At 40.3% G+C, this 57,671-nt stretch carries 55 protein-coding genes (2 of these 55 only partly in view); 22 read left to right on the top strand and 33 right to left on the bottom strand.

Annotated elements, in window-relative coordinates:
- The 7 genes from ACMUMK_RS01315 to ACMUMK_RS01285 form a co-directional block, all read right to left on the bottom strand.
- Positions 1–326: the beginning of a Na(+)-translocating NADH-quinone reductase subunit A gene (locus tag ACMUMK_RS01315; protein ID WP_414699324.1), read on the bottom strand. The gene continues 1,015 nt to the left of window position 1, outside the view; 326 of the gene's 1,341 nt are visible here — the first part of the coding sequence; the start codon lies at positions 324–326; its stop codon lies beyond the left edge, outside the window.
- A gap of 389 nt (positions 327–715) precedes the next feature.
- The gene (gene fabV / locus ACMUMK_RS01310) at positions 716–1,894 is read right to left on the bottom strand and encodes an enoyl-ACP reductase FabV (protein ID WP_414699323.1); all 1,179 of its coding nucleotides are present in this window, start codon (positions 1,892–1,894) and stop codon (positions 716–718) included.
- A gap of 95 nt (positions 1,895–1,989) precedes the next feature.
- The gene (locus ACMUMK_RS01305) at positions 1,990–2,166 is read right to left on the bottom strand and encodes a YqaE/Pmp3 family membrane protein (RefSeq protein ID WP_133467944.1); all 177 of its coding nucleotides are present in this window, start codon (positions 2,164–2,166) and stop codon (positions 1,990–1,992) included.
- A gap of 12 nt (positions 2,167–2,178) precedes the next feature.
- Positions 2,179–3,300, bottom strand: coding sequence for a TRAP transporter substrate-binding protein (locus tag ACMUMK_RS01300; RefSeq protein ID WP_414699322.1), 1,122 nt, complete (start codon positions 3,298–3,300; stop codon positions 2,179–2,181).
- 7 nt (positions 3,301–3,307) lie between these two features.
- Positions 3,308–4,675 (bottom strand): TRAP transporter large permease, encoded by a 1,368-nt coding sequence (locus tag ACMUMK_RS01295; RefSeq protein WP_414699321.1) that lies wholly within the window; start codon positions 4,673–4,675, stop codon positions 3,308–3,310.
- Positions 4,675–5,214: a TRAP transporter small permease subunit gene (locus tag ACMUMK_RS01290; RefSeq protein ID WP_414699320.1), complete on the bottom strand. Its 540-nt coding sequence runs from the start codon at positions 5,212–5,214 to the stop codon at positions 4,675–4,677. Before ACMUMK_RS01290 ends, ACMUMK_RS01295 begins: the two co-directional genes overlap by 1 nt.
- Before the next feature lie 9 nt (positions 5,215–5,223).
- The gene (locus tag ACMUMK_RS01285; RefSeq protein ID WP_414699319.1) at positions 5,224–5,547 is read right to left on the bottom strand and encodes a BolA family protein; all 324 of its coding nucleotides are present in this window, start codon (positions 5,545–5,547) and stop codon (positions 5,224–5,226) included.
- Between the two features lie 250 nt (positions 5,548–5,797).
- Between ACMUMK_RS01285 and ACMUMK_RS01280 the strand changes: the two genes are divergently transcribed.
- The 3 genes from ACMUMK_RS01280 to ACMUMK_RS01270 all read left to right on the top strand — a co-directional run bounded on the left by ACMUMK_RS01280 (position 5,798) and on the right by ACMUMK_RS01270 (position 10,098).
- On the top strand, positions 5,798–6,952 hold the full coding sequence (locus tag ACMUMK_RS01280) for a methyltransferase (protein WP_414699318.1): 1,155 nt from the start codon (positions 5,798–5,800) through the stop codon (positions 6,950–6,952).
- 26 nt (positions 6,953–6,978) lie between these two features.
- On the top strand, positions 6,979–7,578 hold the full coding sequence (locus ACMUMK_RS01275; RefSeq protein ID WP_414700307.1) for a peptidylprolyl isomerase: 600 nt from the start codon (positions 6,979–6,981) through the stop codon (positions 7,576–7,578).
- Positions 7,579–7,905: 327 nt separating this feature from the next.
- Positions 7,906–10,098 (top strand): TonB-dependent receptor, encoded by a 2,193-nt coding sequence (locus tag ACMUMK_RS01270; RefSeq protein WP_414699317.1) that lies wholly within the window; start codon positions 7,906–7,908, stop codon positions 10,096–10,098.
- A 65-nt stretch (positions 10,099–10,163) separates the two neighbouring features.
- Here the strand turns inward: ACMUMK_RS01270 and ACMUMK_RS01265 are convergent, their stop codons facing one another.
- On the bottom strand, positions 10,164–10,613 hold the full coding sequence (locus ACMUMK_RS01265; protein WP_133467960.1) for a ferritin-like domain-containing protein: 450 nt from the start codon (positions 10,611–10,613) through the stop codon (positions 10,164–10,166).
- A gap of 433 nt (positions 10,614–11,046) precedes the next feature.
- Here ACMUMK_RS01265 and ACMUMK_RS01260 point away from each other — a divergent pair, with 433 nt between their 5' ends.
- Positions 11,047–11,583 carry a DsrE family protein gene (locus ACMUMK_RS01260; protein WP_414699316.1) on the top strand — a complete coding sequence of 179 codons (537 nt, stop codon included), beginning with the start codon at positions 11,047–11,049 and terminating at the stop codon, positions 11,581–11,583.
- A 123-nt stretch (positions 11,584–11,706) separates the two neighbouring features.
- On the opposite strand, the gene ACMUMK_RS01255 is transcribed toward ACMUMK_RS01260, so the two are convergent.
- Genes ACMUMK_RS01255 through efp form a run of 3 tightly spaced genes read right to left on the bottom strand, consistent with a single transcriptional unit; the run spans position 11,707 to position 13,841 of the window.
- Positions 11,707–12,165 (bottom strand): hypothetical protein, encoded by a 459-nt coding sequence (locus ACMUMK_RS01255; RefSeq protein WP_414699315.1) that lies wholly within the window; start codon positions 12,163–12,165, stop codon positions 11,707–11,709.
- A gap of 50 nt (positions 12,166–12,215) precedes the next feature.
- Positions 12,216–13,226, bottom strand: coding sequence for an elongation factor P--(R)-beta-lysine ligase (gene epmA, locus ACMUMK_RS01250; protein ID WP_414699314.1), 1,011 nt, complete (start codon positions 13,224–13,226; stop codon positions 12,216–12,218).
- 45 nt (positions 13,227–13,271) lie between these two features.
- On the bottom strand, positions 13,272–13,841 hold the full coding sequence (gene efp, locus ACMUMK_RS01245) for an elongation factor P (protein ID WP_133467970.1): 570 nt from the start codon (positions 13,839–13,841) through the stop codon (positions 13,272–13,274).
- Between the two features lie 35 nt (positions 13,842–13,876).
- Between efp and epmB the strand changes: the two genes are divergently transcribed.
- On the top strand, positions 13,877–14,902 hold the full coding sequence (epmB, locus tag ACMUMK_RS01240; protein WP_414699313.1) for an EF-P beta-lysylation protein EpmB: 1,026 nt from the start codon (positions 13,877–13,879) through the stop codon (positions 14,900–14,902).
- An 8-nt stretch (positions 14,903–14,910) separates the two neighbouring features.
- Here the strand turns inward: epmB and ACMUMK_RS01235 are convergent, their stop codons facing one another.
- Positions 14,911–15,093: a hypothetical protein gene (locus ACMUMK_RS01235; protein WP_414699312.1), complete on the bottom strand. Its 183-nt coding sequence runs from the start codon at positions 15,091–15,093 to the stop codon at positions 14,911–14,913.
- Between the two features lie 95 nt (positions 15,094–15,188).
- Here ACMUMK_RS01235 and ACMUMK_RS01230 point away from each other — a divergent pair, with 95 nt between their 5' ends.
- Positions 15,189–15,497 carry a hypothetical protein gene (locus ACMUMK_RS01230; RefSeq protein WP_414699311.1) on the top strand — a complete coding sequence of 103 codons (309 nt, stop codon included), beginning with the start codon at positions 15,189–15,191 and terminating at the stop codon, positions 15,495–15,497.
- A gap of 2 nt (positions 15,498–15,499) precedes the next feature.
- On the opposite strand, the gene ACMUMK_RS01225 is transcribed toward ACMUMK_RS01230, so the two are convergent.
- The 6 genes from ACMUMK_RS01225 to nudF form a co-directional block, all read right to left on the bottom strand.
- Entirely contained in the window at positions 15,500–16,810 is a 1,311-nt protein-coding gene (locus tag ACMUMK_RS01225) for a hypothetical protein (RefSeq protein WP_414699310.1), read from the bottom strand.
- 55 nt (positions 16,811–16,865) lie between these two features.
- Positions 16,866–18,755, bottom strand: coding sequence for a DNA topoisomerase IV subunit B (gene parE, locus ACMUMK_RS01220; RefSeq protein WP_414699309.1), 1,890 nt, complete (start codon positions 18,753–18,755; stop codon positions 16,866–16,868).
- Between the two features lie 101 nt (positions 18,756–18,856).
- On the bottom strand, positions 18,857–19,435 hold the full coding sequence (locus ACMUMK_RS01215) for a YqiA/YcfP family alpha/beta fold hydrolase (RefSeq protein ID WP_414699308.1): 579 nt from the start codon (positions 19,433–19,435) through the stop codon (positions 18,857–18,859).
- Between the two features lie 9 nt (positions 19,436–19,444).
- The gene (locus tag ACMUMK_RS01210; RefSeq protein WP_414699307.1) at positions 19,445–20,188 is read right to left on the bottom strand and encodes a metallophosphoesterase; all 744 of its coding nucleotides are present in this window, start codon (positions 20,186–20,188) and stop codon (positions 19,445–19,447) included.
- A gap of 10 nt (positions 20,189–20,198) precedes the next feature.
- Positions 20,199–20,642 carry a DUF1249 domain-containing protein gene (locus ACMUMK_RS01205; protein WP_414699306.1) on the bottom strand — a complete coding sequence of 148 codons (444 nt, stop codon included), beginning with the start codon at positions 20,640–20,642 and terminating at the stop codon, positions 20,199–20,201.
- The gene (gene nudF / locus ACMUMK_RS01200; protein ID WP_414699305.1) at positions 20,635–21,282 is read right to left on the bottom strand and encodes an ADP-ribose diphosphatase; all 648 of its coding nucleotides are present in this window, start codon (positions 21,280–21,282) and stop codon (positions 20,635–20,637) included. Before nudF ends, ACMUMK_RS01205 begins: the two co-directional genes overlap by 8 nt.
- Before the next feature lie 227 nt (positions 21,283–21,509).
- Between nudF and tolC the strand changes: the two genes are divergently transcribed.
- Both tolC and ACMUMK_RS01190 read left to right on the top strand, forming a co-directional pair.
- A complete protein-coding gene (gene tolC, locus ACMUMK_RS01195) occupies positions 21,510–22,859 on the top strand; it encodes an outer membrane channel protein TolC (protein ID WP_414699304.1) in 1,350 nt (449 codons plus the stop codon).
- Between the two features lie 175 nt (positions 22,860–23,034).
- Positions 23,035–23,850, top strand: coding sequence for an ion transporter (locus ACMUMK_RS01190; protein WP_414699303.1), 816 nt, complete (start codon positions 23,035–23,037; stop codon positions 23,848–23,850).
- A gap of 51 nt (positions 23,851–23,901) precedes the next feature.
- Here the strand turns inward: ACMUMK_RS01190 and prsT are convergent, their stop codons facing one another.
- On the bottom strand, positions 23,902–26,670 hold the full coding sequence (prsT, locus tag ACMUMK_RS01185; RefSeq protein ID WP_414699302.1) for an XrtA/PEP-CTERM system TPR-repeat protein PrsT: 2,769 nt from the start codon (positions 26,668–26,670) through the stop codon (positions 23,902–23,904).
- A gap of 33 nt (positions 26,671–26,703) precedes the next feature.
- A complete protein-coding gene (locus tag ACMUMK_RS01180; protein ID WP_414699301.1) occupies positions 26,704–27,957 on the bottom strand; it encodes a TMEM143 family protein in 1,254 nt (417 codons plus the stop codon).
- Positions 27,958–28,269: 312 nt separating this feature from the next.
- On the opposite strand from ACMUMK_RS01180, the gene ACMUMK_RS01175 reads away from it, so the two are divergent.
- From ACMUMK_RS01175 to ACMUMK_RS01155, 5 genes are all read left to right on the top strand, one after another.
- A complete protein-coding gene (locus ACMUMK_RS01175) occupies positions 28,270–30,003 on the top strand; it encodes a DEAD/DEAH box helicase (protein ID WP_414699300.1) in 1,734 nt (577 codons plus the stop codon).
- Between the two features lie 187 nt (positions 30,004–30,190).
- The gene (gene cysG, locus ACMUMK_RS01170; RefSeq protein ID WP_414699299.1) at positions 30,191–31,573 is read left to right on the top strand and encodes a siroheme synthase CysG; all 1,383 of its coding nucleotides are present in this window, start codon (positions 30,191–30,193) and stop codon (positions 31,571–31,573) included.
- Between the two features lie 337 nt (positions 31,574–31,910).
- Positions 31,911–33,074, top strand: a complete 1,164-nt coding sequence (locus ACMUMK_RS01165; protein ID WP_414699298.1) for a diguanylate cyclase — start codon at positions 31,911–31,913, stop codon at positions 33,072–33,074.
- Between the two features lie 308 nt (positions 33,075–33,382).
- On the top strand, positions 33,383–34,531 hold the full coding sequence (locus tag ACMUMK_RS01160; RefSeq protein WP_414699297.1) for an efflux RND transporter periplasmic adaptor subunit: 1,149 nt from the start codon (positions 33,383–33,385) through the stop codon (positions 34,529–34,531).
- Between the two features lie 10 nt (positions 34,532–34,541).
- Positions 34,542–37,733, top strand: coding sequence for an efflux RND transporter permease subunit (locus ACMUMK_RS01155; RefSeq protein WP_414699296.1), 3,192 nt, complete (start codon positions 34,542–34,544; stop codon positions 37,731–37,733).
- Positions 37,734–37,793: 60 nt separating this feature from the next.
- Here the strand turns inward: ACMUMK_RS01155 and ACMUMK_RS01150 are convergent, their stop codons facing one another.
- Both ACMUMK_RS01150 and ACMUMK_RS01145 read right to left on the bottom strand, forming a co-directional pair.
- The gene (locus ACMUMK_RS01150) at positions 37,794–38,408 is read right to left on the bottom strand and encodes a YigZ family protein (protein WP_414699295.1); all 615 of its coding nucleotides are present in this window, start codon (positions 38,406–38,408) and stop codon (positions 37,794–37,796) included.
- Positions 38,409–38,411: 3 nt separating this feature from the next.
- Positions 38,412–39,284, bottom strand: a complete 873-nt coding sequence (locus ACMUMK_RS01145; protein WP_414699294.1) for a DMT family transporter — start codon at positions 39,282–39,284, stop codon at positions 38,412–38,414.
- A 112-nt stretch (positions 39,285–39,396) separates the two neighbouring features.
- On the opposite strand from ACMUMK_RS01145, the gene ACMUMK_RS01140 reads away from it, so the two are divergent.
- Positions 39,397–39,543, top strand: coding sequence for a hypothetical protein (locus tag ACMUMK_RS01140; protein ID WP_414699293.1), 147 nt, complete (start codon positions 39,397–39,399; stop codon positions 39,541–39,543).
- A gap of 122 nt (positions 39,544–39,665) precedes the next feature.
- Here ACMUMK_RS01140 and ACMUMK_RS01135 read toward each other — a convergent pair whose 3' ends face one another.
- On the bottom strand, positions 39,666–40,079 hold the full coding sequence (locus ACMUMK_RS01135; protein ID WP_414699292.1) for an MAPEG family protein: 414 nt from the start codon (positions 40,077–40,079) through the stop codon (positions 39,666–39,668).
- An 86-nt stretch (positions 40,080–40,165) separates the two neighbouring features.
- On the opposite strand from ACMUMK_RS01135, the gene ACMUMK_RS01130 reads away from it, so the two are divergent.
- Complete coding sequence (locus tag ACMUMK_RS01130; RefSeq protein ID WP_414699291.1) at positions 40,166–40,591, top strand: MarR family winged helix-turn-helix transcriptional regulator; 426 nt, start codon at positions 40,166–40,168, stop codon at positions 40,589–40,591.
- Between the two features lie 7 nt (positions 40,592–40,598).
- On the opposite strand, the gene ACMUMK_RS01125 is transcribed toward ACMUMK_RS01130, so the two are convergent.
- Positions 40,599–41,252, bottom strand: a complete 654-nt coding sequence (locus ACMUMK_RS01125; RefSeq protein WP_414699290.1) for an HAD family hydrolase — start codon at positions 41,250–41,252, stop codon at positions 40,599–40,601.
- Positions 41,253–41,349: 97 nt separating this feature from the next.
- Positions 41,350–41,775 (bottom strand): hypothetical protein, encoded by a 426-nt coding sequence (locus ACMUMK_RS01120; protein WP_414699289.1) that lies wholly within the window; start codon positions 41,773–41,775, stop codon positions 41,350–41,352.
- 414 nt (positions 41,776–42,189) lie between these two features.
- On the opposite strand from ACMUMK_RS01120, the gene ACMUMK_RS01115 reads away from it, so the two are divergent.
- The 5 genes from ACMUMK_RS01115 to ACMUMK_RS01095 all read left to right on the top strand — a co-directional run bounded on the left by ACMUMK_RS01115 (position 42,190) and on the right by ACMUMK_RS01095 (position 50,047).
- Complete coding sequence (locus ACMUMK_RS01115) at positions 42,190–43,227, top strand: alpha/beta hydrolase (RefSeq protein ID WP_414699288.1); 1,038 nt, start codon at positions 42,190–42,192, stop codon at positions 43,225–43,227.
- A gap of 39 nt (positions 43,228–43,266) precedes the next feature.
- Positions 43,267–45,915 (top strand): TonB-dependent receptor plug domain-containing protein, encoded by a 2,649-nt coding sequence (locus ACMUMK_RS01110; RefSeq protein ID WP_414699287.1) that lies wholly within the window; start codon positions 43,267–43,269, stop codon positions 45,913–45,915.
- 63 nt (positions 45,916–45,978) lie between these two features.
- Complete coding sequence (locus ACMUMK_RS01105) at positions 45,979–47,136, top strand: iron-containing alcohol dehydrogenase (RefSeq protein ID WP_414699286.1); 1,158 nt, start codon at positions 45,979–45,981, stop codon at positions 47,134–47,136.
- 30 nt (positions 47,137–47,166) lie between these two features.
- A complete protein-coding gene (locus ACMUMK_RS01100) occupies positions 47,167–48,513 on the top strand; it encodes a spinster family MFS transporter (RefSeq protein ID WP_414699285.1) in 1,347 nt (448 codons plus the stop codon).
- A 76-nt stretch (positions 48,514–48,589) separates the two neighbouring features.
- Positions 48,590–50,047 carry an NAD-dependent succinate-semialdehyde dehydrogenase gene (locus tag ACMUMK_RS01095; RefSeq protein WP_414699284.1) on the top strand — a complete coding sequence of 486 codons (1,458 nt, stop codon included), beginning with the start codon at positions 48,590–48,592 and terminating at the stop codon, positions 50,045–50,047.
- Between the two features lie 17 nt (positions 50,048–50,064).
- On the opposite strand, the gene ACMUMK_RS01090 is transcribed toward ACMUMK_RS01095, so the two are convergent.
- The 7 genes from ACMUMK_RS01090 to ACMUMK_RS01060 all read right to left on the bottom strand — a co-directional run bounded on the left by ACMUMK_RS01090 (position 50,065) and on the right by ACMUMK_RS01060 (position 55,571).
- A complete protein-coding gene (locus ACMUMK_RS01090) occupies positions 50,065–51,000 on the bottom strand; it encodes a LysR substrate-binding domain-containing protein (protein WP_414699283.1) in 936 nt (311 codons plus the stop codon).
- Positions 51,001–51,366: 366 nt separating this feature from the next.
- The gene (locus tag ACMUMK_RS01085; protein WP_414699282.1) at positions 51,367–51,777 is read right to left on the bottom strand and encodes a thiol-disulfide oxidoreductase DCC family protein; all 411 of its coding nucleotides are present in this window, start codon (positions 51,775–51,777) and stop codon (positions 51,367–51,369) included.
- Positions 51,778–51,887: 110 nt separating this feature from the next.
- Positions 51,888–52,301, bottom strand: coding sequence for a DUF1493 family protein (locus tag ACMUMK_RS01080; RefSeq protein WP_414699281.1), 414 nt, complete (start codon positions 52,299–52,301; stop codon positions 51,888–51,890).
- A 275-nt stretch (positions 52,302–52,576) separates the two neighbouring features.
- The gene (locus ACMUMK_RS01075; RefSeq protein WP_414699280.1) at positions 52,577–53,188 is read right to left on the bottom strand and encodes a hypothetical protein; all 612 of its coding nucleotides are present in this window, start codon (positions 53,186–53,188) and stop codon (positions 52,577–52,579) included.
- Between the two features lie 241 nt (positions 53,189–53,429).
- On the bottom strand, positions 53,430–54,308 hold the full coding sequence (locus ACMUMK_RS01070) for a class I SAM-dependent methyltransferase (RefSeq protein WP_414699279.1): 879 nt from the start codon (positions 54,306–54,308) through the stop codon (positions 53,430–53,432).
- A 163-nt stretch (positions 54,309–54,471) separates the two neighbouring features.
- A complete protein-coding gene (locus ACMUMK_RS01065; RefSeq protein ID WP_414699278.1) occupies positions 54,472–54,909 on the bottom strand; it encodes a GNAT family N-acetyltransferase in 438 nt (145 codons plus the stop codon).
- A gap of 230 nt (positions 54,910–55,139) precedes the next feature.
- The gene (locus tag ACMUMK_RS01060; protein WP_414699277.1) at positions 55,140–55,571 is read right to left on the bottom strand and encodes a helix-turn-helix domain-containing protein; all 432 of its coding nucleotides are present in this window, start codon (positions 55,569–55,571) and stop codon (positions 55,140–55,142) included.
- Positions 55,572–55,647: 76 nt separating this feature from the next.
- Between ACMUMK_RS01060 and ACMUMK_RS01055 the strand changes: the two genes are divergently transcribed.
- Positions 55,648–56,139: a DUF2938 domain-containing protein gene (locus ACMUMK_RS01055; protein ID WP_414699276.1), complete on the top strand. Its 492-nt coding sequence runs from the start codon at positions 55,648–55,650 to the stop codon at positions 56,137–56,139.
- 259 nt (positions 56,140–56,398) lie between these two features.
- Positions 56,399–56,626 carry a hypothetical protein gene (locus ACMUMK_RS01050; protein WP_414699275.1) on the top strand — a complete coding sequence of 76 codons (228 nt, stop codon included), beginning with the start codon at positions 56,399–56,401 and terminating at the stop codon, positions 56,624–56,626.
- Between the two features lie 12 nt (positions 56,627–56,638).
- Here ACMUMK_RS01050 and ACMUMK_RS01045 read toward each other — a convergent pair whose 3' ends face one another.
- Positions 56,639–57,671 carry the 3' portion of a type II toxin-antitoxin system HipA family toxin gene (locus tag ACMUMK_RS01045; protein ID WP_414699274.1) on the bottom strand. It continues 254 nt past the right edge of the window, so 1,033 of the gene's 1,287 nt are visible here — the last part of the coding sequence; the start codon falls outside the window, past its right edge; it ends in the stop codon at positions 56,639–56,641.

The following is a 57,671-nucleotide window of genomic DNA, read 5'->3' as shown; positions in this document are numbered from 1 at the left end:
TCCGCACTGCTATATTTAGCAAATACTTCACTTTCATCACCTTCTAGTTGAACAACAACCGACTGCAAAACACGTTTTGCACCACGGTTTACTTCAACTACTGTACCAGAAGCAGGAGCAGTAAATTTAACACCAGGGTTCTTTTTATCTTCAAAAAGAATTTGGCCTTTCTTTACTTTATCACCTTGTTGAACATGCATTGTAGGTCGCATGCCGTTATATTCTTCTCCCAAAATAGCGACTCTAGTAACAGAATTGCCATCATGGATCTCTTGTTTTGGCGCTCCCTGAATAGGAAGATCTAACCCTTTCGTGATTTTTATCATACGCAATAGCACTACTCTAAATTAATACACAACACCATTAGGCTCTTGGCGCTTCAAAAATAGGCTTTTATTTATAAAAACCTAATGGTGATGAGTATTAGTTGTTAATTAAATTATTCCGCTGCAACTTCATGCGGTTATGAATGACACGCTTAATCTTTGCTCAATTTTAACCACTAAAATTGTATATCGGCATACAGAATATGCATACAACAATAATTGAGGCCGGAATTTTAGCATTAACCACACCAATTCTTCCATGCAAATTATTGTTTAACCGTTAATTTTATGTGGTTTTTTCAAAAACCATCTCAATTTTAAGATGTTTTATGATAATCAAGATACAAAAAACCGCCCACAGGCGGTTTCGTATCTAACACAATATTGGGTTACCAATCTGCTAAAGCATCCACTTCAGCATCATAATCAACACCATCGACATCAAAACCAAACAACTTTAAAAACTCATGATGATAACCAGCATAATCACTTAATTCATGGAAATTATCTTGGGTCACTTGATCCCATAAAGCTTTAATTTTGGCCTGAGTGGCGTCGTTTGTTTCTTTATCATTCATATACAAACGTCCCATCTCATCCACTTCTGGGTTAGCCTGAGTCAATTTATCAGTGAACAAATCGTATATTTGTTCAATACAGCCTTGATGGGTACCTTCTTCTTTCATGACTTTATATATAAGCGAAATATATAAAGGCATCACAGGTATAGCAGAGCTGGCTTGTGTCACTAATGCTTTAAGTGAAGACACATAAGCTTGAACGTTTTTACTTGCTTTCGTTTTTACGATTTCGGCAGCTGCTCTGTCTAAATCTTCTTTAGCTTTTCCGATAGTTGCTTGTCCGTATATTGGCCAAGTTAACTCTTTACCCACATAAGTATAAGCCGTTGTTTTACAACCATCAGCCAAAAGGTCGGCTTTATCTAGCGCCTCTAACCATAATTCCCAATCTTCGCCACCCATAACTTTAATTGTGTGTTCAATCTCTTCTTGGCTTGCAGGCTCAAGACTGATGTCATGAACTTTATCTTTATCGGTATCATAGGTTTTAGTGGTGTAAGCTTCACCAACAGGCTTTAAGGTAGACTTAAAGGTTTCACCAGTTTTGGGATCAGTTCTACGAGGAGATGCAAGACTATAGATCACTAAATCTACCTTACCCATATCAGCTTTTAAGGTATCAATAGTTTGCTGTTTTAGTTCATCTGAAAACGCATCACCGTTTAACGTCTTAGCATATAAACCAGCAGCTTCAGCTTTTGCATGAAACCCTGCCGTGTTATACCAACCAGCAGTACCGGTTTTACGCTCTGTTGGTGCTTTTTCAAAACACACACCTAGCGTTTTAGCACCGCCGCCAAAAGCAGAGACAATTCTTGACGCTAACCCGTACCCGGTAGAACAACCAATTACCAAGACGTTCTTCGGAGCATTTTGAAGCTCACCTTGAGACTTAACATAATCAATTTGTTGTTGAACATTGGCCGCACATCCTACTGGATGAGCATTTGTACAAATAAAGCCACGGATCTTCGGCTTAACAATCATAAAAATATCCTATTCAAAAATGTGGACGCATTGTATAGACAATACCGAGTAAAACACATCTGAACAGCTGACGTGTTTAAACACTTAATATTTTACTAACCTGTTTTATGGGTCAACACTAGCCATACCGCATGAATTACCCCAGGTATACCACCTAATAGAGTTAAGACTATATTGATAAATAAGTGGGCAGATAAACCAACTTGCAAAAAAGCGCCGATTGGCGGTAGAAATATAGCCAAAATTAAATTGATGGGATTAACTGTTTGCATAAATGACCTCTTTTAATTATTAGTATCAGAGCGATTTTTATAATACTCATACTCAGATACCTTATGGTAATCCATGGCTTTCAACTGAAAGCTTGAATAAGAGTCGTAGACTTTCTTAAATGTAGGATCAGCTGCAGCTTGCTCTTGCATGACTTCTAAAGACGCTTGTTTTAATGCATTTATTACATCAGCTGGCAAAGCTCGCATATCCACTTTATGCTTATCTTTTAAAGTTTGCATCGCTTCTATATTACGGACAGTGTACTCATCCATAATATCCTGATTTGCTGCTTTTGTAGCAACCTCCACAATAGCCTGTAAATCTTCAGGTAAAGCTTGATAAGCTTTTTCATTTACGATGAACTCCAAAGCAGACCCAGGTTCATGCCAACCAGAATAATAGTAAAACTCAGCTGCTTTATGTAACCCAAACGCTAAATCGTTGTAGGGACCGACCCACTCAGTACCATCGATCGCTCCTGATTGTAACGACGTAAAGATTTCAGCTCCGCTTAATGCAACTGGAATGCCTCCTATTTTTTTGAAAACTTCACCACCTAGCCCAGGTATACGCATTTTCAAGCCCTGTACATCATCGATTGAATTGATTTCTTTTTTGAACCAACCTGCAAACTGAACCCCAGTATTACCACCAGTAAAGGGAATTAAGCCAAAAGGTTTATAAATTTCACGCCATAGCTCCATGCCGCCGCCATAGTGCAGCCAACCATTGGTTTCTTGTACGTTCATACCAAAGGGAATAGCAGTAAAAATTTGTGCAGCAGCAGACTTACCTTTCCAATAATAGGCAGCAGAATGCCCAATTTCAGCGGTACCTTGAGAAACAGCATCAAATACTTCAAAAGGAGGCACTAATTCCCCAGCCCCATAGACTTTAATCGTTAACCTGCCACCAGACATACGCTCAACATTTTCTGCAAAGGTTTCAGGCCCCCGACCTATTCCGGGAAAGTTCTTTGGCCAAGATGTTACCATCTTCCACTTATAGGTTTTCTGCGGCTGCACCGTACCATTATCAGAATCAGCTTGTTCTTTACCGCAACCAAATAAGGCTAATGCGCACACCAGGCCAATAATAATTCTTGTATAAACTACTTTTAATTTGTTCAACATAAACTCTCTAACCATAAACTACTGCTGGTAACCAAGTCACTAAACTAGGCCAAATTGCCATCCCTATCAACAGCATAACTTGCAGTATGATAAACGGTATGACCCCTTTATAAATATCTGTTGTTTGCACTGAATTTGGCGCTACACCCCGTAAATAAAACAGCGCGAATCCAAACGGAGGGGTTAAAAATGACGTCTGTAAGTTTACCGCTATCATTATACCCAACCAAATAGGATCAATTCCCATAGCTAAAAGCACAGGGGCAACCAAAGGCACCACAACAAATGTAATTTCAATAAAATCTAAAATAAATCCCAAAACAAAAATAACCAACATTACAACCAGTACTGCAGCAAACACACCACCTGGTAGTTGGTTAAATAGATGCTCAATTAATTCTTCACCACCAAAGCCACGAAAAACTAAAGAAAATATCGAGGCGCCGATTAAAATTAAAAACACCATGGAGGTCACTTTAGTTGTGGTTAACATCACATCTTTAAGTTTGGCTAAACTCAATTGTTTTTGAACCACAGCTAAAACCAATGAACCAGCTGCACCTACACCTGCAGCTTCTGTAGGCGTTGCAAAACCTCCTAAAATAGCCCCCAACACCAGAAATATCAGTAGCAATGGTGGCAATAGCGCTCCTAAAAAAGCAGGCCATGTGATCTTACTTTTTTCAGGTGCAACCCTTGGAACCTTATGTGGTTGCAACCAAGTAACGCCCACAACGTATATTAAGTACAAACTAACCAGTATGGCACCAGGCACAATTGCACCAACAAAAAGATCACCCACGGACACAGACTCAGGGGAGAAAATCCCCATATTTAGCTGAGCTCTTTGATAAGCACTCGATAACACATCACCTAACAACACCAAGGCAATAGAGGGGGGAATAATCTGTCCAAGTGTACCTGTTGCACAGATACTACCTGTTGCAAAGCTTGGAGCGTAGCCTTGCTTTAACATAGTAGGTAAAGACAGCAAGCCCATGGTCACAACCGTTGCACCTACAATGCCGGTACTCGCCGCTAAAAGTGCACCAACCAATATAACAGAGATAGCAAGGCCACCTCGATACTGACCAAACAACTGCGTCATGGCGTTTAGAAGATTCTCTGCCACTTTAGACTTTTCTAATGCCACTCCCATAAAAACAAATAGAGGTACTGCAATTAAGGTTTGATTAGTTAAAATGCCATACAAACGACTCGGAACAGCGTTCAAATAGGCTTGCTCAAATTGTCCCGTCAACATCCCAAAACCCGCGAATAATATCGCCGTACCAGCCAAAGAGTAAGCCACTGGAAACCCAAACAATAAAACGACACATACGACTAAGAACATCAAAATTGACATATATTCCATTATGCCTGCCCCTCTGCAGATGCAGCAGTTGAGCTTTTAAATGCAAAAATATTGCGAATCAGCTCTGCTATTCCTTGTAAATTCATGGTCACAGCGAATACCAAAATAAAACTTTTAAGTAAAAAGACTAACGGTAACCCACCAGCTTCAGGAGAAGACTCCATTAAGCTCCAAGCTTTAATGACATAATCTAGGCTCAAAAAGAAAATTAAAAAGTTAACAGGCAAAAGTAACAATAAGGTGCCAAATATATCCACCAAGGCTTGCTTTCGTTTGCTCATTTTTCGATAGAAAATATCAACCCGAACATGCTCATTTGCTTTTAAAGTATGCGCAGCACCCAACATAAACACCATGGCATGCAAATACAAAACAGACTCTTGCATAGCAATCCAACCTAGGTTGAACCCATAGCGCAAAACTACAATTAAAAAAGTCAAAAACACCATAGTTAGAGTAAACCAACTCACTACTTGGCATAACCGACTATGGACCTGATCAATAAACTGCTGGCAAGCCAACATTTGCTTCATCAACATTAAGTTTTACTATCCTTGTTGCGTTTTATCGCCGCCCATACAATTCGGAGACAAAGGCGCTTCACCAAAGTTCTTTTGCCACTCATCTTTTGTATAGGTATGTAAAGCCAAAGCATGAATATCATTAGCCAACTGATCTTTTAATACAGCGTTCACAGCTCTGTGCCTCTTAATCAAGCGCTCACCTTCGAAGCTTGCTGAAACCATAATCACCTTAAAATGACTTTCAGAACCATCAGGAACATTATGCATATAGCTTTCATTAATGACTTCTAGATGCTCCGGATTAAAGTGTTCAACTATTTTTGTCTCAATAAGAGTTTGAATATTCATTACGTTTCCAAATAAAACCAATCAATTAATGCTGCGCGCGCAAACAGCTAATAATACCCTAAACAAGAGATAATTTGTTAGAGAATACAAAGTGATATCCTAAATTTATGTAGAATTTAGATAAGTTTACCTAATTTCAAATTTTCAGAATTGATTCCACTAGCAGCAGCCCTATATTGTTCCTCGTGTTATCATGCACAGCACTGAAACCTGAATCTTTATATCTTCCATTTGAGTACCCATTTAAACAATGAATACATGTTTAACCCTATTAAACAAAAACCTTCACCTCGTTCGTTACCCAGAAAGTCTCCAACATCCCAGTTGGCAAGCATGGGATTCGGCTGATGAGTACTTAATTGAACATGTAGAACAGCATATAGATTTAGAGAAAACTGAAAATATTAGAATTATCAACGATGATTTTGGCGCATTAGCGTGCTGGTTTGCTAACTCCAATCCAATTTGGGTTAGTGACTCTTATGTAGCTAAGCAAGCATGCGTTTTAAATCTTGCAAAAAACGAATTAGATGTAAGTCAAATCACCTTTAGCGACTCGGTTAAGCAAATATCCAGTACAGTTGATTTAGTATTACTAAAAATCCCCAAAACCAATGCATTACTAGAGCAGCAGCTTATAGATTTGCAATCCAGTGTTACTGCATCCACTAAAATAATTGCCGCAGGTAAAGCCAATCTTATTCCAAAGTCCATGTTAGGCTTGTTCGAAAAATACTTAGGACCAACAACCACTTCTTTGGCCAAGAAAAAGTCACGATTAGTCTTTTGCCAGCCCGCTGCAGATAAATCACATACCAGTCCCTACCCCACAACTTGGTATACAGACTCACCAAAGTTTAAGATAAGCAACCTAGCCAATGTATTTGCTCGCCAGCAATTAGATATAGGTGCTCGCTTTATCCTTGAGCATTTCAAAAAACTGCCCAGCTTTGACAACAAAACTATAGTCGATTTAGGTTGTGGAAACGGTGTTCTAGGTTTACATGTATTAAATAGCAGTAGCCCAGACAAGGTCATATTTGTAGATGAATCATACATGGCTGTCGCATCAGCAAAGCACAATATCGAAACCAACTTACCTGACAAACTCCACCTATGTGAATTTAGAGTGGATAATTGCCTAGAAGGTTTCAGGCAAGAAACAGAACATGCACAAGTAGATTTAGTACTATGTAACCCTCCTTTTCATCAACAAAATACCATTACCGACCATATTGCTTGGCAAATGTTTACCGATTCAAAAGGAGTATTAAGAAAGGGCGGGCAATTATGCGTAGTGGGCAACCGCCATTTAGATTACCCTAAAAAACTAAAAAGACTGTTTGGAAACACCAACGCAGTTGCAACAGGCAAAAAATTCAGTATTTTAGCTGCTACTAAATGATCATCGTATTTAAAGGTCAACCTACCATGCTTAAAGTATTACTTGTTTTATCTTCCCTTATTCTAACGACAGCGAGCTTTGCTAAATCCAAACAAGACGGCTCTCATATTCAACCCGATAACTTTTATCCAAGGGTAAAAATGGAAACCACAATGGGCGATATTATTGTGGAATTAAACCGCTCAAGAGCACCGATTACCGTTAATAATTTTTTGCGCTACGTAGAGAAGCGTAGCTACGAAGACACCATGTTTCATAGAGTGATAGCAGATTTTGTGGTTCAAGGCGGTGCCTATGATGTTGATTTCGTAGAAAAACCATCTTTTGGCAGAATAATTAATGAATCAGGCAATGGCCTAAAAAATGATATGTACACTATCACTATGGCGAGAGAGAACGACCCTCACTCAGCAAACCGTCAATTCTTCTTTAACATGGCTGACAACGAGAGCTTAGATCCTGGCAGAGGCTGGGGGTATACAGTCTTTGGTAGCGTAATGGAAGGTTACGAAGTGCTTGATAAAATCGTTGCAGTTAAAACAGACTTTGACCCTAAATATGGATGGGCAGACGTGCCCGTTGAGCCTGTCATACTTAAAAAAGTCACCATACTACCTCCTCTATAAAAAAGCAGCGTGGGAATTTTTTAATTGTTTAGTCTATGTTTCACAGCAAATTATTAAAAGACTCCCACAACCACGCCCTAGTTTCTCTGACTCTATGACTCAACTGAGCTATTTTTGAGCAGCACTGCACAACTCTGCAACTAAGATACAGACCAAAAGGTCCACAAAAAAGCAATAAAACAACCTAAGCCACTGAAATATATTACTTTAAACCAAATGGTCTAGTTTGTGCTTCTGCCCTCGAAGTTATCACTCTTCACAAAAATAATAATTTGAGCTGCTAACTATTAAAAAATTGAGATCAAAATAACAATCATGGAGATTACCTTGAACAACACGCATTATAACAAGCTGGCTAAAAAAGCCTTTTATGTCACCGTTTTGGCAGCAGCAATATCAGGTTCACTTCATGCCCAAGAGCAAGCAGTAGAGGATGAAGCCGATAGCAAAATTGAGTCCATTACAGTAACGGCGACTAAACGGTCACAGGTCATTTATGAAGTCCCTATTGCGATGAGCGCATTTAGTGGAGATGCTTTAGCCGCTCAAGGGATTACTGATCTAACCGACGTAGGCAAGTTTGTACCCAATTTAAGTATTACTGGCTTTTCAGCTGGTCATACGTCTTCTGCCAACCCGTTTATTCGCGGTATAGGTTTACAAGATCACTTAATCACCACAGATCCAGGTGTAAGTGTCTACGTTGATGGGGTGTATCTTGGTCGTCAAGTAGGTCAAAACTGGAACCTTAACAATATAGAAAGAATTGAAGTCCTAAGAGGGCCACAAGGTACTCTATATGGTCGAAACTCAATTGGTGGAGCCATTAACATTATCACCAAAGAGCCTAATGAAGACGCTGTGACTAAACTAGGTTTACAGTTCGGTACTCGTGGCCGTGCTAAGGCCGACGTATTTTTTAATAGAGCTCTGAGCGAAGATTTCTCATTCAACTTCAACGCTGGCTACAACCGCCGTGACGGCTTAGGTGAGTTCTATAATGTGCCAGATGCTGAATATGATGTGGGTGAAACCAAAGAACTCTATGGCCGCCTATCCGTAAAATACGCTCCTAATGATGATTTTAGTTTAGTAGTAACAGCAGATGCTAATGATGGTGAAGGCGGTTTACGTCCTTATACAACCCTAATTGATGAAATCCCAACAGGCGCGTTTTACACAGGTGAACGTTTTGGCTTCCCTACTCCTACAGGCCCTTTACGTAACTCAGATGTATCAGAAGACCCTTACGACAATGCTACAGGTACAGCTGCCGTCACCACAGTAAGCAATAAAGCCAGTGGAATATCCATTACAGCAGATTGGAGTTTATCTGATACCTTATCCACTAAAGCTGTTATCAGTAACCGTAGTTCTGAATACAAAGCAGGATTAGACGACGACAGTACTATCTATGATTTAGACCACTACCCAGAAACCGGTGACGCTGATCAAACCTCTATCGAGTTACAACTAAATGGTTATTACGATAACTTTGATTTTGTCTCAGGTATTTACTGGTTTAATGAAGAAGGCAGTAACCGCCAGGGAGAAGATTCAAGTTTCAACGGTGGTGGAAACTCCTTTGCCCTCGACCAAGAAACCACCAGCCAAGCTGTTTTCTTTAACCTTGGTTATGACTTAACAGATGACTTACGTATTTCTGGTGGCCTGCGTTATACAAAAGATGAAAAAGAGGCGATTGCTAATGTAGGAATAGGCCCAACCACATCAGAAGACGACTGGAGCCAATTGAGTTATGAACTGTCAGCCGCTTACACCCTTGAAAACGGTTTGAATGCCTACGCTAGTATTCAAAGTGGTTATCAATCAGGGCAGTTCCCAGCAAGACCTTACTGTTTGTTTGGTGACCCAGATTGTTTTGTAGCTTCAGATAACATTACAGCTGTTAACTATGAAGTAGGGCTAAAGGGTCAAGTTACTGATAGTTTCAGTATGAGTATTGCCTTATTTAATACAGAGTACGAAGACTTACCTTACCAAGTCAGTACAACCCTTGAAGGCGGCTTTAGTACTACCAACCTAGTGGTTGAACAAACCTCTACAGGTATTGAGTGGGAAAGTACCATGTACTTCACTGATAACTTCAAGCTACATACAAGCCTTGGTTACATAGATGTTGATGTTCAAAAGCTCGATGGGGTAAAACCTGTTGCGCCATTAACGCCTGACCTTACCGCCTCAATCAGCCCATCTTATGAATTTGAACTGAGTAATGGCGCAACGATTAATGCGCGAATGGATTATTCATATCGGGACGAAATGTATGGTGAGCCTAGCTCTGATCCTGGTCGGTTAACCCAAATCGACAGCCGAGAGTTAGTTAACTTTGATCTGTCTTACGCACCAGCAGACGCTAATTGGAAAGTATCACTATACGGCCAAAACGTATTCGATGAGCGCTACGACAACGCCCGTTTAAATACTGGAGATTACGTATTAGTAGTGCTGAGCAACGACGCCAGTGAATTTGGCCTTAGGTTCTCTTCTGAGTTTTAAAACAAGGTAACTAAATTAAGCGGCACAATGTGCCGCTTTTTTAACCTTTAGACTTCACATGATTACTAGTGCTTAGTGATATGTTGTAAAGCCTTCATTTGATCATGCATGGCCTGAGCTTCAACCTTAGCAGACAACAGGGTAGTCATAGCCTGAGTAGGCTGTTTTTCAGAAATCGCTTCATCTAGCGTTTCTAATATTTTATCTTCAACCTCTTCCAGTTGACTGACATAGGTATGATCTTCGTTCTTTGAAAACGTACCTAAAAAATCTGTATACACTTTTCTTGCATTAACAGCCCAAGACGAACCTTTTTCAACCTCACCTTGCTCGGCAATTGCTAAAGGTTGTAACTTACTGATCACCTGCTTTTTCTTGGTAACCATATTACTGAAAATTGTTTTAACTTCAGGACTTTCTACTTCCGTAATCGCGCTTTCGTAAAAATCGATACCCGCTTTAACCACTTGGATAACATCTGAGACTTTTTCTACTTGTTTAATTTGCGTTTGCATAATTTACTCCTGTAATTTGATTACACCGACTACATAAAGAATCGGCTTATCTAATCAACAGCAAGCACCATGCCGCCTTAAAAAACAACATAAACCACTGATAAATATAAATTTATTTACATGTTGCTTTTTAATGAGCTGTAACCTTTTTACAGTCACCCTGTAAAAAGCACCCAATAGAAAGTTAAACGCTAAAAACAGCCAGCCTAAAACTTCCAGCCAGCTTTAGTTTTGAAAATCCTTTAATAAAGACAATCACTACTCACCTATATAAAAATTGACCACAGCTGATATTACTCTCAAAAATATAAATATTTTCTACCTTAGATATTCGTAGCCTGACAGTAAACACCTTGAACTATTCAAGTCGTTCAGTAGACTCCTCATCAGCTAATTTGAATATCTATACTATTAATAATAAAAGGAAATAATAATGAGAAAAGCATCCTTACTTGTACTTCTTAGTACCTTGTTTATCACCTTCAATACTTATGCTGGTGTTGAAGACTTTAAGCCCGGCCCGGTATTTGAAAACTATGGCACCCATGTTCCCGTGCCCGGAGTCACTATTTCAGCCGATGAAAAGTTTAAAATAGCCTTTGATGTAAGCGCAGGAGCCAAAGAAGGCAAAGTTAATCGCGGCTTCGAACGCTTGACACGATTCATCAATATGCATGTTGCTAGTGGCGCAAAGCTAGAGAATATAGAAGTTGCTATGGTTGTATCTGGCCCTGCAACATCTGAAATTCTGAGCAACACTGAATTTAAAAAACTCAAAGGATACAATAACCCCAATACTGAGTTACTAGAGTTACTTATGGATAAAGGCGCGCGTATTTTAGTGTGTGGCCAATCAGCTGTAGCCCATGACTTCCTACCAAATATGTTTGAAAAAGGCGTAGAAGTGGAGTTATCTAATATGACCGCCCATGCACACCTAGCTAAACAAGGTTATACCCTAGTCCCTTAGCATATTATCTTAAGTGACGAGATGGGCGATGCGAAGTAGCAGCAAAGTCATAGTTTTACAGTAGTGACTATAGCTAAACCTTCAAATCGCCTAATATGCCGCAGCCATGCTGCTCTAGCATAGCTACCCAGCTAAACAACTATTGGCAATAATTATCAGTAACAACAAAACGTGTGGGTAAGCCACGGTTGGCTTAATTGAGTTTTTTAGGTACTCGAAGACCAAGCCTATGGCTCCTTTCCTCGACTCTTCCCATGCTGTGTTAAATTGCATAGCTAAAAGAGATGAATCGCCATTACTTTCAGCATTTTTCGTAGAAGCATAGTGTTTAATCCCGAGTTCAACAGACTCTAAGCGCTGTGCTATACGCCCTTGAAAGGTTTTCCAAATTCCGTCTTGAAGCCAAACGATTGCACAAATGAATAGCGTCCAAAGACCAATGTTCACAATAAATAATAGTGCACAGCTTATTGCGACATTGAATAGTTTAATAAACAAGGAATGCTTTTCGTAACTATCAAACTGAGTTTGTAGGGTAGTCCATTCTTGTTGTAGAGCCAACAAATTGCTATCGGGTGTCATATGCTTCTGTCCTTCATCATTGCATTGATAATCTGTGTTTAGAGCATGGGCTAGGCGCGGTTATGCTCAAAGGCGGTAACTTGGTCAATGCTGTCACAATTGAGGGCTAGCATCAGTAATCTATCTATACCTAAAGCCACACCCGCACACTCTGGTAACCCATGTTCTAGCGCCGCAATTAAGTTTTTGTCTAAGGGCATACTTTGTAGTCCTTGCGATAATCGGGTTTGGTTATCATGCTCAAAACGCCGGAACTGCTCCTTTGCATCACTTAATTCATGAAACCCGTTAGCCAACTCTATCCCTTTAAAATATAACTCAAAGCGTTCTGCCACTAGGGGGTTATCTTTACTGATTTTAGCTAAAGCCGCTTGTGACGCCGGAAACTCATACACCAAACAAGGTCTGTCTTGCCCTATATGTGGCTCTATGTGCTGGCTGAACAACAGCATCATCAAAGTATCTTTAGATGATTCATTAGCGGCTATGTCTTGATAACCGTAGCGACTCGCAAGGGCGCGTAATTCATCTAAACTTGCTGTCAAAGGATCACAATTTAAGTGTTGCAGAAAAGCCTGTTGATAGGTCATACGTTCAGCTGGTTCTGTCTTGAGTATTAACTGTATAAGTTCATCAACCTCAGTCATCAGCCCATGATGCTCATATCCAACGCGGTACCACTCTAGCATAGTAAATTCGGGGTTATGAAAACGCCCTGCTTCTTCATTTCTAAAAGATTTACATATTTGATAAATAGAACCGCTACCCGCGCACAGCAAACGTTTCATGGCAAATTCAGGAGAGGTCTGTAGAAACAGCTCAGTGGTATTTGGCGACATTGGATTGTCGAAGCGAGTACAGAATGAATGCAGATGTTGATCTGTGACAGTAGCATGACTTAAGGCAGGAGTATCAACCTCTAATACATCTTTTCGATAAAAAAACTCACGAATAGAGCGTATTAATTGCGCTCGCTTTTTAAGAGTGGCTATTGCGGCACTAGGCTGCCAGTTGCTTTTGGAGTTTTGCTCTGTCATTTTAATATCTCTTACTACATGCATAAAAAAAGCCCACCAATGTGAGCTTTTCATTATTCATAACTAGAACTACTTTTGAGCGCGGCCTACATACTCACCGTTACGGGTATCAACTCGCACTACTTCGCCTCTTTGTACAAACAAAGGCACACGTACGACAGCACCTGTAGCTAAAGTAGCTGGCTTTCCGCCCGTTCCTGCGGTATCACCTTTAAGGCCTGGATCCGTATCAGTAATCTCAAGCTCTACAAAGTTGGCAGGTTGAACAACAATAGGCGTACCATTCCATAGAGTAATAGTGCAGGTGTCATTCTCTACTAACCATTTCACGTTTTCGCCCACAGCTTTTTCATCTGCAGCAATTTGCTCAAAGGTTTCATTATTCATGAAATGCCAAAATTCACCATCTGTATATAAATAATCTAACTCGGTGTCGATTACATCAGCACCTTCAACAGATTCACCTGACTTAAAGGTTTTCTCTAAAACTTTACCCGTAATAAGCTTACGAATTTTAACGCGGCTAAAGGCTTGGCCTTTACCTGGTTTAACAAATTCATTCTCAAGAATGTTGCAAGGTTCGCCGTCGAGCATTATCTTTAGGCCCGCTTTAAACTCATTTGTGCTGAAATTAGCCATGTGTCCTCGTAAATATAACTATGTTGAGTCTGTAATTGTTGCAAATAATACCTAAAAAACCGCTGTCTGTAGAGAGCAACTGGCAAAAAGAACTGGCAACGGGATTTTCTGACCCTATTTCTTTACTCAAATATCTAGAATTGCCCACAAATGAGTACCAAGAAGATATTAAGGCGAGAAAGCTTTTCCCTTTGCGTGTGCCTAAACCTTTTGCATCTAAAATGCTGAAAGGCGACCCTACAGACCCTTTATTTCTGCAAGTATTTACCAGTGCTCAAGAATTTAGTTCCGCCAGTCACTACTCTAAAGATCCACTTCAAGAACAAGATAATAAGCGCCCGGGAATTTTACATAAATACCAAAGTCGCTTACTACTACTTGTAAGAGGCGGATGCGCCGTAAATTGCCGCTATTGTTTCCGTAGGCACTTCCCATACAGCGACAACCATTTAAATAAGCAAGAATGGCAAGAGGCTCTAACGTATATTGCAGATAATCCACAAATCAACGAGGTGATTTATTCTGGGGGCGACCCCTTAATGGCAAAAGATGACTTTTTGGCATGGCTCACACAAGAAATAGAAAAAATTCCCCATGTCACAAGACTACGTATACATACGCGCTTACCCGTTGTCATTCCCTCAAGAATTACCCCTGAGCTTATTTCTTGGTTTAGCCAGTCTCGTTTAAAACCCGTCATGGTGCTACATATCAACCACGGCAACGAAATTGACAATCATTTAGCTGAAGCAATGAGTAAACTCACTAAAGCAGGGGTAACACTGCTCAATCAAAGCGTATTACTGAAAAACGTTAACCACTTGGTAGAGCAACAAGTCGAGCTTAGCGAAAAGTTATTTGCAATAGGGATAATGCCCTACTATCTGCACGTGTTAGATAAAGTAGAAGGGGCTGAGCATTTTGATTTACCAGACGCTCAAGCCAAAGCGTTACTGAAGGAAATGATAAAACGCCTGCCGGGCTATTTAGTGCCTAAACTCGTAAGAGAAATAGGCGGACAGCCCGGCAAAACGCCACTTGATTTACAACTTCATCCTTGATGCTAACTTTAAGCAAAAGTATCGATATTCGACCCAATTGCTGGATTAGCAGATGTTGTTTTTGGTGCTTCTGCTGACTCTAAAAGCTCTAACGTTGCTTGGCCTTCTACTTCTTGCTGTGATTTAGAAAGCTGTAGCGATTTAAGCTCTAAGGTTGAAGCAACAGACGAAGATGCGCCTGAAATATCCATACAGTGCTCCTTATTGCTTGTAGCATAGTACAAAAACGGGCAAAATCGCCCGCATCAAAATTTTATCGACAACCTTGAGCTAAACTTTAATCTGTATGCAAACAATTATTCAAACCCTAAGTGAAAATGTACAAGTAATCTATCGTAAATCTATAGACGCTGACCAAGGTATAACTCAGTTACAGCAAAGCGGAAAGGGGAAGTTTAGTGCTATTTTTGCAGAAGATGCAGGCTTTAAGGCTAACAGTAAATTTTTTAAACCTTATGTAGAAGAGCTAGCGAAACAAGTATTAGAACTAGAGAATAAACCAGACGAAACAATCAAAGCTGCGTTACCTGAGTTAGTAAAGAAAATAGAGTTACTGCTAACTACACTTAACCAGTTTCAGAAAAACGCCCGTTAATATTAAAGTGCTTCCCCTTCGAATTCAGCGTATTTCTGAATGACTAGCTCAGCAACTGATTGATTAATAAACGTTATCATTTGCTGATACGCTGGGCTGTCCACTTCAGTAAATCTTCTCTCGAACTCTTGCTTATGTAAGCCCTCAGGTAAGCCACTCACATCCGGGAAAAACAGCTTTTCATCTAAATTTACTGCAAGTATGTCTTGTAAATGACGAGCAGTTTTGGGGTTAGTCGCCGCTTTGGCAAACTTAATACCTGAGTAATCAGCCGCTAAATCTACAAAACTGTAACCACTGCCATCGTCACTTCTATCCATTAGCTCTTTAAACTCACCTATAGCTAAGCTAATAGCTTCTCCGAAGTAAATATTAAGAGCGGCTGAATATATAAAATGTTGATTTAAATCATCACGAGACTTCAATACGGCCTTCGCATTGGGTAACACAATTTGAGGTGGGTTAGGCTGCACATCTCCCACTAAACTAGCAAACTTATAATGTCCCACATATATAGCCAAAGCCATAATGGCCGCTTTATTTTCCATAGCCGCCGACTCATCTGAGGTAGAGCGATCTTTTGCTAAACTAAAAACAGGCCTCATATATTTAGCTAAAGATTGCGGTGTATTACGTTGCGACACACTCAACTCTGATACTTTTCGCAAATAAAAGGCAGTGGCTAAACGTAACTCTTCTTCTTCCTTGTTTATTTCATCTTGGCCAAGTTCACTTAGGCTTTTTAAGAATGACTGTAAAGGCAACATAGTAAATACCATGCTTTTATCTTTCATTACAACCTTGTCTATCAGTTGGATAAATTCTGTGGCAATGTCGCTATCCGTATACCAATTCGCTAGTTTCACGAGAATGGTTAAAGCAAGATCACCGGAAATGGCAATAGACCCAATTTTAACGTACTCCACCGCCACTCCCGAAGATGGCAATAAAGACGCTTCCACATTAAGGTATTCACCAATGGGGTTACTTGGGAGTTGATAACTTACGACAATTTGTGAGGATACTGGCGTAACGACTGCCATACCATGAAAGGGATGATGTGCCCTTTGCACAAAGCCCACTAAACTATTGAGTTGCTCTTCAGTAATAGTGATGTCTTGCTTATTTTCACTGTATTTAAGAGTATCTTGAAGCTGATACATTAACGCTTTTACAGACTCAGCTTTGTCCACTTGCGCTGCGCTAGATATATCCACTGAGGGCTTTGACTCAAGACTAAATAAAAATAAACCCGTTACTAATAAAATAATCACTAGCAAAAATACGGCTAAATACTTCAACAACCTAAACAAGCAGACTTCCTTTTTATCGGTTACAACGCTCTACACTTCTAGTAGCAGAGCACATTTATACCTCAGCCATGTTCCCTTTAGACTCTAACCATTCTTTTCTATCTGGTGCCCGCTTTTTAGCTAACAACATATCCATTATTTCTAACATTTGCTCGGCATCACCCACTGTAAGTTGCACCAAGCGTCGGGTATTAGGATCCATTGTGGTTTCACGTAGTTGTAGTGGGTTCATTTCACCCAAGCCTTTAAAGCGCTGCACATTAACCTTGCCGCGCTTTTTCTCTGCAACAATCCGGTTTAATATTCCTTCTTTTTCGCCCTCGTCTAGGGCGTAGTAAACCTCTTTTCCAATATCTATTCTAAATAAAGGTGGCATGGCTACATACACATGCCCTGTATTCACTAAGGTTCTAAAATGTTTAACGAACAAGGCACACAATAAGGTAGCAATGTGAAGCCCATCGGAGTCAGCATCAGCCAAAATACAAATCTTTCCGTAACGCAGACCACTTAAGTCTTCTGAGTCAGGGTCTATACCAAGAGCCACCGAAATATCATGAATTTCATTTGATGCTAACACTTGAGAAGAGTCCACTTCCCAGCTGTTCAGAATTTTCCCACGTAAAGGCATAATGGCCTGAAACTCTCTGTCTCTGGCTTGCTTAGCAGAACCACCAGCAGAATCACCTTCCACTAAAAACAACTCGGAACGGGTATTATCTTGGGTTGAGCAATCGGTAAGTTTACCTGGCAATGCAGGGCCTTGAGTGACTTTTTTACGGGCAACCTTTTTACTTTGACGCAAACGAGACTGCGCATTATTGATACACATTTCAGCCAATTGCTCAGCTACGTCAGTATGCTGGTTCAGCCATAAACTAAAGGCATCTTTGACCACACCAGACACAAAAGCTGCCGCCTGGCGAGATGACAACCGCTCTTTTATTTGCCCTGCAAATTGAGGATCTTGCATTTTAGTAGACAAGACATAACTACAACGGTCCCAGATATCTTCTGGGGTTAGTTTTACCCCTCTTGGCAATAAGTTTCTAAATTCACAAAACTCACGCATCGACTCCAGCAAGCCTTGACGCAAGCCATTAACATGGGTACCGCCTTGTGCTGTAGGGATAAGGTTTACATAACTTTCGGTGATCATTTCACCGCCTTCAGGTAACCACATAACCGCCCAATCGGCAGCCTCAGTGTTACCAGATATACTCCCTACAAAAGGTGCGTCTTCAGGTAGAGTGACATACTCTTTGACCGACTGATAAAGGTAATCGCGAAGGCCATCTTCGAAATACCATTCTTTTGTTTCATTGGTGATCTTATTGTCAAAACGAATACGTAAGCCCGGGCATAATACGGCCTTAGCTTGTAACACATGAAGAAGTTTAGAGACTGAAAATTTTGCTGAATCGAAATACTGAGGATCAGGCCAAAAATGTACCTTAGTCCCTGTATTTCGTTTACCACAGGTATCCACAATTTCTAGCTCTTGAACCTTATCGCCATTTTCAAAAGCAATTTGATGCACATTACCGTCGCGGCGAATATTCACTTCAACCCGTTTAGACAAAGCATTAACGACAGAAATCCCCACACCATGCAAACCACCAGAAAACTGGTAATTTTTGTTGGAGAATTTACCACCAGCGTGCAACTTAGTCATAATCAACTCAACCCCAGAGATACCTTCTTCAGGGTGAATATCTACCGGCATACCACGGCCATCGTCTGTCACTTCAAGGGATTGATCAGCATGCAGCACTATCTTAATTGAGGTTGCATAACCTCCTAATGCCTCATCGACACTGTTATCTATAACTTCTTGGCTTAGGTGATTCGGTCTAGTGGTATCTGTGTACATACCAGGACGACGTTGTACGGGTTCAAGGCCGTTTAAAACCTCAATGGCTTCTGCATTATATTGATTTGACATATTTTTTATTCAGAGCTCTTATTATTCGAAATTACGGATGAAACACTCACGGCTACACGCGGGCACCAATACATGTAAACCTATGTTATACCAAGCTTCATTTAGTCTTGCAGTAGAAACCTAAAAATATCTGGTAAGAATCGCTGAAAATCTTGAAAACTATGATCTCCACCTTGTTCAATGGTCATTTTACACCCTTGGTATTTTAGTTCTGCCTGCCGGTAATCTAAGGTTTCATCTGCAGTTTGCAGCAACACCCAATAGTTCTTTTTATCAGTAATATTGCCACAATCTAAAGCAACTAATTCTTTAATGTGTTTTTGCTCAAGGATAAATGGCTCACCAGAATTAGGGTTAACATGCTCGCCTAAATAATCCAAAAGCAGTTCATATGGTTTAACGGCTGGATTCACTAATACGGCTTTACCTGAGTATTTTTCACGCATGTATGTTGATAAATATCCCCCCAGCGAACTACCAATAAAGCGCAATTTTTTATCTGGATGCTTCAGAATAATCTCATCAATAATGTTTGCTGCATCTTGAGGGTAGTTAGCTAATTGAGGTACTTCCATATGCAAACTTGGATAATGCTCTTTTACAAAAGCAATGGTTTGCGTAGCTTTTACTGACTGAGGAGAACTTAAAAAACCATGCAAATATACGACTAAATAATCCACGTGTTAAACCTAATTTATACGATTAATTTCGTGATTGAATTGGCCACCTTCTTGTAATTCAATCACCCTATATCCTGGTTTTTCGTCACTTAAACCAAAAGATTCTGTATTCGCCCACTGCCAACAAGTTGAAGGACAAGCTAAATACAAGACACCATTTTGCTGGGTTTCTATATCAGAATGAATATGCCCGTACACCACCACTTTAACATTCGGATAAAGCTCCACTAACTGAGTAAAATCTTGGCGATTAAGCCACTCGTGTTTATCCATCCAGCCATTACAATTTATTGGATGATGATGTACCGCGATTAAATGAGACTTATCTGGTGCTTGCTGTAATGCTTGCTCTAGCAGCTCTAAGTCTTTACGACTAACATTACCTAACGCCCCTTCAAACTGGGAATTAAGCAAATGTAATTGCCAATTAGTATCATCTAAGGAAATAGGCGAGCGAAACCATAAATTCTCTTCAGGAAAGGTAGCCTTTAAATGCTCTATGGAATCATGGTTACCTGGCAAAATTAAAAGCTTACAGTCCAAATTTGCTTCAACCAGTAACTGTTTAAAATGTTGATAACTTAAGGCTGAAGCATCACCACTTAAGTCTCCAGTGACAAGCAACAAAGCTATTTGCTCAACGCTTACTTGACCCAATATATTTCGCAAACTCTGATAAGGATTTATATCCTTGTATCCGTTTTTTTGCTTATCTGCGAATAAATGACAATCTGATATTTGGACAATTTTCACAGGTCAAACACTATCGGCTGATAGCTTGCGCTTGATTACTTTGGCTTAAACAAAACTGTAACCACTCAGCTAAGAACAAGTTAACCATTTCTTTTTCATTTTTTTGGTACATCTTAATATTAGGATATTGGTAACTTGGTTTGAGAGAGCCTATATTTTGAGCCTCTAAGACTTCAGCCATTTGCGCATCATGGTAAAGCCTTACTTGTACTATTGGCTGTAAAAACTCAAAACCTACTTGGCTTTTCTGAGACATAATTAAGGTACTGGTGTAACGACTACACTCAATAATTTTGATGGTATATTGCAGCGCTTTGCTTATCTCAAACTGATACTCCAAGTCTTCGGTATCACAGTCTGGCAAAAGCTTTAGCAGACGGCCATAATTAAACTCACACACTTTATGCATGTTCGCTAATTTAGGCACATACTTTTTCTGCAACACATCACTCATTTGACCATATATCCAATATTTTTTGTTTATTCATCGCAAACCATTGTAAAACAATTATGGTTGCAGAGTTATCAATCTTACCATCCTCAAGCCAAGCCATGGCATCAGCCACCTTTACCCTATGAACTAAAATATCTTCACTTTCATGCTCTAGACCATGAACACCAATTGCGTCACGGGCATCTACCTCTCCAACAAAAAGGTGTAAGCGCTCAGTTGTGCCACCTGGGCTGGGTAAATAACTTAACGCTTTAGTTAATTGCTTTACCTGTACACCCGCTTCTTCTTGAGCTTCACGGCGGCAGACATTTTCAGGCGTCTCACCCGCATCAATAATGCCTGCAACGACTTCTAACAGCCAAGGGCTGTAAGGGTTAGACATGGCACCAATACGAAACTGCTCAACCATCACAAACTCTTCGAGCTTAGGATCATAAAGCAATACAGCTATTGCGTTAGCTCGCTCAAATACTTCCCGTTCAATGAGCTTACTCCAACCGCCTTCGTAAAGACGGTGTCTAAATACATACTTCACCATCTTAAAGAAGCCCTCAAAAAGCGGTTCTTCTTTGACAATTTCTACATCTTTAGTAGAAAATTGCAAAACATCGGGTTTGGACTTTGGATTTTCCGTTTTCACGTTAGCTTCGTATCGGGATATTCATAGCGAAATCGTACCATAGAATAATTTAGAAGTTCATTCGGGTTATCAAGTGCCGATATCCGTGTTCCAGAATAATATTCTGTTACACTTGAACCTTTAGTGTTACCACAAAGTATTGTTACTTAGCACTTGATTTGCTTAGACTTCTAATATCGACAAATATTCGGCAAAAGATCGGATTAGAGAACCACATAGGACCACCAATGAAAAAAACATTAATGTCGCTTCTGATCGGCGTGAGTATTTCGACATCAGCTTTGGCAGACGATCTTTATCAAGTCTATCAAATGGCGGTAGAAAAAGATCCAACAGTAAATAGAGCAAAAGCAGACAAAGACGAAGCTTTTGAAGGGATCTCTGTTAGTAGAGCCAACCTTTTACCTCAAGTATCTGGCTCGGTAAGTTACACAGATAGCACCTCAGAGTCTTTCAACTTTACTACCGATGCTGCCGGAAACCCTATTGTTGGCATAGTGGAAAGTGACACACAAACCCTTGGTTTAGATTTAGACTTATCTCTGTCTTTGTACGACCGTCAAAATTGGGTTGCTTTATCTCGCGCTGAAAAAGTAGCACAAAGAAGTGACATCAACTTTGCACTTGCCAAGCAAGACTTAATATTAAGAACCACCAATGCTTACTTGGATATACTGAGAGCAAAAGATAATTTAATCTTCGTTCAGGCAGAAAAACGCGCTATCGAACGTCAATTAGAACAAACCAAGCAGCGTTTTAATGTGGGTTTAACAGCTATAACAGATGTCCATGAAGCACAAGCTGATTACGATAATACTGTGGCTCAAGAGATCCTTGCTGAAAACGTAGTTGAACTTCGTCTAGAAGAAATGCGTGAAATCACGGGTAAATATTTAAATGCCGTTTCTGTGCTAAATACCGAAAGTTTTAGTGCATCACGCCCCACTCCAGCAGGAGTAGACAACTGGCTTAAAATCGCTGAAGAGAAAAATCTCGATCTTATGGTGAGTAATATGAGCAAAGAGATTGCCAGTGATGATATTGCCTCGGCTAAAGCTGGACATTATCCGACACTTTCTTTAGCTGCTAACTATAGTCGCGATGACACAGAGATAAATGGTAACAGTAGCTTCCCAGCAAGAGACAGTAACTATATTGCCCTAAGCTTAGACGTACCTATTTACCAAGGAAGCTCAGTAACCGCACTAACAGCCCAAGCCCGTTATCGTTTTGTTGCTGCAAGTGAAGATATGGAACTAACCTACCGTTCTACTGTTCGCTCTGTGCGCTCTGCTTATAATGATGTGATTGCATCAACCTCCACCATTAAAGCCCTAGAACAAGCAGTGGTATCTGCAGACAGTGCCTTAAAAGCCACTGAAGCTGGTTTTGATGTGGGAACCAGAACCATAGTGGACGTGTTAAACAGCACCCGTAACTTGTTTGATGCTCGCCGTAATTTAGCCAGTGCCCGCTATGATTACATCAGTGCCATTTTTGAATTAAAGCGTGCATCAGGTAACTTAACTGAAAAAGATGTAATTGATATTAACCGCGGCCTAAGTGCTGAAAGCTAACTATAAGCTTGATTAGTCATGGTTTAATCTGAATAACTTAAAAGGGCGTTGCGACGCCCTTTTTAATTGCACAACATAAGAAGTCATTTAAATATTTTGTAATTCTCATTAAAGCATTGACTGTAATCAGCAAATCACTATTCTAACGACGCGCTAAACAACCAACAAAAGATCCATGAAAGCTTCTACCCTACAAGACAAATTTATCCGTATTCGCTCCAACAAATTATTCGAAATATTTGTTGTGACAGTTATCGTTTTTTCTGCGTTATTAGTGGGTGCTAAAACCTACGAAATGTCGAACACCATGCAAAAAGTGACGTTATTTTTGGATTGGTTTATCAGTGCTTTTTTTCTTACAGAAATCGCGATACGTTTTTTAGCAGAGCCTCGCAAACGTGATTTTTTCAAAAGCTTTTGGAATGTATTCGACACCCTTATTGTGGTTGTTAGCCTTATTCCTGCCGATGATGCAGACTTAGCTGTTATTGCACGTCTAGTCAGGGTGTTTAGAGTGCTAAGGATGATTTCTATCATTCCTGAACTAAGAATACTGCTCGTTTCTTTGGTTAAAGCTCTGCCACAACTGGGCTATGTGATGCTGCTGATGTTTATTATTTTCTATATTTACGCCGCCATTGGCAGTACCTTATTTGAAGATATAAACCCAGTACTATGGGGCGATATCACTATTTCACTTCTAACTTTGTTTAGGGTCATGACGTTCGAAGATTGGACAGACGTCATGTACGAAACCATGGAAGTGTACCCATTTAGCTGGCTGTTTTATCTAAGCTTTATTTTCTTTACTGCATTTGCATTCTTGAACATGGTGATAGGCATAGTGGTAGGGGTAATGGAGCAAGAAAATGCCAAAGCCCGCGCAGAAAAAATGGAAGAAGAAGGTGAGCCAAGCTTAAAAGATATTTCACATCAGATACGAGCTCTACAAAGCCAAATTGAAGGCCTTCAAAACGGCAATAAGCCCTAAGTGTTTACTCATTCGCCTCTCAAATATCGAGAGGCGAATGACACTCTAGCTTTACTCCAAGCTGTATTTCACCTTCAACGCCTGCACTTTATCTAGTGATGATTGCAGCTTCCACTGCTTTTGCTCTATCTTGCGCTTACCAAGTACACTGTCACCAGAAGCGAGTAGCGTTTCCACATAATTTAAGTATATTTCTTCGCTTTCTAAATCATCGGTAATCACTCGGTTATATAAGCTTAGTGCTTCTTGGTAATCTTTTTCTGCCACATAGATTTGCGCTAGCGTATCTAAAGTGGCTGCATTACCAGGTTTGAGCTGCGCTGCTTTTTCTCCGAATTTTTTAGCAATATCAATTTCTCCCTGCTGCAAATACAGATAAGCCAAATTGTTATTGGCAATATAGTTATTAGGGTTTTGCTCTAACGCTGTTTTATAAGTCACCATTGCCGCGCCAATGTCACCACCAATTTGACGTTCTGCAAATAACATTCTGGCAACCAAATCATCGGGCTTGGTAATAAGATGATTCTCTAAAAATTGCAAAGACTCGTCGGTTTTCTCCATCAAGTCCAATATTCGAACCATAAGCAATACATTACGAGCACTATTCGTCTCTTCGTAAGCAACTTGAGCATTACTTAAGGCTGCAGCTAGCTCGTTACGGTTTAACTGGAAGCGGGCGAGTAAACCTTTAACTATAGCTTGGTCTATGACTTCAGGAGGTAACTTATCGTAAGATAGCTGAGCCTTGGCAAAATCATTTTGCATCAGTAGAAAGTGAGTATTTAAGATCTGCATTTGCACATCATCACGATGACTTAAAAAAGATTGGGTTAACGCCGCACCTTCTGCAAACTTATTCTGATTATCAAGTAACAACAATTTACCCATGACTGCATTTTTATCATTTGGTGCCAAGGCAAGCCATTTATCATAATGATCTGCAGCCGCTTTACGCTTGTTAGCACGTATTAAACTACTACCTAAGGTGCTCCAGTATTCTTTTGGTAAGTTCTCTTGGGTTGCGACTTCTTGTAATAAGCTGATGATCTCAGAATAATTTTGCTCAACAAGCAACACTCTCGCAAGTAACAACCTAAGTCCGATATTTGCTTGGTTGTTATTAAAGGTAGCTTTTATCTTTTCAATGCCTGCAGCTTGGTTACCTTGTTGTGCAGACACAAGATAAAATGTTGCTAATGCGCTAACATTAGTCGGTGAGTCTTTGAGCACTCCCTCTAAGATTTGCGCTGCGGTATCTAAATTACCTTGTAAGATATCTACATTAACTAGGGCTAACCTTGGTATTGAGGTTTCTTCTGACAAGTCTTTAGCTTTTTCAAATTCAATTCTTGCGGCTTCATACTCTTGTAACTTCACGTATACATCACCAGCCAATAGATACGCCTTGGCATCACTCGCTGCCGATTGTTTCCAGCTATCAGCCAACTCTAGGGCTTTGTCATACTGCCCAGTCACTAAATAAGCCTTTGCAAGTGTCATTTGCGCACTTTCTAGCTCAGGTGATTTTTCTACTGCCTGTTCAAGATTAACAATTCCATCTAGGTTATTAAGGGACAATTGCAATAAGCCTAAACGGGTCAGGTCTTCTGCAGTTCTGCTGATATCGCCAGACTTCTCAATTAGCGCTTCTGCATCTTTTTCAAACCCATCGCTGAGTAATTCATAACTTGCCTTTGAAAATAATGGTGCATCGGCTTCGGTAAGCTGATCTAATCGGCTCAATACATCACCTACTTCACTGGTTAATCCAAGTTGTAATTGACTCGCAGCTAATAATTTTAAGCCAGGGTGATTATTTGGAAGTGAACTCGCAATAAATGAAAGGTGACGATTGGCAGTTTCAAAATCTTGTAGCTGGTAAGCTGCAAACCCTGCAATAAGCCGAACTGGTGGTTCATCGATGCCATTACTTATTGCTAGCTCTGCATGAGACAAAGCCCCAGCATAGTCATTTTTATAAGCACTAATAGCAGCTTTAAGTTGATTCAATAGCGGGTGTTGTTCGTTTATTTTTAGTAAAGAGTCAACATAGGGCTCTGCCGCTAACATTTCCCCCAAGTCCACTAAAATTTTTGCTAAAACAAACCTTGTTTGACTATCTTCAGGATAAAACTGTACATAATCTTTAAAAACCTCTGCGGCTTCTTTTGGTTGATTTAATGCTAAATGCAGTTGTGCCAGTAGTTTCAATATCTCAGAATTTTGCGGAGACTCATCTCTTAGCTTTGCAACAACCTGCTGGGCTTCTGCAAATTCCGAGTCCAACACTAAACTATACGCTGCCGTTAACCCTTTAAATACAGAGTAGGTATCTAACGCTTTAAGGTCTTCTATTAGTAACCTCGCTTCATCAACCTTATTCAATCGAGCCAATGACACCACTTTGAAGTAGCCTATTTCGGCTTTCTGCGCTGTGGTTAAGCCTGCTTGTTCATGCTCTATTTTACTCAAAGCCGAATAGGCACCAGTATTTTGATAGGCCTGTGCAAGTAAAGGTAAAACCTCTGAACCGTCAAACCCATACTCTAAAGCACGGTTGAGTTCTTTCTCTGCACTTTCGTACTGTTTTTGAGCAAGGTAAACCTGCCCTAACTCAAACCTAGCAGTGGCTGACTTAGGATCTGCTTTGACTGCATTTTTAAGGGCAACAATTGCTGCGCTGGCATTGTCCTGTTCAAGATATTGTTTTGCGTCTTGAATATATTCTTCACTAGTTTGTTTGCCGCACCCTGTCATTAGTCCTAAAACTAACATGGCAGAAATATAACTTAGTTTTGGTCCAGTAAACCTCTTCATTTCCTGCTCCTTTGAATCCTGTAAAAATAAAAGTTAATTGTCAGTAAAGTTAAAAATACTATCCCAGCGAGTGTCTAATTGCTTCTGGGCCTCGGCTATAGGTAAAGCATAGTAATGGTGTTCCTGCTGAACAACAATGCCAAAACGCAGCAATTTAGCTAATGCATCAGCTATTTCAAAATCAAGATTTACATCAAAATTATCAGCTAACCAAACCTCAATTTTTGCATCCAACTGCTCACTACTCATAGGTCCTTCTATAATGAGAAAGTAGTAAGCCAAAATAGCTTCTTTACACTCTTCTTCTTCAGCCGCATCAATTAAGTGGTGGAATACACCGGCATTGTTATCTAAGTTCTTAAAATATAAATTATCAGATAATGCTTTCATAAATCGTAATTTACGATTTTTAAATTTACTCCACTCTTTAAATATAAAGCCACCCAAGACCCCAGCACCCGTTCCCAAGACTACCAATTGCTGATTACTAATGGTGACAGACTCATCACTTAACCCTAGCCAAAAGCTCAATAAACCTGCCAATACGACTATAGAAGCACCTAATTTAGTCACCAAGACCACTGCCCCTCCAGCAATAGCAGAGCCACCAATAATAGCCTTATCTATGGTTCGCATCCGTACCTCGCTATTGGGAAATAACATTTCTAAATCTGCTTTGGGGACATTTTGAAATAACTTAATGATTGTTGAACCTGGTTCAAAGTTACTTATGGCTTTTTTATGATGTGTAAAGTAGTCCTTATCCTTGAACTTAATGTAAACAGCGACCTTGTCGTAATTTGTGAAAGTGATTTTATCTTTTTTTAAGCCCCAAAATTTTCTAATGGTTTCTGTCTTCTGATATTCCCCCCTGCGATAAAAGACAATCTCAGAAAAATCATTAAATTCAACGGCTAAACGAACTTTAAACAATGACTCCTCATCTAGAGCATCCCGTAAATCTTGGTCGGTAATTTTTTCAAAATTAGCAGCATTTAGGACCTCTGCAAAAGCAGTGGCAAAAATACCTTGCCTCACGTTAAGTTGCTCTTCAGTTAAATCTTGTAAGGGTTGAGTATCAGAGTTGGGATCAAAAGGAGCATAATTATCCTTCAAAACCTCTAAGTTTTTATGGTACTCAAAATGTAAAGTACTCATGATTAACTGACATAATAATTGAAATTGTTTGGCGTTATCGCCAGATAAATCCCCACTATCAATACATGCTTGAATTAGGTCTGTTTTCCTTAAGGGAATAAACCTATCTTTACTCTTTTTTGTCTGCATACAACCTCAAAATATCGCCTTCAACTTTACGCTTGTTACCCTTAGGCCCTTTAAATGTTAACCACTTAGAGCACCAAAATTACATTTACATAACAAGATTGACATTAAAGAAGCAAAGTGACCGCCTAAAATCTAGAATTTGTAAAAATAATGCAATTAATCAACTCATTACATGGAGTATGTGGCAGTAATCGAATATAATTTAGCCTTTGAAACCGTGCCGGCTTCGCCTTAGAAAATTGTTTTACCAATTTAGAAATTGTTTTACCGATTCATATAATGCTGTGCCTGCCTGTACCCTGGGAAAACTTGATGACAACCCCATCTGAAATTACATTTAGAGATTTAAACCTACCCGAAGAATTACTGCAAGCACTGGAAAAAGTCGGCTATGAAAAACCTACACCTATCCAAGCCGAAAGTATTCCAATTATATTAAACGGCCATGACCTTTTAGGAACTGCGCAAACTGGTACCGGTAAAACCGCTGCTTTTGCTTTGCCTATGTTGGCAAACCTTGATCCAAACGACAAAAACACACAGCTTTTAGTATTGGCGCCTACCCGTGAGTTAGCAATTCAAGTAGCAGAAGCGTTTCAAGTGTATGCTAGTTTTTCTAAAAAGATTAATGTGCTACCAGTTTACGGCGGCTCTTCTTACGATAATCAAATTCGTCAACTAAGACGAGGAGCTCAAGTAGTTGTAGGTACACCTGGTCGAGTTATAGATCATATAAAGAAAGGCACGCTTAAGCTTGATAACTTAAAGTACTTAGTACTAGATGAAGCCGACGAAATGTTACGTATGGGCTTTATAGACGACGTAGAATGGATTTTGAGTCACGCACCAGAAGAACGTCAAACTGCTTTATTCTCAGCGACTATGCCTGATGCGATTCGTAAAATAACTAAACGTTATTTGAACGATCCTAAGCAAGTAAAAATTGCATCTAAAGCCTCAACAGCAAGTACGATTCGTCAACGCTATTGTCAAGTGGCAGGCCACCATAAAATGGAAGCCCTGACTCGTATAATGGAAGTTGAAAACTTTGATGCTGCCATAATCTTTGTGCGTACTAAAACTGCCACTATGGAACTTGCTGAAAAATTATCAGCTCGAGGCTATGCCGTTGAACCTCTAAACGGTGATATTCCACAAAACTCTCGTGAAAGAACAGTCGATCGCCTTAAAAAAGGTAAAATTGATATTCTAGTAGCAACAGACGTTGTCGCTCGTGGGTTAGATGTTGAACGTGTTAGTCACGTCATCAACTTCGATGTTCCTTATGATACTGAGTCTTATGTACACCGTATTGGTCGTACTGGTCGTGCTGGCCGTCAAGGTGATGCAATATTATTTATCTCTCATCGTGAAAAGCGCATGCTGTTTTCAATTGAGAGAGCCACAAAGCAATCAATCGATGCAATGACTATTCCTTCAATTTCACAACTAAACGAAACACGTTTAACTCGCTTTAAAAGCAGTGTGATAGAAGCAATGAGTGACTCTTCAATTGAAACACTCATACCTATCGTTGAGTCAATTCAAGAGCAAACAGAAGCAGCGCCAGAAGTTATTATGGCTGCTCTTGCAAAGATAGCACAAGGTGATGAACCTCTGATTCTAAAAGAGAGTGACCGCCCTGACCTAAATGCTCGTCCGCCAAGAAACGACAGAAATGAACGTGGTGGTCGTTTTGAGCGTGGTGGCCGTAACGAACGTGGTGGCGATCGTCCACCTAGACGTGAACGCAAATCAGGTCCACCAAGTGAAGGTATGCAAAGATATCGCATCGATGTTGGCCATACCCATGGTGTTAAACCAGGCAACATAGTAGGTGCAATTGCAAATGAAGCTAATATTAGCAGCAAGAATATTGGTTCAATTGAAATTTATGACAATTTTAGTACTGTAGATTTACCTAAAAACATGCCTAAAAATACCCAAGAGGTATTACAAAAAACCCGTGTAGCTGGTCGTAGTTTAGGAATGCGAGAGTGGTCTGATCAACCACCTAAAAAACGTGGAAATCCTGGTAACAGATAAATAGTTTTATTATTAATCAAAAGGGTCCGTAAGGGCCCTTTTTAGTTTCTACCTCCAATACCAAAGCCATCCTCTTGAAAAACCAAACAAAGTTAAGAATCAAATAGAATAATAATTCAGGAATAATTGGTTCTATCTTTAGAGTTTTAAAGGCACACTATTTAGGTCCATCTAACGAGCAACTAGCATGCAATATTTTCCCATATTTCTAGATACCCAAGATTTAACCTGTTTAGTCGTGGGGGCTGGAGAAGTAGCCGCCCGTAAGGTTGAGCTACTCCTTAAAACTTCAGCCAAGATAACAGTGGTCGCTCCTTGGGTCTGTGACACAGTGAAACAATATGCTGCTGACAATAAGATCCATCTTATTGAGCGTGCATTTGAAGCAGAAGACTTAAATGACAAACAAATGGTATTCGTGGCCACAGACAATAGCCAAACTAACAAAGATATTCATGATCTAGCGAGAAGCTTAAAAATCCTTGTAAATGTGGTAGATAACACACCTTTGTGCCAATTTATTACTCCATCTATTGTTGACCGCTCACCCATTATTATTGCCATGAGTAGTGGTGGCGTTGCCCCTGTATTGCTTCGTTATTTAAGGCAAAAACTAGAGTCGGTTATTCCTCAAAAAACCAGTCTGCTTGGGCAGTTTTCTGAAAAATTCCGCGAACTGGTGAAGCAAAAGCTTAAAACAGTAACCGAGCGTCGTTACTTTTGGGAAGATGTGCTAGACGGAGATATTGCAGAGAACATACTGCAAGGTAACGAGAAGCTAGCAGAACAAAAATTCTTAACAAAACTAGATAGCGATAGCCAATCCCAAACACAAGGTGAAGTGTATTTAGTAGGTGCAGGCCCAGGAGATCCAGACCTGCTAACTTTTCGTGCCCTCAGGCTGATGCAAAAAGCAGATGTAGTGGTTTATGACAGGCTGGTTTCACCTGAAGTTTTAGAGCTAGTTAGACGAGACGCCGAAAAAATTTATGTGGGTAAGGCCAAAAGTAAGCACTCTGTTCCTCAAGATGAAATCAATGCTTTACTAGCCAAGCAGGCGCTAGCAGGTAATAGGGTTGTCAGGTTAAAAGGAGGCGATCCTTTTATATTTGGGAGAGGTGGTGAAGAGCTAGAAACCTTAATTGAGCACGGTGTTAATTTTCAAGTAGTGCCAGGCATAACTGCAGCCAATGGGGCAGCAAGTTACGCGGGCATACCTCTTACCCATAGAGATCACGCTAAGTCCGTAGTATTTGCCACAGGCCATTTACGAGACAACAGTATCAATCTAAATTGGCAAGGCCTAGCACAGCCAGATCAAACCATAGTATTTTACATGGGCCTAACAGGCCTACCTGTGATCTGTGAGCAACTTGTTAAACATGGCATGTCAGTAAACACGCCTATTGCTATGGTTCAATCAGCCACAACCGAGCAGCATAAAGTGGTAACCGGAACCTTTGAGACTATTCAAAAAATAGCTGTAAAAGCCGACATCCAGCCACCAGCTTTAATTATTGTGGGATCGGTTGTGTCGTTACATCAAAAATTGAACTGGTTTAAAAATTAACGCCACAAATTTAATGGCAAAAGTAGCAAAGTATTGATGTGTTTAAAAATCGCTCTACTTAAGATTAGACTAAAGTATATTTTTCTAATTTCTGAAAATAAAAAACTCTTTTACTATTTTTGTCGTCAGCCAACTAGGTTAATCTTATACACGAAGAAGTAGGACGGAATGAATTAAAAAGGATTTAACATTGAGGTGGAAAAATGCAAGTTAAGGCTAGCACCACCTTCGAATGATTTCATTTATTAAAGCAGGGTGCTAACAAAGGCTAAAGTTAAACACGAGAATGTGTTTTTACACAGCCGAAAATAATAATTCCCGAAAGAGATCATAAGTTATGACCAAAAAAGCCATTGACGTTGCCATTCCAGTAGCTAATCCAGCAAAATCAATGACAATCACCTATGTTGTGTCGCTATCTATTATTGCCATTTTGTCTATTTTCGTTCACTTTATGCTAGACAAAATCATACATGAGCAGTCTGACTCTGCCGTAATCGTAAACATTAGTGGTCAACAGCGGATGTTATCTCAAAGAGTAAGCTTATTTACTCTAGAGTACCTATCTACCGGTCATGAAGAAAGTAAAGCAGAAGCGCTGCTAGCCTTGGATAAACTGAATACTAACCACGCCTTATTAACCACTCAACACCTTGTATCAGACGATATTAACAACTCGTACTTTTCAGCCCCCCACAATGTAGACAAGCAAGTTAATGAATTCACAACTTTGGTCAAGCAAGCCCTAAACTCAAATGATGGAAATACTGAAAATTACTTGCCCGATGTCAACTTAGCATTTTTTGAAATGGCAAAATCACCTTTGCTTGAAAGCTTAGATTACGTTGTGCATCAATATGAGCATGAAAGTATCAAGAAAGTCGCTAAACTCAGACTCACCCAGCAAGTCGTATCTGTAATCATCTTACTCACAGTACTAGTTGAAGCATTGTTTATTTTTAGGCCTATGGTGAATAAGGTGAAAGACTTTGCTGACAACTTACACAAAGAAGCCAATTACGACCACTTAACTGGCCTATTAAACCGTCGCTCATTTGAAATGTTATTAGACAACACATTTGAATTATCGAAGCGAAATAAATATGAACTATCAGTGTTAACATTTGATATTGATCACTTTAAGTCTATTAACGATACCTACGGGCATGATGTGGGTGATAAAGCCATTCAACATATAAGTGATATTTTACAAAAAAATACACGGGCTTCAGACTGCACGGCTAGGTTTGGGGGAGAAGAGTTTGTTATATTGCTACCACAAACTGAGCAACAAAACGCTTTCCTCTTAGCAAATAAATTACGAAAGCTAATAGAAGATACTCCTTTAACCTTAAATAGCCTGATAATCGAAATAACTGCCAGTGCGGGTGTTAGTGGATATCAAGAGGGGGATAATTCCTCTGACGATATGTTAAAGCGGGCAGATGAAGGTCTATACAAAGCCAAAAATGCTGGGCGTAATTTAGTTTTCTACGGATAAATTTTTTAACACACGCCCAAAGGAGTTATCTAATATCTAAAGGTGACTTTCACTACCTAAATCAAAAATGTGCAGAGTAAAACTTTGGGCTATTTCGCTACCATATATTCTCTGCCCTAAGCCCCTCTCGATTTTAAAAGCAACAGGTGAACAAAAAACAACCTCCCGAGTATTTTTATTCACATTTGAGTACATTTTTTGCGATAAGCCGCTTATTTATCAAACATTTTTATTAAATCCAACTTACCTCTTATTAAAAGCTAAGTTACTATAAGTTAATAATAAAAAAGTAAATGTGGTTGTAGTAGATGAGAAACAAATGGTTCAAAAAGTTATTACCCTTAATCGTACTCATAATTGGTTATTGCGCAATGGGAGCCATAAAAGCTTCTGGTAATAATGATGAAGAAAGCGAGCCTATTGATACCCGTCCTACAGTCAAAATTGAAACCGCCGTTGCACAAGACTATCAAGTCAAAATTACTAGTTATGGTGAAGTCACTCCTCTAGAAAGTACATTAATCTCTGCACAAGTATCCGGTGAAGTCATCGATTGGCACCCGAATTTTGTACCTGGAGGGTTAGTTTTAAGAGACCAAATTCTATTCAGTATAGAAAAAGATGCCTACCAAGCGGCTTTATTACAAGCCGAAGCCGACTTATCACTTGCAGAAGCAAATCTAATCGAAGAGCAGGCTCGCGCAGATGTAGCCAAGCAAGAGGCAAAAGGTAGCAAAGTTTCAGATTTATATTTACGTAAGCCACAATTACTAAGTGCCCAAGCATCTGTTAAGTCAGCCAAGGCAAGACTTAGAATAGCAAAGCGGGATTTAGATAACTGTGAAATAACGGCCCCTTATGATGCCCTAGTAATATCGCGCACTTTAGGTAGCGGACAATATATCAATCAAGGTGCTCAAGTGGGCGAGCTTTACAACATTGAATCAGCAGAGATTTCGTTCCCTATTGCTGGCTTTGACCGAGAGTTTCTCCCCCCCAATATTACCCAACAAAAAGCAATAGTCAGCACTAAAGGATACTCGGCCATAACCCGTGAAGGCTCAGTAGTACGAGACCTTGGGATAATAGATCAGCAAACTCGTATGGGGCAGTTAGTGATACGAATAGAAGACCCATATAGCCTAAAATCCTCGTTACCTCCTATAAAGTTCGGTAGTTATGTAGAAGTTAGCTTTGCAGGAAAAACCCTCAGTCAAGTTTATAAGTTACCTCAAAAATTAGTGAACAACCGTATTATTTGGGTACTCGATACAGAACAACAAATGCAACCACAGCGTGTCGAAGTTGTTAGAGAAGAAGGTGAATACTTACTAATTAGAGAAGGGTTAAGAAATCAAGACACTGTAGTTATGACCTTACCTGAATACCCACAAAAGGGCATGAAGGTTAAAATAGCGGGGCCTGACAAAGACTTAGCCGCTGAAAACTCATTATAAGGCCCTAGTTATGTCGTCTTACGCCCCCCAAAATAGCACACAGCAAGTAGAATCTTCGGAACCTAAACAAACAGGATTAATAGCCTACTTCGCTAACAACTCCGTTGCAGCGAATATGATGATGATGTTTATCATTATCATTGGAATATGGAGTTATATGACTATTCCTAGGCAAATGTTTCCTAACATAGAAATTAACTACATTAGCATTAACTCGGTTTATCGAGGAGCCTCACCTCAAGAAATAGAAGAAAGCATACTAGTAAAGATTGAAGAGTCTTTGAAAGATGTCACTGAAATCAAAAAAATTATATCTAACGCCTACCGAGGTAATGGCCGCATTATTCTAGAGATAGATAACAGAAAAGAACTCACAGACGTTCTTGATAAGGTAAAAGCAAAAGTAGACGGAATAGCGACTTTTCCAGCTGCAATGGAGCCGCCGCAAATAGCCCAAATAGAATTTCAACAAGATGTTATTGAAATGGCTATCGTAGGCGATGTGCCAATTTCTGAGTTAAAACCCATTGCCAAAAAAATTGAAGATGAATTACTTCAGTTAAGTAATATTTCACTAGTGGAAGTCGATGCTCCTGAAGATGAGATTGCTATAGAAGTCAATCCAGAAACGCTGCGTAAATATAGTTTAACCATTGACGATATCACGCAAGCTATAAGAGGCTATTCAGCCAATATATCGGCGGGTCAATTGCGAACTGATGCTGGCATAATAGCTGTTCGTGTTGAAAACCAACTATACGATGGTAATGAGTTTAGACAAATACCTGTAAAAATTGGTAATAATGGTGCCAAAGTCCTTCTTGAGGATGTAGCAGAAATTAAAGACGGCTTTGTGGAGGGCGAGCGTTATTTTAAATTCTCTGGGCAAAACGGCGTTTACATATCAGTAAAAGCCACAAAAGATCAAAATACTATCCCCATTGCCGACTCTGTCAAAAAATATGTAGAGGCTAAAAACGCTACCTTACCTCAAGGGTTAAGCCTAGAAACTATGGTTGACTTTACATTTTATCTAAATGCTCGCCTAGATATGATGCTTAATAACCTGTTTCAAGGCTCTATATTAGTGGCAATAATGTTGACTATATTTTTACGATTTAGGTTAGCTTTTTGGGTAATGATAGGATTACCCATATGCTTTTTAGGCGCCATGATGATGATGCCTGTATTTGGTATCACCATTAATGTTATGTCCTTGTTTGCATTTATTATGGTACTAGGGATAGTGGTAGATGATGCCATTGTGATAGGAGAAAGCGCCTACTCCGAAATTGAAAAATCTGGCGGTGGCACCGAAAGCGTGATCCGTGGTGCAAAACGAGTGGCTACTCCTGCAACATTTGGGGTGTTAACCACAATCGCTATTTTTACCCCCTCATTATTCTCTACAGGCCCTGAGGGCGCATTTTTTATCAATATTTCTACCGTAGTAATTTTGTGTTTAATATTTAGTTTGATTGAGTCTAAGTGGATTTTGCCAGCACATTTAGCCAATATGAAATTCACCCCCGTGAAAGAAACTAGTTGGCGAACTAAATTTAACAAAGCTTTCTTTGGCTTTGTAAATGGTCCCTACAAGAACTTTATTGAGCGTTGTATTCAATGGCGCTGGTTAGCCTTTAGCATATTCATAGCCTTGTTACTTATTAGCGCAGGGCTTATTCAAGGTAACTATGTAAGAACCGTACCTTCGCCTAAAGTTGCTCACGATTATCCATCTATAAATATAGAGATGAACGAAAACGTTTCTGATTTAGCGGTCATAGAAGCACTACAACTCGTCGAAAATACAATTTTAGAAATTGATGCAGATGTAGTCGAGAAATATGGCAGCCCTTTAATTCGAGACATAATGGTACTTAACTCAGAGCGCACTAAAGGTCGAATGATTGTGGCCTTAGTTGATGAGCAAGATAGACACTTCGACGCCTTTGAATTAGCAAGGCGCTGGCGGGAAAACATGCCGGTTATTCCGGGCTTAAAATCTCTCACTATTGTTGATGATATATTAAATAATGGTGACTCAGGAGATGAATTTGGCTTTATGCTATTTGGTGCCAACATGGAGCAACTAAATGCGGCAGGACGTCAATTTATCACTATGCTACAACAACAAGAAGGTTTGTTTGATATAAGCTCTTCTATTGATCCCCCAGGCAAAGAAATCCAACTAGATCTTTTACCTGTTGCTTATGATCTCGGGCTCACCTTGTCAGATGTTGCATCACAAGTAAGCGCAAGCTTTTTTGGTGGAGAAGCACAAAGAGTCATCAGAGCCAGTGAAGAAGTCAGAGTAATGGTGCGTTATCCAGCATTAACTCGTGAACGCTTTGCAGATTTAAAGTACACAGTTATCACCACTCCCCAAGGCAGAGAAGTCATGCTAGGCGATGTAGCCACGCTAACAGAAAAGGCTGGCATTAATTTTATTCGTCGTGAAGCTGGCTATCGTAGTGTGTACATCTTTGGCTCTATAGATGAAGAACTAGTTGAGCCAAATGAAGTAATTGGGAAAGTAGAAGATGAACTTTTACCCCAGCTAAAGTCCAACTTCCCCGGGGTTAAGTCTGAACTTGGCGGTACCATAGAAGAGCAGCAAGCCCAAGAATACCAACAAATGACATTTTTTATTATTGGCTTGTTGATGATATTTATTCTATTGGCTGTGCCACTAAAAAGTTACGGCCAACCCTTAATTATCATGTCGGTTATTCCCTTTAGCTTCACTGGGGCTATTTGGGGTCATTTGCTGTTTGGCCTCGACTTGAGCCTAATGTCACTTTTCGGCCTTATAGCTGCCGCAGGAGTAGTAATAAATGATAGCTTGGTGATGACTGATTTTGTAAACCAAAGACGCAAACAAGGTCACGCAATCAAAGTAGCAGTTACCGAAGCTGGCTGTGCAAGGTTTAGAGCAATCACTTTAACCTCCATCACCACATTTGCTGGGGTGTTGCCCATAATGTTTGAAACTAGCTCGCAAGCTAAGCTAGTTGTACCAATGGCGGTATCTTTAGGATTTGCGGTGTTATATGCAACCCTTGTTACCTTAGTTTTAGTGCCTTGTTTATATATGATTTTGGAAGATATGAAAGCTTGGTTCGTATGGACTGGTAGCAAACTAAAACTAGGCTACACCAAAATATTTAGACGCAACATTGAGATTAGTTCAGAGTCTTAATGTTAAATAACCATATAAAAAAAGCGCCAAGCATGGCGCTTTTTTTGTATGATTTCTGCTTTACACAGTTTCATTGATTAGGATCTTGCCGGCTGTAATATTCATCAGCTCAGATTTGCATTGCGACAAATCTGCTGTCGCGATAGCTAAAGTCACTATGACCTGGTGGTCATATTCAGCCACAACATCTTGCACGCCATAGCGCTCAAGCAACCTAGACACATGACCATCAACCCCATAATCATAGGTCAATTTAAGCACACTCCTGTGTACCTTAGTTGTCGTTGGTAAATCCGTTAATACCAAAGAAACAGCATCCGAATAAGCACGCTGTAAACCACCGGTACCAAGTTTGGTGCCTCCAAAGTAACGAACCACAGCCACAGCGATATCACCTAGACCACTATACTCGAGCACTTTAAGCATGGGCATACCGGCAGTGCCACTAGGCTCACCATCATCACTCATTGAGCGGACAGTTGTATCAGGGGCGCCAGCAATATATGCCCAACATACATGGTTAGCTTGAGGATGCTGCTCTCGTAATTCTTTGATAAAGCCCTCAGCACTTTCGCGACTTTCAGTATTAGCAGCAAAGGTTAAAAACTTACTACGTTTGACCTCAAGTTCAACCTGCCATGTTTTAGCCGGTACTTGATAATTTGCAATGCTCATAATCTAAGCCCACATCACCATAATGGCAGCTGTAGCAATTAACACTAAACCCAGCAATTCATATTTAGCTATTTTGTTATTGAGCCAAAACACAGCGATTAACATAGTAAATAGCACCTCTATCTGACCTAACGTTTTCACATATGCCACATGGTGTAATGCCATAGCACTAAACCAACAAATAGACCCTAAACAACTGATAAAGCTAGTCGCTAGTGTTTTAGAAGCATTGTGCCTTAAGGTAATAAATATACTTTTATCTTTAATCCAAATATAACTGCTCAATAAAACAGTTTGAATACACAACACCCACAATAACACCCAAGCAGCACTATGGGAGAAGGGCATATTTAGCATCTGGCTCGCTTCACGGACTAATAAAGAAGTAAACGCAAAGCAGGTTCCGCACGCCAAACCAATAGCTATTGTTTTAAGACTGAGTTCGCTTTTTTTACCTCCACTGGCAAGCACAAATACGGCGGCGCATCCCACTAGTAACCCCAACCACCCTAAAGGGCTCAAGTGGCTACTAAAAAATAAGGTCCCAAACACCCCTGCCACTAATGCTTCACTCTTAGCAAGCCCAGCCCCAACTGCAAAGTTTTTCTGCTTAAACAAAATAACCATACAAGAGGTGGCGGCTATTTGTAGTAAAGACGCTGCAATCACTAACACGATAAACCTTTGATTGAAGGTAGGGATAATTTGATCAGAAATCGAATACAATATCAGCAAGTAAACAAGGGCTATCGGAGGCGCAAATAAAAACCGCGCAAAGGTTACCCCTGATGTACTCACACTCGTACTTAGCTGACTTTGTAGTGCATTACGAAAGGTTTGCATTAACACCGCACCTAAGGTCAACCATACCCACATTAAATTTTTCCCCTTTCCTTTAGGTTTTCAATAACAGTGTTGCAGGATAGCATTCTTAGCCCCTGAACATATATGGTTAAACACTGAGAAAGACACTAGGTTCAAAATAGATGTGTTCAATATTTTAAATGCTGATAGCGAAACACGAGTAGATGAAACTGCAGAAACCACGATTGCTAATTACGATGCTGATTATCAATCACCACTGGCTTTTCAAACACCTCGCTATGCTCAGTTGAGTGCAAGATTTGCTTATTAAATAGAAAGAGTAGTGAACTTCAATTTATTAAGTAGATATATGGCCAATAGTCCCTGCTATTGGCCATTTTCTATGGGTAAATTAATTAACCTTACTGAGTATAAAGCCCTAACTAAAAATATTTACAACGACCAAATCACCAGGCCAAAAAGGTAAAGCTGGCTCAATAAACCAATAATGTAAAAATAACTTCTAGGGCTAGGATTAGTATTCGTCGCTATCAAGTAAAACAACACCATATGAATAAACCGCGCCACCAAAAACACTAAGGAGGCAATAAACAAAGCTTGCCCTGTCACACCTAGACACGCTGCCACCAGCACAGTTAATATAAAAATCGGCACATTTTCTAACGAGTTTAAAAAAGTGCGATGACTTCTAAACACAAAGGAATGGTGATCAAGATTTTGGTCAACTACCCCAGGTACACTATTTTTTTGTTTTCTGTGAGCAACCGTTGCTACTAGCTGTTGCAGCACCATTAACGCAAGTAAAGAAAACAGTACTAAAAGTACATTATGATATTGCTCAAACATAACTCCATCCTAAAAATTTAATTTGCATGCAAAGTATATTGATGACAAGCTATTCGAAAGTCAAGTTATTTGCATGCAAACTATTTATGGACCAACTAAAATTATCTAATCAAATTTGTCATCGATACTATGTTGCATCTAATGCCATAACTCGAGCATACCGCCCGTTTCTAGCAAAATTAGATATCACTTATCCTCAATATGTGGTTCTCATGGCGTTATGGGAAACAGACAAGGTGGACGTGAAGTTTATTAAAGATAAAACCCATATAGATGGTGGAGCGCTATCTTTAATCTTAAAAAAACTCAGCACTAAAAATCTGATAGAAGTCCAAGGCTCAGAGCAAGACAAGCGGGTGAAGTTAATTCAATTAACTCAAGCTGGAAAGCACATGCAACAAGACGCGGCCCATATTCCCGAGCAGCTCATGTGTCAGGTGAGTAACATGACAAAAGAGGAGTTCTCTTTATTAAAAGAACTCACAGACAAAGTAATTACCAACTTACTGTAAATCGTTATTACTTTAATAACTTATTTGCTTCGTCAAAACTGGCTAAAACATCAAGGCATTTAGATAATAGTTGCGGCTCAATATCAGCCAAGTCAGGAATAGCTATGGTATTGCACCCTGCCGCAAGAGAGGCCTTTATACCCACACTGGAATCTTCAAACACCAACACTCTTTGTGGCGCTACCGATAACTTTTCACAAGCAAGCAAGTAACAATCTGCTGCAGGTTTTGGATTAATCACATCATCAAGTGTCACTAATACATCTAACTGGGGTAATAGATCAGTATGTTGAAAACTACCCATTGCCGCATCATATGAAGAGGAAGTCACCACCCCTACAGGGAAATTCGCAGCTTTTAAGGTGTTAAAAAAATCTGTAAAACCTTTTTTAATTGGCACACCTTGCAGCTTACTGGCTGCCATATAACGTCTGTACTCGGCGATAAAATCATCCATACAAACCTTGTCACCAAACAACCCCTTAGCTGTTTTAAAGCACGCAGGTGTAGGCACACCAATAAAGGTTTTGTAAGTATCTAATGTGAAGGGTACATCAAAAACTTTTGCTGTATTCATCCAAGCGTCACAGGCCATACGCTCACTATCGAAAATAGTGCCATCTTTATCGAATAATATAGCGTCGTATTTGCTATCTAGCATAAGAACTCATTTGTTACGAACTGGAGACTTACCCCAATATCTAATTTGAAAGCCATCAAGGAATGTTAATCGTTTATTGAAAATGATACCTGACTATTTAGCGAGTTAATTGCTGCCACTCTTTGAGAGAAAAGGTAAAACCTTTATCAGTTAACCACTTGGCGGCATCTTCAGGGCTTTGAGTATAAAGTTGGTGCTCTGCATCGTACTTAGAGACATCTCCAATTATATTTTTTTGGGTATCAAAGCGACATAAGGTCACTTCGTGAGTCTGGTTATTTGCAGCGCACCAGTCGTAAATATTCTGAAAGCCCTCTAAAGCTTCTAGGGTTGGCATAATCCAATCACGAATATTCACTAAAGCTGCCCATGGCTGGTTTTTAATCTCCGCCACTAATTCTTGGGTTTCAGCCAAAACCTTATTGACCGTACCTCTAGACCAAACACTCCTCATTTCCACACACAATACATTACCCACTAAGTGAATTTGGTACACGTTTAGGTTAGGCGTATTTAATGCCATAAATATTTCTACCTGAAGTTAGCAAACTAGCACGAGCAAATAAATGCACACATTAATTATTTGTAATTAGGAATATTTTATACCAAACAACCAAGACAGCTAACACTCATAATTAAATACACAGTTAACAAAGCTAATACCATTAGCGCCATCATAAACTGAAACTTTCGCTCACAACTAACAGTTGGTTTTACAAACCCCTAGCCTAAAAATAAAAAACTCCACATTTACAAATCCCCATAAAACTTGCCAAAAACAATAAAAACACAAGATAAACATCTGATTTATATAGAATTTAAATCATGGTGATTACAGATCAACACACTGTTGCTTATATGTTACTTGAGCGCGCAGACACATAGATGTAAAAAACAACAACCATAAATTAACAAATAATTTACAGTGATTTAAACTATGTCGCCAAATGATGCTCTGCAAAACAAACAAAATACTGAAGCTAATCAGATCTTTGGTGCTTATCATCCAGTAAATTCACATGTTCTAGATAAAGCTGGGGCAGCAAGCTCTGGAGTGGATAGCAAAGGACAACAGATACTGGATTACATTCATTCACTGCCACCAGCTTATGAGTTTGAACCAGCCTATACCCGCCAGTATAGAGCAAACCCTTACGAGCATGAGGATGCGCCAGAAGTCGCCAAACAAGACATAAATATTCCATGTGATAATCATGAGCTAGCCGCAAGGATTTATAGACCACAGTCAGCAGCCGAATCACCATGCCCTGCCCTTATATATTTTCATGGTGGAGGGTTTGTATTAGGAAGCATAGAAAGCTACGACAAACTACTCACTCAACTATGCGCCCAATCTCAAGTAGTGGTGATTTCTGTTGATTACAGACTAGCTCCCGAAACCACCTTTCCAGGTGCGGTAGAAGACACACAAGCAGCCGTTGATTGGCTAGTAGAACACGCTCAATCTTTAAATTTAGATCCAAATCGAATAGGCCTAGGCGGCGACAGTGCTGGGGCAAATCTGGCAACAGGGTATTGCTTAGCAAACAAAAATCCAGCTAGTTTCAAGCCCTGTTTTCAACTGCTAATTTACCCAAGCATAGTAGGTAATGACTTAACTCCAAGTCGGCAAGAATATTCAGAAAAGCTCCTATTAACAGAAAAACTGCTGCACTGGTTTCACGACCTTTACATTAGCCAAGAGCAAGAAAACGATCCACGTTTTAATGTACTAAATGCTAAAGAATTCAAACATTTACCACCCACATTCATTTTAACCTGTGGCTTTGACCCTCTCCGTGACGAAGGGCAAATGTACGTAGATAAATTAATCGAAAACGGCGTAACCGTTAAGCACTCCTGTTACGCCGATATGTTTCATGCCTTTCTAAATTTTGGCGTGTTGCAACAAGCAAAAGAGGCAGTAACAGAGTGCGCAATGACCCTCAAGGCCGTGATGGCTCACAGTAAATAAGACAAGTTTGAAATTAAAACTAATCTAATGGGACGAAACATGAAAATGACACAAGTAATAACCTCAAAAAAGCTTATCGCTATTGCAATATCAGCGGCATTGAGCCTAACAGTAAGTGCACAAGAAAGCGTTGAAAAAATTCAGGTAACTGGCTCTTATATAAAACGCACAGCGGTCGATGCTGCTGAGCCTGTGCAAGTACTCGACTTCAATTACATTCAATCAACTGGCGCAACTACAGTAGCCGAACTTATCAGTAAACTGGCAATTTCATCAGGAGCCGAGAACCAAGCAGACTCATACACACAAGCCTCTACACAAGGGACAGGAAACGTTAACCTGCGTGGCCTAGGGTTAAGCTCAACACTTGTACTTATTAATGGACGCAGACAAACCATATCTGGCGCTATCACCAATGACGGTAGCGTGTTTGTTGATACTAGCCATATTCCTATTGATGCCATAGAACAAATAGAAGTATTAAAAGAAGGCGCTGCTTCAACCTATGGTTCAGACGCAGTAGCAGGGGTCGTTAACTTTATACTGCGCAAAGATTTTGAAGGCTTAGAACTTAACGCCAGTATCAGCAAGGTAACCGATAGCAGTCAAAAAGATAGCGACATTGGCTTTTTGTGGGGTACTGAGTTCAACAATACTTATATAACAGTATCGGGGCATTATTTAGATCGCACTCCTTTAAGCACAGCCGACAGACCAGAGCTAGGCGACAATGCGTTTAGCTCCTTAGGCAACTCATTCTTACTTTACCCTATTCAAGCTGATGGCAGTTTTGATTTTTCACCCATCACAGTAGATTCGGGCCCTTATGCTGGAACCTATGCCCCTTTTGAAGAAGTCGCAGACCCAACTTGTCTAGATGATGAGTTGGGTATGCTAATACCCCAAGCAAGCGGAACTCGTTGTGGGTTTAACTTTGGGCCTCTCTATAACCTAGTTAACACTGAAACCCGAACCCAACTTTATACCAATATATCTCACGATTTTGATGACGGCACCCAGCTATCTGCAGATATAAGCTGGAGTTCAAATAAGGTAAAAGACAACCCACAATCCCCTAGCTACCCAGACTTAACCTTTCCCTACATCGGTAGTGACCACGCAGGTAACCCTTTTGGAACCGGGGTAATTTGGCTTGGTCGCCCACTAGGAGCAGATCAAGAACCAGCCCTTGCACCAAGAGAAAATGAAACATTTAGAGCCTCATTTAATGTTGCAGGTTCATTTGAAAATAATTGGGGTTGGGACACCGCACTCACCTACAGTAAAAATGTTTACACCCAATTTCAACAAGACCAGTTACGCTCGCGGCTAGTAGCGGCACTCGCAGGTGAAGGAGGTATAAACAACGATGAGTTATTCAACCCCTTTGACCGAACCAGTATCACCGACTCCATCATAGAAGACTTTACCCATGTGACAGAGTCCGAAAAAACCGCTTATCTGTTAGCACTAGATGCCGTAATTGACGGCAAACTATTTGAATTACCAGCAGGCAACGCTAACTTTGCTGCGGGTATGCAAGCTCGAAAAGAAGGTTTTCAAGTGGCCACTGACGATGTGTTCGAAATCACCTACGATGCCGATGGCAACCCTATCCCTGTTGACTTGATATTCTTAGCCGGATTATCAGAAATTGATGTTGACCGAACCTCTTTTGCCTTGTTTGCAGAAACCGTGCTGCCGGTATCAGAAGATTTAGAAGTCACCGCAGCGATGCGCTACGAAAAGCTCGAAAACGACTCAAGCTTAGATCCAAAAATTGCACTACGCTGGCAAGCAACAGACAAATTTATAGTAAGGGCATCAGCAAGTACCGCGTTTAGAGAAGCCTCTCTTTCGCAAATGAATGCCACGGCCGCAACCATTAATGGTATCAGTGATTACAACGAAGATGGCACAGCCAAATCAGCGGCTTTTGTGGGGGTGCTAGCAAGAGGCAACGCAGATTTAAAACCCGAGCAATCTAAAAACTATAACCTAGGGCTGATATTTAAAGCCACAGATGACTTAGACTTTAAAGTAGATTACTGGCGGGTAGATTACACAGATCTCATTACCGTTGAAAATGCACAAGGCAAGATTGCAAGCGATCCAAACGGCGAAGATATTATCCGTACCGAAGCTGGGTTACTGTCAGCCATTGAAGTAGATTATTTCAACTCATCTTCAGTTAAGGTAAAAGGCATTGATATTGAATCTGTGTGGAAGCTGAACAACCAGTTCAATCTAGCTTTTAATGCCTCACACTTTTTAACCTACGAACTCACCAAAGATAATGGTGAAGTTGTAGAAGCCGCCGGCTCTTTCAACTACGACAACTTTGCTCGCTCATTGCCTGAAGACAAAGCCACCTTAAACTTTAATTGGGTAGGCGAAACCCAGCGCGCATCTATTAATGTTAACTATGTTTCTAGCTACAAAACCTCCATTGCCTTACCCGCAAATGAAAGCGCTAAAATAGAAGCATTTACCACCATAGACACTCAATATTCGGCAACCTTAGGCATCACAGAAAACAGTGACGCCACAGTAACTTTAGGCATTAAAAACTTGTTAGATGAAGCGCCACCCAGAGTGTTTAACGGCTATGGCAACTTAAGCTACGACCCTAAACAGCATAGTCCTCTTGGGCGAGTGTTCTTCGCCAAAGCTAAGTTTGCCTTTTAAAGCGCCCTTAACCTTAATCATAACTGAGGGGCTCGCCCCTCTTTTACACCAAAAGAAACTATCATGTCATTTACGTTTAACACTACAAAGTCGATTGTTAACGAGCCAAATTCATCATCAGAGTTGGCCCATTACTGCCATACACTCAATATAACAAAGGTATTATTGGTCACAGATCCGGGAATTGTAAAACTCGATTTACATCAAAAAATGTTGGCGAGTCTGCAAGCAAGTTCTATCAGTTATGAGTTATTTAGTGAGGTAGAAGTAGACCCACCTATAGCAGTGATTGAACATGCCCTGTCCTTCGCGAAACAACACAAAATTGATGGAGTGGTTGGCCTAGGCGGTGGCAGCTCTTTAGATACCGCCAAGCTTATAGCAGCTTTAGCCTATTCATCGCAAACCCTAGATGAAGTATTTGGCATAGACAAACTATTGCATAAAAGACTGCCTTTAATTCAAATCCCAACAACAGCGGGCACAGGCTCCGAAGTTACCCCTATATCTATCGTAACAACCGGAGAAGCCATGAAAATGGGCATAGTCTCCAGTGTACTATTACCAGACATAGCCTTACTAGATGCAAGCCTCACCCTAAAATTGCCACCGCACATTACAGCAGCAACAGGCATAGATGCTATGGTTCACGCTATTGAAGCTTTCACCAGTAACATCAAGAAAAACCCCTACTCTGATATGCTCGCAATCGAAGCATTAAAGCTAATGTCTAAAAATATTCAGCAAGCAGTGCATCAAGGAAGTGATCTACAAGCACGGGCCAATATGATGTTAGGCGCAACTATGGCAGGACAAGCTTTTGCTAATGCCCCAGTGGCTGGCGTACATGCCTTGGCCTACCCATTAGGTGGCCATTATCATATTCCCCATGGGCTCAGTAACTCTTTAGTCTTGCCCCATGTTTTACGATTTAACGCACCAGCAGCGGCACCTTTATATGCGGAGCTTGCAGACACCATTATTCCCAATACAACATCAACACTAACCACAGCAGAAGAAAAAACCACAGCCTTCATTCAATACTTAGAAGACTTAATCAATAACCTAAAACTACCTAACCGTTTAGCCAGTGTGGATATCCCCCAAAGTGCCTTACCAATGCTAGCCAAAGATGCGCTAAAACAAGAACGCCTACTGGTAAATAACCCAAGGCCCATGAACGAAGCCGATATATTAGCCATATATCAAGCGGCCTTTTAGTGCTGACTAATTATCTGATGAGGTATATACATGATTAAAGACACATCTATCCAAGTTGACTCCCCAGAACAACAGCTTGCGTCATCAAAACAAAGCATTTATGCCACATACTTAATTTTTATTTTGCTACTGGCCTATACCTTTTCGTTTATTGACCGGCAAATATTAAGCTTATTGGTTGAGCCCATGAAACGAGACTTAGGCATAAGCGACACCCAAATGAGCCTATTACAAGGTTTATCATTTGCACTGTTTTACACCCTAATGGGTTTACCCTTGGGCCGCTTAGCCGACAGTAAAAGCCGCCGCGGTATCATAGCCTGGTCTATTTTCATCTGGAGCTTAATGACAGCGGCCTGTGGCCTAGCTAAAAATTACTGGTACTTGTTTTTTGCTCGCATGGGAGTTGGAGTGGGCGAAGCAGGCTTGTCTCCGGCTGCCTATTCACTCATTGCCGATAGCGTCCATAAAAAACACCTAGCCAAAGCCATAAGCGTTTACACCATGGGTATTTACTTAGGTGGTGGCTTAGCGCTAATTGTGGGCGGCATGGTGATCCAATGGGCTTCGGAGTTTTCATCTATTAGCCTCCCCATAATTGGTGATGTATATCCGTGGCAGGCGGTATTTTTAGCAGTGGGCTTGCCAGGATTACTGCTAGTGCCATTACTGTATACATTAAAAGAACCCGCCCGCCCCCAAGCACAACAACAAGCGGTACCAGTAGCCGATGTGCTCACCTTTTTTAAACATAATAAAAAAACCGTTTTACTTCATAACTTTGGCGCAGCTCTGGCATCGGTTGCAGGTTATGGTGCACTTGCTTGGGTGCCAAGCTATCTGATTCGAGTACACGGAATGAGCGGCGGCGAAGTTGGCCTAGCCTTTGGCTTGATCGTGCTTTTTTGTGGCGCAGGTGGCGTGATTGTAGGCGGAATACTTGCCGATAAACGTTTTAAAGCAGGGCAAACCGATGCAAAAATGAGAGTCGCTATGTGGGCTATGATTTTAGGTATTATCCCAACCTTGTTATATCCACTGGTTTCCGATTTAAAAATTGTGTTAGTTATATTGGCGGTTTCTACCTTTTTTGCCAACTTCATGATGGGCCTAGGGCCAGCGGCCATTCAAGAGGTAGTGCCTAGCAATATGCGAGGGCAGTTTAGCGCTTTGTATTTATTCATAGTAAATCTAATTGGTTTAGGCCTTGGTCCCACCTTGGTTGCCTTGTGTACTGATTATATTTTTGGCTCTGCAGATATGGTTGGTTACTCACTATTGTTAGTTACCAGTTTAGCAATGGCAGGCTCTGCGTTGTTACTAGGTAGGTGTTTACCCCACTACCGAAAAACGATGGCATGGTTACACCAAGCTTAAACACTTTAAAGGCCTTAGTGCTGCTAATAACGTTAGTGGCAGCACTAACATTGCCCACATATCAAACGGACTATCCATGCTACCTTTGAAAGACCCCAAACTTCTGAAACAACAAGTTTTTGTTAACGGACAATGGCACCATGCAAACGTCAAAGACATGCTTACTGTCAACAATCCAGCCACAAACAGTAAAATATGTGACATAGCCAGCGCTGGCATAAACGAAACGCAGCAAGCGATAAACGGTGCCGAGCAGGCATTACAATTATGGCGTAACACCACCGCCAGCTACCGCGCGAATATATTAAAACACTGGCATGATTTAATTTTAGAAAACATCGAAGATTTAGCTGTCATACTCAGTGCAGAACAAGGTAAACCATTAGAAGAAGCCCAAAGCGAAATACGTTATGGCGCGTCTTACCTTGAATGGTTTGCCGAAGAAGCCAAACGTATTTACGGCGATGTTATTCCCAGTAAACAAGCTTCACAAAGACTCCTTACCATTAAGCAGCCCATAGGTGTGGTGGCAGCCATTACGCCATGGAATTTTCCCAATGCGATGATCACCCGTAAAGTGGCACCCGCATTAGCTGCGGGCTGCACAATAATTGTCAAACCAGCAGAGACCACTCCACTAAGTGCCTTTGCCTTAGCAGAGTTAGCACAAAGGGCAGGCCTGCCAAGTGGGGTATTCTCTGTAATAATTGGCCTAGACCCTATTGCTATAGGTAAAACATTAACCGACAGCCCAATAGTAACTAAGCTGTCTTTCACTGGCTCCACTAAGGTTGGCAAATTACTCATTAAACAATGCGCCGATACTGTAAAAAAGGTATCAATGGAGCTAGGTGGAAACGCCCCTTTTATTGTATTTGACGATGCAGATTTAGATGCAGCCGTGCAAGGTGCTATGGCATCAAAATTTCGTAACGCTGGGCAAACCTGTGTTTGTGCTAACAGATTTTTAGTACACAAACACGTGTACCAAGAATTTACCGATAAGCTTGTGGCTGCAGCTAAAAAACTCACCCTAGGTAATGGCGCTAAATCTGGAGTTACCCTTGGACCTCTAATTAACGAAGCCGCAGCACAAAATGTACATACTCTGGTTAGCGATGCCATCGCCAAAGGAGCAAAAGTACAGCTTGGTGCAAAGCCATCAAACCTAGGCGCAAGCTTCTACCCCCCAACCATATTGACCGATATAAGCACTAACATGCGAGTATTTAATGAAGAAATATTCGGCCCTGTCGCGCCTATCATTGCATTTGAAAGCGAACAACAAGCACTGCAACTAGCCAATACCACACAAGCGGGACTAGCAGCATATTTATATACCCAAAACTACGCCAGAATATGGCGTTTTTCTGAAAACTTAGAATGCGGGATCGTAGGTATAAATGAAGGTATTATTTCTTCAGAGGTCGCCCCCTTTGGCGGTGTAAAACAATCAGGGAATGGCCGGGAAGGCTCCAAATATGGCATAGACGACTACACCGAAATAAAATATCTATGCATGGGCGGCATCTAGTCACAAGTAAAATGCAATTAAAGGTGAGCTTGATTCCAAAGCTGTTGGGATGCCTGTGATTCAGTTACCAACCAATCACGAAAAATCTTAATAGCTGGGTTACTTTCAAAATGCTCTGGGCACACAAAATAATAAGTCTCTGGCTTTATCATCATGTAATTATGGGCAACAACTAACTTGCCCTCTTTGAGTAAGTTATCAGCCAAAGGGCGGTACATAGGAATAATACCCAAACCATCAACAGCAGCTTGAGTAGCAACAGCCACATTATCAAAAGTGATATTCTTTTTATTGGTAAGCAAACCTGGCTGGTTACTATTAGACAACCACTGCTCCCACAACTTAGAGAGGTGATCGTAATGCAACCAATTATAATTGGCTAAACTAGCCACATCATCGAAGTCGTGTAGTTTATCTAACAAAGTCGGCGCACATACAGGCTGCACATAAACATCTAACAGCTTTTCACTATGGCATCCAGGCCAATCACCCGTTCCCAAACGAATAGCCGCATTCATATGCTCACCAGAAAAATCCACAGAATCTTTACCGGTATCTAGGCTATTAGTAAAAAATGACAGAGTTAAATCAGGGTAGAACTGCTCTAACTTACACAGGCGACTCATTAACCAAGTCGAATTAAAGGTAGCTGAAATACCCAGCTTCAATTTTAACTTTTCGCTACCGTGGTGCAGAGTGTCAGTGGCCACCCGCAAGTCAGCAAAAATATTAGAGATAGAATTCGCATAAATTACCCCTTGGTCGGTAAGCTCAAGGCCCATTTTATGGCGCTCAAACAACTTAAAACCAAAATGGTCCTCTAAGTTTTTAATTTGACGACTTACAGCAGAGCGGGTGATAAACAACTCATCAGCGGCTTTGGTAAAACTTAATAGACGAGAAGCAGTAAGAAATACCCAAAGCGTATTAAGTGGTGGCAAATGTCTCGACATAACTGACCTTTAAAACCCTCGCTGAGTGAAAACCCACAGAAATGACAATCAAAATAATTAAGCAGCGCAGTTTAATCTACATAACTAAAAAAGAAAAAATCCCCTAAAATTCAATACCCTAAGAGATAACTTTAAAACACCTAAGCGAATGCACACAATATATCCTAACCCCAAGAGTTGAGCAAACAAGTTACTATCCGTAAAAAGAATCTATCAATAAAGTATCGTAAACATTGCCCCACAACCAAGATGTGGACTTTTGAGTTAACACCTATCATTCAATATTGGAAAAATACACCATCAGCATAATGGTGGAGGCCTTGCGTTTTGTGCCCAGCGGGCCAAGTGAGAGTGCAAGTAGGCTGACTAAATTGCAAAACCTCTAAACCGTTTTAAGATTTGTTTATTAGGTATTTGGCATTGTTTCGTGCCACCAAAAATTCTGATGCGATTGCGAGCAAAAAGTTTGTAGAAAAAGTCTCTAAATGACTGAGGGAAGATTTTAAATATACGGAAAAGACACCAAGCCCCAGATAGGTCTTTCGTAATTTCTAAAGCAGCATCAGACCATAAAAAAACGTGCCCATTTTTTACAAGCATAAAAGTATCAACACCTACTGTGTCTACTTCATAATGCTCTATCACTTTTTGTGCGTATTCTGACTGCATAGGTGCAAATACAAAACGTGCTGCTTTATCGCGCTTAATAATAAAAGCAACCGCGCCATTACAGAAATTACACACGCCATCGTAAATGACCAAATCATCATCTGCCACTGAGTTATCCTTCTAAATAAAGCATTGTTAAAGGGCAAATGCGAACCTTGTTGGGCGACGCCCAGTGAGTATTTTCAGCTGCGCTAATTACAACGAACTTAGCCAAGTTGTTAGCTATACCACCCCAACAAAACCATACCTATGATTAATAGCAACCAAAGAATATTACTGTAGGTAATATCATTACGAGTAGTTGGAGCTTCATGCACTGGGTAAATAACTTGCCATTCACCTTTGATTGCCGAGTTAAACAAAATTTGAGGTGTTACTGGAATTCTTTTAACTTTTGCCCATGGAGGTTTAAAAATAAAAGCCCAAATATTTATAGCCTCATCTTGCGTATGAAAATACCACAAATACTGTTCCATATTAACGTGGTACTTAATGGCGTAGGCTTCAATTAATTCATGGAAGTCATCACCAACGATACCAAGCTCTTCAGATATATCGGTATTAGGATTAACGTTTTCGATTTTAATGCCTGATTCACAAGCTACAAAATTTAGAATGTTAGTAATATCCAAAGGTGTACCTAACTTTTAAATAAGGAGTGCAAGCCAACCCATGATATACGCAAAAGTCACAGTCGCAAGCGCGTGCTTGATACTCCTCTATTCGTGAAGGAAATTAGGCAGCAATTTTGATTTTTCCACAAGAGCATGATGCGGCGTAATTCATAATGTCCTTTCCTGCTCCAAAGTACCTAAAAGCCGAGCTAAGCGGCACAAAAGGTTTTGCTAAGACCACGTATTACTACCCTATAGCGCTTTAAAGCACGAATTAAAACGTTTGTTATGCCTTAATTGCATTGCGTGTTACCACCCCAGTTTTTATTAAAGTAAGCTTGGTAATAAGTAGTTGCCCATGACGGGCGCGAAAGGCTGACTGTTTCCGGTTGATAAACTATTTTGCTACTACAACCGCCAAAAACAAAGCCTGCTGAAAATATAGTGATTGATACATTACCACCGTGATAATGTACTGCTGAAGCCTTAGTTAATTTTAACAAGCTAACATAGTTATCATAACGTGCATTCGTTAGAAGATAAGACCCTGTAACGATACTAAATGGAACATAATGCCCATACTCTTTACTCCAACCTTTTTCGGTTAGATCGTATTCGCCTATTTTTCCCTCTCTAATTTGGAAGTTATCCAAATCTCGCGAATCATTAATTATCATTTTCTTCAATTTCTCAAAGGAACTTTGATATTTATTGTAGTGCTCAGTTAGATCAGCTTCATTTGGGGCTTTATCTGTATTTTTAGTGCACGCAACAAGAACTACACAAATGATAAAACAAAAAAAACGCTTCAATTTAATTCTGGACATAACATTATTAATATCAGGAAAAATTCCAAATCTAAAAATGGATTTTTTCAGCCTTCCAACATACCTCAGTTCTACCACAGCGACTAAACCATTGTACAGGTTAACTTTCTTGCCTTTAACTGATTCAATTTATAAGAATACTTTGGATTTACTACGCGCCCTTAAATAAAGAGTTGGCTTGTCTGAGGGTCTGCTATGTGCGTTTTGATAGCGTGGAACGGCTTATAACCGCTTTGAAATTTAAGAATAAAAAGGTGTCGTTAATTTATCGCCGCTACATAAGCTGATGGGCTAGCGCCCAATTTTTGGGCAATCAGGTTCAGCGTTTACCCGTTAACAACCAGCCTATTACGTTTTGGTCGACTTCTATTACTTTGCTTGCAACGTCTTTAAAACCTAACTGCTTAGCTAATGCCTTAAAGCTCTTCGAGTCATTTTCGTCTAAAGATGCCTTAGACATTTGCTCGATTCGTGATTGCTCTGCATGTATGCGAGCTATCATATCTTTTGCTTGAGTATGTAGTGTGTCGCTAGGTGCCTGCGAAATAAAATAGTCAACAGCTTTGATTAACTGCCCAGATATTTGATTAGACTTATCAAACTGCCCATTCATATAGTCTTGTTTTACTTCTAAAAGTTGGCTGCTAGTAGCGGCACCAAGGGTGTATTGACTAATCGTATCTATCAAGCCATTTGTTTCAAATAACCTTTTAAATTCATATAGTTTACGATTATTCATTGTCACAATTTTACTGTTACTATGGTGGCTAATAAATCTAAAGCTGCCTCCCTCTTTGAGTACCTTATAAACCTGTGGCAACGCAAGGTTTTCGTCAGCATACTCAAATCCAAATTGACTCGTAACTAAATCAAATCGATTTTTGGAAAAAGGAAGATCTGTAATATCTATGTTAGGTATTAACTCTATAGCGTTAGAGTTTTGCTCATTATTCAGCGGGAATACATTGGCTCTATCAACACCAATAATTTTTGTATTGGTGCACAATTTACTTAAGATCCTGGGCACAGAGCCGTTGCCTGTCGCCAAATCTAAAATTTCAACCTTGTGCGTTAAATGCTTGGCTGCTTCTATCCAAATATTTCTTATAGTATTTGAAAGGGCATCGTATGAGTCAGAAATGCAACTCTCTTTATGGCCTGATTGCCAATAAATATCCCACGCATTTTTATCATTCATATCTAACATCAAACAACTATATTTTATTGAAGGTTTACATCTAACGGGATTTTAAAAATCACCTGTGGACATGTAAAAGGAGGGCTAGCATGCCACAGTTAAAAAGGGATTAAAACTCGCCCCCAATAACACTTACATGAAGACTCATGATAACTAACCTTAGTTAAGCTCCATTGCGTACCATGTGTATTAATGGGAAAGGATTACCTTGACCATCCAATTCTGAACGCCCCGTTCTTTTGAAACCCATTTTTTCATAGAACCCTATAGCTTGTGGGTTTTGTTCGTTTACATCGACTTTCAACGCCCCCAAACTACTAATAGCGTACTCCATTAATCGGCTTCCAATACCTTCCCCAAAATAGCTTGGACTCACGAACAACATTTCGACATTAGAGTCTGCAACACCGATAAATCCAGCAATCTCTTTATTTAAGGTGATACAACGAAGCTCTACTGCATCAAAGTAATACTGCAAAATGAGTGGTCTTAACTCTAGAATATTTTCTTCGGGCAAAAAATGATGAGTTGCCCTGACAGAACTTTCCCAGACTTCGATGAGTTCTTTATAGTGTTTCTTTGTGACTTGTTTTACTTCCATTGACTCATCCTAAGGAGGTTTTTATAAGAGGCGATGCTAGCGCCTCAAGCGGTGCTGCGGGCCACTTGGCTTTTATTGTTACATGCCATAATTGGCCCTTGCCAGTTATCTAGCATATTTTGTGAGTTATTGGTCATAAATACCATAGCGCCTACATCACCAAGGCCTCTTTAAAAGCGCCATTTGGAAGGGAACGCCCCGTTCACTGGGTTGTCTGGTGCAACGCTTTATTAGATCCCTGTTTTTTTTACTAGTTTATTTGAGGTTTCGCCTTTAATTGCACCATTTGCAGCTAGTTTCATTAATCGACGGAACCTAGGACACTCCAAATGATTAGGCGCTTTACAAGCAGCTGCATGTTGCAGCCCATCACGCATTGCCACTAACTTTTGAATAGTATTGTCTAACTCACTGGCTTTTCTAAGCAACAAATCCCGATCAATAATCGGCTGTTCTGCAGAACCTAATATGTCCACAATTTCTTCTAACGAGAACCCTGCAACACGACCCAATGCAATCAACTCTAGGCGCTCCAATACCCCCTCTGAAAACACCCGGCGTATACCATGTCTCCCAACGGATTTGATTAACCCTTTTTCCTCATAAAAGCGAAGTGTTGAGGCAGGAACTCCCGACTTTTTAGCCACCTTAGAAATATCCATAACACCCTTGACTTAAAGTTAACTTTAAGTTGTAAGCTAGCACAACATTAGCATCTAAACCAGAAATGGAACAATCATGGACAACATAATTTTTGTAATATTAATCGGAATCGGAGCAACTGCATTCATGGACTTATGGGCTTTGCTGAAAAAACACTTACTGCATATTCCACCCACCAATTGGGGGATGGTTGGGCGCTGGATAGCTCACATGGGACAAGGCAAGTTTCGCCACCTGGCTATAGCAGAATCAAAAGCTATTCGTGGAGAACAACTACTAGGATGGACAGCCCATTATGTAATAGGCATAGGTTACGCAGCATTATTAGTCATCATTTTTGGTAATGCATGGGTCAATAACCCTTCAATTGGGCCTGCTTTCATATTAGGTATTGCCACAGTTGTTGCTCCTTTTTTGATATTGCAACCAGGTATGGGGGCCGGTATTGCTGCATCCCGAACACCTAACCCCAACTCAGTCAGAATACAAAGTATGATTAATCATGGGGTATTTGGCGCTGGTCTTTTTCTATCAGCCATAACAGTAAAGTTTATTAGCTTGATATAAATACCGAGCTCAATATCGAACGTACAAACGCCAGTAAAATAACCCATGTCTGAAGGCTACTCAGGCGGGCTTAAATCTAACAATATTAATATTCGGAAAGATTTGGTGGTTAAAACACGGAGTCTTTCCTAAACCAAGCTTTATGGGGGTTATTAAGTATTCGAGGGTGAAATAAATAAGGGCTTTCGCAACTTAAAAAAATAATAATGCATCACAAAACCTATATGAGCAATTGTATCTGATTATTATTGGCGCAATTATGGCGGTTATCGCAACTATAATGTTTTCTACGTCAGCGATTGAAGCCGCTATGTTTCCAGAGTTCATTGGCGGAGACAAGCCATTTGAAAACATTAAATCTTCCTTAAGGGGCGATGTTACACTCAAATCAAATTCAGATTTCTATAAGCTGATCCTTTGGTGTTTTATCGCAGGTTTATCAGATAACTTCGTATATCAAAAACTATCAGCTTGGTTAACCAAATAAATCATGAAACAGCTACAGAATAGCCAATACTCTTTGCCTAGACTCTTCTAGCTGTTTAGCAATCATAATTATTGTTGCTGGTGAAACGCCAATTGAAGTAGCCAGCTGCGCGAAGTCACCCACGGCATCAAGGGTTTCTTCAACAATGGGGAGCGCATTTTGCCACTTTGCAAAGCCTGCGGATTGAGCAAGCTTTTGAAGGGCTTTCAAAGGAGGATTTTTACCAAACCCTGCAAATGAAGTTGCCTGCTCTCCAAATGGGTGCGGGCTAAAAGTAATATCGTAAAAAGGGGCGGGTTGCCACTTGCCAACATCATCTTGTAAAAAGGCCCAGTTTTTACTGTGGTCATCTTGGTTTAAAAAAACCAAGTTAAACATAGCCCTTTTAAACTGTAATTGCCCAACAGCAGGTGATTTACATAGTACTCTTGAGGCTCTAATAAGATCATCATAATCTAAGCTTGGCGAACGAAAATCAGCATCAAGTAATCCGCAAGCACTATGCATATGCAACCTTCCAGACGTTCCATCAGGTAACCTTGTTACATCAAATCGTTTTAGAGCCAGCCATTTATTAGCACCTGAATGCTCCGGCGCATTCAGTAATGTCCAATCTGGTGGGTTAAGCTTTAATCGCTCTGCTAACATAAGATATGCCGCTTCACATAACCCCTCTTCATGGCCCAGTGATAAGTTGCTAGAAGTGAACTTTATAATCCATGCATCATCTCCTTTTTGATAAGCCGTGCGACACTCATTAAAGGAATCACCCGCTACATATATCTGTGCTTTTGGCCTAGCCCCACCAGAACTACCTGCAGTAACCAGTGCTGACAATACATGTTCAGTCTGCCCATCAAATATTTGTTGGGCATTGATACCTAACTCATGTAACCCAACGTGCTTGTCATCAATAGTTGCAAACTCTGATGTAGGTGAGAACGACAATGCCCCCAAAGCCGTATCACCCACAAAGGCAAGCCTATCCATGGCCGTTAAATTAGCGGGTAAGATCCCCTGTTGTCTAAAAATTCTGTCTTGAAGT

Origin of the sequence: Paraglaciecola sp. 2405UD69-4 (assembly GCF_047525415.1) — a bacterium.
Lineage (GTDB): Bacteria > Pseudomonadota > Gammaproteobacteria > Enterobacterales > Alteromonadaceae > Paraglaciecola.
Note: the sequence above shows the minus strand (reverse complement) of the source record. Positions and strands in the feature narration are given on the sequence as shown.

Coding starts and splice junctions, on each gene's coding strand:
- fabV (WP_414699323.1), bottom strand. CDS start 1,894: ATGATTGTTAAGCCGAAGATCCGTGGCTTTATTTGTACAAATGCTCAT.
- ACMUMK_RS01305 (WP_133467944.1), bottom strand. CDS start 2,166: ATGCAAACAGTTAATCCCATCAATTTAATTTTGGCTATATTTCTACCG.
- ACMUMK_RS01300 (WP_414699322.1), bottom strand. CDS start 3,300: ATGTTGAACAAATTAAAAGTAGTTTATACAAGAATTATTATTGGCCTG.
- ACMUMK_RS01295 (WP_414699321.1), bottom strand. CDS start 4,675: ATGGAATATATGTCAATTTTGATGTTCTTAGTCGTATGTGTCGTTTTA.
- ACMUMK_RS01290 (WP_414699320.1), bottom strand. CDS start 5,214: ATGTTGATGAAGCAAATGTTGGCTTGCCAGCAGTTTATTGATCAGGTC.
- ACMUMK_RS01285 (WP_414699319.1), bottom strand. CDS start 5,547: ATGAATATTCAAACTCTTATTGAGACAAAAATAGTTGAACACTTTAAT.
- ACMUMK_RS01280 (WP_414699318.1), top strand. CDS start 5,798: ATGAATACATGTTTAACCCTATTAAACAAAAACCTTCACCTCGTTCGT.
- ACMUMK_RS01275 (WP_414700307.1), top strand. CDS start 6,979: ATGCTTAAAGTATTACTTGTTTTATCTTCCCTTATTCTAACGACAGCG.
- ACMUMK_RS01265 (WP_133467960.1), bottom strand. CDS start 10,613: ATGCAAACGCAAATTAAACAAGTAGAAAAAGTCTCAGATGTTATCCAA.
- ACMUMK_RS01260 (WP_414699316.1), top strand. CDS start 11,047: ATGAGAAAAGCATCCTTACTTGTACTTCTTAGTACCTTGTTTATCACC.
- ACMUMK_RS01255 (WP_414699315.1), bottom strand. CDS start 12,165: ATGACACCCGATAGCAATTTGTTGGCTCTACAACAAGAATGGACTACC.
- epmA (WP_414699314.1), bottom strand. CDS start 13,226: ATGCATGTAGTAAGAGATATTAAAATGACAGAGCAAAACTCCAAAAGC.
- efp (WP_133467970.1), bottom strand. CDS start 13,841: ATGGCTAATTTCAGCACAAATGAGTTTAAAGCGGGCCTAAAGATAATG.
- ACMUMK_RS01235 (WP_414699312.1), bottom strand. CDS start 15,093: ATGGATATTTCAGGCGCATCTTCGTCTGTTGCTTCAACCTTAGAGCTT.
- ACMUMK_RS01230 (WP_414699311.1), top strand. CDS start 15,189: ATGCAAACAATTATTCAAACCCTAAGTGAAAATGTACAAGTAATCTAT.
- parE (WP_414699309.1), bottom strand. CDS start 18,755: ATGTCAAATCAATATAATGCAGAAGCCATTGAGGTTTTAAACGGCCTT.
- ACMUMK_RS01205 (WP_414699306.1), bottom strand. CDS start 20,642: ATGAGTGATGTGTTGCAGAAAAAGTATGTGCCTAAATTAGCGAACATG.
- tolC (WP_414699304.1), top strand. CDS start 21,510: ATGAAAAAAACATTAATGTCGCTTCTGATCGGCGTGAGTATTTCGACA.
- ACMUMK_RS01190 (WP_414699303.1), top strand. CDS start 23,035: ATGAAAGCTTCTACCCTACAAGACAAATTTATCCGTATTCGCTCCAAC.
- prsT (WP_414699302.1), bottom strand. CDS start 26,670: ATGAAGAGGTTTACTGGACCAAAACTAAGTTATATTTCTGCCATGTTA.
- ACMUMK_RS01180 (WP_414699301.1), bottom strand. CDS start 27,957: ATGCAGACAAAAAAGAGTAAAGATAGGTTTATTCCCTTAAGGAAAACA.
- ACMUMK_RS01175 (WP_414699300.1), top strand. CDS start 28,270: ATGACAACCCCATCTGAAATTACATTTAGAGATTTAAACCTACCCGAA.
- cysG (WP_414699299.1), top strand. CDS start 30,191: ATGCAATATTTTCCCATATTTCTAGATACCCAAGATTTAACCTGTTTA.
- ACMUMK_RS01165 (WP_414699298.1), top strand. CDS start 31,911: ATGACCAAAAAAGCCATTGACGTTGCCATTCCAGTAGCTAATCCAGCA.
- ACMUMK_RS01160 (WP_414699297.1), top strand. CDS start 33,383: ATGAGAAACAAATGGTTCAAAAAGTTATTACCCTTAATCGTACTCATA.
- ACMUMK_RS01155 (WP_414699296.1), top strand. CDS start 34,542: ATGTCGTCTTACGCCCCCCAAAATAGCACACAGCAAGTAGAATCTTCG.
- ACMUMK_RS01150 (WP_414699295.1), bottom strand. CDS start 38,408: ATGAGCATTGCAAATTATCAAGTACCGGCTAAAACATGGCAGGTTGAA.
- ACMUMK_RS01145 (WP_414699294.1), bottom strand. CDS start 39,284: ATGTGGGTATGGTTGACCTTAGGTGCGGTGTTAATGCAAACCTTTCGT.
- ACMUMK_RS01135 (WP_414699292.1), bottom strand. CDS start 40,079: ATGTTTGAGCAATATCATAATGTACTTTTAGTACTGTTTTCTTTACTT.
- ACMUMK_RS01130 (WP_414699291.1), top strand. CDS start 40,166: ATGGACCAACTAAAATTATCTAATCAAATTTGTCATCGATACTATGTT.
- ACMUMK_RS01125 (WP_414699290.1), bottom strand. CDS start 41,252: ATGCTAGATAGCAAATACGACGCTATATTATTCGATAAAGATGGCACT.
- ACMUMK_RS01120 (WP_414699289.1), bottom strand. CDS start 41,775: ATGGCATTAAATACGCCTAACCTAAACGTGTACCAAATTCACTTAGTG.
- ACMUMK_RS01115 (WP_414699288.1), top strand. CDS start 42,190: ATGTCGCCAAATGATGCTCTGCAAAACAAACAAAATACTGAAGCTAAT.
- ACMUMK_RS01110 (WP_414699287.1), top strand. CDS start 43,267: ATGAAAATGACACAAGTAATAACCTCAAAAAAGCTTATCGCTATTGCA.
- ACMUMK_RS01105 (WP_414699286.1), top strand. CDS start 45,979: ATGTCATTTACGTTTAACACTACAAAGTCGATTGTTAACGAGCCAAAT.
- ACMUMK_RS01100 (WP_414699285.1), top strand. CDS start 47,167: ATGATTAAAGACACATCTATCCAAGTTGACTCCCCAGAACAACAGCTT.
- ACMUMK_RS01095 (WP_414699284.1), top strand. CDS start 48,590: ATGCTACCTTTGAAAGACCCCAAACTTCTGAAACAACAAGTTTTTGTT.
- ACMUMK_RS01090 (WP_414699283.1), bottom strand. CDS start 51,000: ATGTCGAGACATTTGCCACCACTTAATACGCTTTGGGTATTTCTTACT.
- ACMUMK_RS01070 (WP_414699279.1), bottom strand. CDS start 54,308: ATGAATGATAAAAATGCGTGGGATATTTATTGGCAATCAGGCCATAAA.
- ACMUMK_RS01065 (WP_414699278.1), bottom strand. CDS start 54,909: ATGGAAGTAAAACAAGTCACAAAGAAACACTATAAAGAACTCATCGAA.
- ACMUMK_RS01060 (WP_414699277.1), bottom strand. CDS start 55,571: ATGGATATTTCTAAGGTGGCTAAAAAGTCGGGAGTTCCTGCCTCAACA.
- ACMUMK_RS01055 (WP_414699276.1), top strand. CDS start 55,648: ATGGACAACATAATTTTTGTAATATTAATCGGAATCGGAGCAACTGCA.
- ACMUMK_RS01050 (WP_414699275.1), top strand. CDS start 56,399: ATGGCGGTTATCGCAACTATAATGTTTTCTACGTCAGCGATTGAAGCC.